At 54.8% G+C, this 57671-nt stretch carries 45 protein-coding genes and 1 tRNA gene (1 of these 46 running past the window's edge); 22 read left to right on the top strand and 24 right to left on the bottom strand.

From position 1 onward, the window contains the following. The 3 genes from ACR0AJ_RS08385 to ACR0AJ_RS08375 all read left to right on the top strand — a co-directional run. A protein-coding gene (locus tag ACR0AJ_RS08385; protein WP_480662601.1) for a trans-3-hydroxy-L-proline dehydratase crosses the window boundary here: on the top strand, positions 1–215 show its 3' portion. The gene continues 811 nt to the left of window position 1, outside the view; 215 of the gene's 1026 nt are visible here — the last part of the coding sequence; the start codon falls outside the window, past its left edge; it ends in the stop codon at positions 213–215. Between the two features lie 319 nt (positions 216–534). Continuing rightward, positions 535–1488: a tetratricopeptide repeat protein gene (locus ACR0AJ_RS08380; RefSeq protein ID WP_480740720.1), complete on the top strand. Its 954-nt coding sequence runs from the start codon at positions 535–537 to the stop codon at positions 1486–1488. 244 nt (positions 1489–1732) lie between these two features. Beyond that, on the top strand, positions 1733–3946 hold the full coding sequence (locus tag ACR0AJ_RS08375) for an NADP-dependent isocitrate dehydrogenase (protein WP_480740582.1): 2214 nt from the start codon (positions 1733–1735) through the stop codon (positions 3944–3946). Between the two features lie 284 nt (positions 3947–4230). Here ACR0AJ_RS08375 and ACR0AJ_RS08370 read toward each other — a convergent pair whose 3' ends face one another. The 12 genes from ACR0AJ_RS08370 to ACR0AJ_RS08315 all read right to left on the bottom strand — a co-directional run bounded on the left by ACR0AJ_RS08370 (position 4231) and on the right by ACR0AJ_RS08315 (position 20163). Continuing rightward, the gene (locus ACR0AJ_RS08370) at positions 4231–5337 is read right to left on the bottom strand and encodes a transporter substrate-binding domain-containing protein (protein ID WP_170349894.1); all 1107 of its coding nucleotides are present in this window, start codon (positions 5335–5337) and stop codon (positions 4231–4233) included. A gap of 44 nt (positions 5338–5381) precedes the next feature. After that, positions 5382–6644, bottom strand: a complete 1263-nt coding sequence (locus ACR0AJ_RS08365) for a substrate-binding periplasmic protein (protein ID WP_480740580.1) — start codon at positions 6642–6644, stop codon at positions 5382–5384. 22 nt (positions 6645–6666) lie between these two features. Next, entirely contained in the window at positions 6667–7452 is a 786-nt protein-coding gene (locus tag ACR0AJ_RS08360) for a PP2C family protein-serine/threonine phosphatase (RefSeq protein ID WP_170349892.1), read from the bottom strand. A gap of 3 nt (positions 7453–7455) precedes the next feature. Then, positions 7456–8487, bottom strand: coding sequence for an FHA domain-containing protein (locus tag ACR0AJ_RS08355; protein WP_480740578.1), 1032 nt, complete (start codon positions 8485–8487; stop codon positions 7456–7458). A 208-nt stretch (positions 8488–8695) separates the two neighbouring features. After that, positions 8696–10864, bottom strand: a complete 2169-nt coding sequence (locus tag ACR0AJ_RS08350) for a serine/threonine protein kinase (protein ID WP_480740577.1) — start codon at positions 10862–10864, stop codon at positions 8696–8698. A 339-nt stretch (positions 10865–11203) separates the two neighbouring features. Next, complete coding sequence (locus ACR0AJ_RS08345; RefSeq protein WP_480740576.1) at positions 11204–12490, bottom strand: dynamin family protein; 1287 nt, start codon at positions 12488–12490, stop codon at positions 11204–11206. After that, positions 12487–14529, bottom strand: coding sequence for a dynamin family protein (locus tag ACR0AJ_RS08340; RefSeq protein ID WP_170349888.1), 2043 nt, complete (start codon positions 14527–14529; stop codon positions 12487–12489). Before ACR0AJ_RS08340 ends, ACR0AJ_RS08345 begins: the two co-directional genes overlap by 4 nt. A 67-nt stretch (positions 14530–14596) precedes the next feature. Then, complete coding sequence (locus ACR0AJ_RS08335) at positions 14597–15469, bottom strand: hypothetical protein (protein ID WP_170349887.1); 873 nt, start codon at positions 15467–15469, stop codon at positions 14597–14599. A gap of 24 nt (positions 15470–15493) precedes the next feature. Next, positions 15494–15895 carry a hypothetical protein gene (locus ACR0AJ_RS08330; RefSeq protein ID WP_170349886.1) on the bottom strand — a complete coding sequence of 134 codons (402 nt, stop codon included), beginning with the start codon at positions 15893–15895 and terminating at the stop codon, positions 15494–15496. Between the two features lie 22 nt (positions 15896–15917). Further along, on the bottom strand, positions 15918–17657 hold the full coding sequence (locus ACR0AJ_RS08325; protein ID WP_170349885.1) for a dynamin family protein: 1740 nt from the start codon (positions 17655–17657) through the stop codon (positions 15918–15920). An 8-nt stretch (positions 17658–17665) separates the two neighbouring features. After that, a complete protein-coding gene (locus ACR0AJ_RS08320) occupies positions 17666–19675 on the bottom strand; it encodes a dynamin family protein (protein ID WP_170349884.1) in 2010 nt (669 codons plus the stop codon). Between the two features lie 2 nt (positions 19676–19677). Next, positions 19678–20163: a hypothetical protein gene (locus tag ACR0AJ_RS08315; protein WP_226689470.1), complete on the bottom strand. Its 486-nt coding sequence runs from the start codon at positions 20161–20163 to the stop codon at positions 19678–19680. A gap of 671 nt (positions 20164–20834) precedes the next feature. Here ACR0AJ_RS08315 and ACR0AJ_RS08310 point away from each other — a divergent pair. Further along, positions 20835–20919 (top strand) — tRNA-Leu (locus ACR0AJ_RS08310). Between the two features lie 112 nt (positions 20920–21031). Here ACR0AJ_RS08310 and ACR0AJ_RS08305 read toward each other — a convergent pair. From ACR0AJ_RS08305 to ACR0AJ_RS08295, 3 genes are all read right to left on the bottom strand, one after another. Next, entirely contained in the window at positions 21032–21295 is a 264-nt protein-coding gene (locus tag ACR0AJ_RS08305) for a hypothetical protein (protein ID WP_480740574.1), read from the bottom strand. A 40-nt stretch (positions 21296–21335) separates the two neighbouring features. Further along, complete coding sequence (locus ACR0AJ_RS08300; protein WP_480740573.1) at positions 21336–21827, bottom strand: hypothetical protein; 492 nt, start codon at positions 21825–21827, stop codon at positions 21336–21338. A 109-nt stretch (positions 21828–21936) separates the two neighbouring features. Beyond that, on the bottom strand, positions 21937–22329 hold the full coding sequence (locus ACR0AJ_RS08295; protein WP_480740725.1) for a hypothetical protein: 393 nt from the start codon (positions 22327–22329) through the stop codon (positions 21937–21939). Here ACR0AJ_RS08295 and ACR0AJ_RS08290 point away from each other — a divergent pair. Together ACR0AJ_RS08290 and ACR0AJ_RS08285 are read left to right on the top strand one after the other, a co-directional pair. Then, entirely contained in the window at positions 22219–22560 is a 342-nt protein-coding gene (locus ACR0AJ_RS08290) for a substrate-binding domain-containing protein (protein WP_480740572.1), read from the top strand. The genes ACR0AJ_RS08295 and ACR0AJ_RS08290 overlap by 111 nt on opposite strands. Positions 22561–22796: 236 nt before the next feature. Next, entirely contained in the window at positions 22797–23087 is a 291-nt protein-coding gene (locus ACR0AJ_RS08285) for a hypothetical protein (protein WP_170412438.1), read from the top strand. 108 nt (positions 23088–23195) lie between these two features. Here the strand turns inward: ACR0AJ_RS08285 and ACR0AJ_RS08280 are convergent, their stop codons facing one another. Then, complete coding sequence (locus ACR0AJ_RS08280) at positions 23196–26003, bottom strand: autotransporter outer membrane beta-barrel domain-containing protein (protein ID WP_480740570.1); 2808 nt, start codon at positions 26001–26003, stop codon at positions 23196–23198. Between the two features lie 310 nt (positions 26004–26313). Between ACR0AJ_RS08280 and ACR0AJ_RS08275 the strand changes: the two genes are divergently transcribed. Further along, positions 26314–28410, top strand: coding sequence for a tetratricopeptide repeat-containing sulfotransferase family protein (locus ACR0AJ_RS08275; RefSeq protein WP_480740569.1), 2097 nt, complete (start codon positions 26314–26316; stop codon positions 28408–28410). A 629-nt stretch (positions 28411–29039) separates the two neighbouring features. Here the strand turns inward: ACR0AJ_RS08275 and ACR0AJ_RS08270 are convergent. Further along, a complete protein-coding gene (locus tag ACR0AJ_RS08270; protein WP_170377109.1) occupies positions 29040–30308 on the bottom strand; it encodes an arylsulfotransferase family protein in 1269 nt (422 codons plus the stop codon). 336 nt (positions 30309–30644) lie between these two features. On the opposite strand from ACR0AJ_RS08270, the gene ACR0AJ_RS08265 reads away from it, so the two are divergent. The 4 genes from ACR0AJ_RS08265 to ACR0AJ_RS08250 all read left to right on the top strand — a co-directional run bounded on the left by ACR0AJ_RS08265 (position 30645) and on the right by ACR0AJ_RS08250 (position 35464). Continuing rightward, positions 30645–32018 (top strand): arylsulfotransferase family protein, encoded by a 1374-nt coding sequence (locus ACR0AJ_RS08265; protein ID WP_480740567.1) that lies wholly within the window; start codon positions 30645–30647, stop codon positions 32016–32018. Further along, positions 32015–32278, top strand: coding sequence for a hypothetical protein (locus ACR0AJ_RS08260; RefSeq protein ID WP_254428500.1), 264 nt, complete (start codon positions 32015–32017; stop codon positions 32276–32278). Before ACR0AJ_RS08265 ends, ACR0AJ_RS08260 begins: the two co-directional genes overlap by 4 nt. Beyond that, complete coding sequence (locus ACR0AJ_RS08255) at positions 32275–33768, top strand: sulfotransferase (RefSeq protein ID WP_480647229.1); 1494 nt, start codon at positions 32275–32277, stop codon at positions 33766–33768. Before ACR0AJ_RS08260 ends, ACR0AJ_RS08255 begins: the two co-directional genes overlap by 4 nt. A gap of 232 nt (positions 33769–34000) precedes the next feature. After that, the gene (locus tag ACR0AJ_RS08250; RefSeq protein WP_480740565.1) at positions 34001–35464 is read left to right on the top strand and encodes an arylsulfotransferase family protein; all 1464 of its coding nucleotides are present in this window, start codon (positions 34001–34003) and stop codon (positions 35462–35464) included. Between the two features lie 282 nt (positions 35465–35746). Here the strand turns inward: ACR0AJ_RS08250 and ACR0AJ_RS08245 are convergent, their stop codons facing one another. Beyond that, entirely contained in the window at positions 35747–36784 is a 1038-nt protein-coding gene (locus ACR0AJ_RS08245; protein WP_170349873.1) for an SGNH/GDSL hydrolase family protein, read from the bottom strand. 513 nt (positions 36785–37297) lie between these two features. Here ACR0AJ_RS08245 and ACR0AJ_RS08240 point away from each other — a divergent pair. From ACR0AJ_RS08240 to ACR0AJ_RS08195, 10 genes are all read left to right on the top strand, one after another. Then, positions 37298–38419 carry an MBOAT family O-acyltransferase gene (locus tag ACR0AJ_RS08240; protein WP_480640772.1) on the top strand — a complete coding sequence of 374 codons (1122 nt, stop codon included), beginning with the start codon at positions 37298–37300 and terminating at the stop codon, positions 38417–38419. Between the two features lie 360 nt (positions 38420–38779). Then, on the top strand, positions 38780–39628 hold the full coding sequence (locus ACR0AJ_RS08235; RefSeq protein ID WP_480647227.1) for a hypothetical protein: 849 nt from the start codon (positions 38780–38782) through the stop codon (positions 39626–39628). Positions 39629–39760: 132 nt separating this feature from the next. Next, positions 39761–41584 carry an HAD-IIIC family phosphatase gene (locus tag ACR0AJ_RS08230; protein WP_170349870.1) on the top strand — a complete coding sequence of 608 codons (1824 nt, stop codon included), beginning with the start codon at positions 39761–39763 and terminating at the stop codon, positions 41582–41584. Then, positions 41581–41829, top strand: a complete 249-nt coding sequence (locus ACR0AJ_RS08225; protein ID WP_170349869.1) for an acyl carrier protein — start codon at positions 41581–41583, stop codon at positions 41827–41829. The genes ACR0AJ_RS08230 and ACR0AJ_RS08225 overlap by 4 nt, the downstream gene beginning before the upstream one ends. A 201-nt stretch (positions 41830–42030) precedes the next feature. Beyond that, entirely contained in the window at positions 42031–42591 is a 561-nt protein-coding gene (rfbC, locus tag ACR0AJ_RS08220) for a dTDP-4-dehydrorhamnose 3,5-epimerase (protein WP_170349868.1), read from the top strand. Then, positions 42588–43628, top strand: coding sequence for a dTDP-glucose 4,6-dehydratase (gene rfbB, locus ACR0AJ_RS08215; RefSeq protein WP_170349867.1), 1041 nt, complete (start codon positions 42588–42590; stop codon positions 43626–43628). Before rfbC ends, rfbB begins: the two co-directional genes overlap by 4 nt. Beyond that, entirely contained in the window at positions 43625–44476 is an 852-nt protein-coding gene (gene rfbD, locus ACR0AJ_RS08210) for a dTDP-4-dehydrorhamnose reductase (protein WP_170349866.1), read from the top strand. The genes rfbB and rfbD overlap by 4 nt, the downstream gene beginning before the upstream one ends. Next, on the top strand, positions 44473–45345 hold the full coding sequence (rfbA, locus tag ACR0AJ_RS08205) for a glucose-1-phosphate thymidylyltransferase RfbA (protein ID WP_170349865.1): 873 nt from the start codon (positions 44473–44475) through the stop codon (positions 45343–45345). The genes rfbD and rfbA overlap by 4 nt, the downstream gene beginning before the upstream one ends. Before the next feature lie 131 nt (positions 45346–45476). After that, a complete protein-coding gene (locus tag ACR0AJ_RS08200) occupies positions 45477–47477 on the top strand; it encodes an acyltransferase family protein (RefSeq protein ID WP_480740563.1) in 2001 nt (666 codons plus the stop codon). Positions 47478–47734: 257 nt separating this feature from the next. Next, positions 47735–49201: a glycosyltransferase family 39 protein gene (locus tag ACR0AJ_RS08195; RefSeq protein WP_480647223.1), complete on the top strand. Its 1467-nt coding sequence runs from the start codon at positions 47735–47737 to the stop codon at positions 49199–49201. 39 nt (positions 49202–49240) lie between these two features. On the opposite strand, the gene ACR0AJ_RS08190 is transcribed toward ACR0AJ_RS08195, so the two are convergent. The 6 genes from ACR0AJ_RS08190 to ACR0AJ_RS08165 all read right to left on the bottom strand — a co-directional run bounded on the left by ACR0AJ_RS08190 (position 49241) and on the right by ACR0AJ_RS08165 (position 55472). Beyond that, positions 49241–50503, bottom strand: a complete 1263-nt coding sequence (locus ACR0AJ_RS08190; RefSeq protein ID WP_480740561.1) for a right-handed parallel beta-helix repeat-containing protein — start codon at positions 50501–50503, stop codon at positions 49241–49243. A gap of 94 nt (positions 50504–50597) precedes the next feature. Continuing rightward, positions 50598–52160, bottom strand: coding sequence for a carbamoyltransferase C-terminal domain-containing protein (locus ACR0AJ_RS08185; RefSeq protein WP_480740560.1), 1563 nt, complete (start codon positions 52158–52160; stop codon positions 50598–50600). A gap of 9 nt (positions 52161–52169) precedes the next feature. Next, positions 52170–52982, bottom strand: coding sequence for an alginate O-acetyltransferase AlgX-related protein (locus ACR0AJ_RS08180; protein WP_480740558.1), 813 nt, complete (start codon positions 52980–52982; stop codon positions 52170–52172). Positions 52983–53057: 75 nt separating this feature from the next. After that, the gene (locus ACR0AJ_RS08175) at positions 53058–54899 is read right to left on the bottom strand and encodes a carbamoyltransferase family protein (protein ID WP_480740557.1); all 1842 of its coding nucleotides are present in this window, start codon (positions 54897–54899) and stop codon (positions 53058–53060) included. Between the two features lie 9 nt (positions 54900–54908). After that, a complete protein-coding gene (locus ACR0AJ_RS08170; RefSeq protein ID WP_170349858.1) occupies positions 54909–55058 on the bottom strand; it encodes a DUF5989 family protein in 150 nt (49 codons plus the stop codon). A gap of 9 nt (positions 55059–55067) precedes the next feature. Further along, complete coding sequence (locus ACR0AJ_RS08165; RefSeq protein ID WP_170349857.1) at positions 55068–55472, bottom strand: SxtJ family membrane protein; 405 nt, start codon at positions 55470–55472, stop codon at positions 55068–55070. A 789-nt stretch (positions 55473–56261) separates the two neighbouring features. Between ACR0AJ_RS08165 and ACR0AJ_RS08160 the strand changes: the two genes are divergently transcribed. Continuing rightward, positions 56262–57671, top strand: a 1410-nt coding sequence (locus ACR0AJ_RS08160) for a right-handed parallel beta-helix repeat-containing protein (RefSeq protein WP_480740556.1), incomplete at its 3' end; no start/stop codon positions are given.

The raw sequence follows: 57671 nt of genomic DNA, 5'->3' as shown, positions 1-57671 counted from the left end.
GGCAGATGACGGTCGGCCAGACATTCGAGGCGGTGTCGATCATCGGCTCTCGCTTTACCGGTCGGATTGTCGCCGAAACCCGCGTCGGCGACCGCCCGGCCATCACCCCCGAGATCAGCGGCCGTGGTTGGATCACCGGCATCCACCAGCACATGCTGGACCCAGATGACCCCTGGCCCGGGGGATACCGGTTGAGTGACACCTGGGGCGTGTGATTGATCGCCAAGGTTGCGCGTGTGGTTTTTATGGCTCACTTACAGCAGGTTGACGGCTTAGGCATCTTGAGAATGGGTCGAGGATCACCACTTAAAGGTGAGTATCTCTGACCCAAAGGAGCCTTGATGCATATACGCCTTGCTGCCCTGATCATTGTGATTGCTGCTTTCGTTTAATTCACCTTCCAGATTGGAAGCGAAATACACGCAGCTGACCGCAACATGTCTAGGCAACAATGGCAGTACGGCTACGGTTGTTTCGGCATGTACGGCATTGATAGAGGTCGATGGGCTCACTCCGGATCAGAGAAATGAACTGATGAAGGCGCGGAGGTGGGCCTATTACTGCGGTCGGCGTTACGCTGAGGCCATTTCCAACTATGATGCGGCTTTGGCCCTGCGACCGAACGATGCGACCTCGCATCTAAGACGCGGCATGGCGTTGGACGCACAGGGAAATTTCGATGCGGCTGAACCAGAGTATGCCAAAACGCTGCAAATTGATCCGAACAACATCAATGCCTTGCTTGAAAAGTCGAAAATTGACGAAAAACATGGGCGTCTTGAAGACGCTGCCCAAGGTCATAAACGGGTGCTCGAGATAAAGCCGGACAGCAGCAAAAGCGGTTATGCGGTTGCACGCTTACTAAATCGTATTGACGGGAAAGATGGGGTAAAGGCGTTTTTGGATCAGGCTTCAACGCGTTGGCCGGAACAGGCTTGGGTTCACAATGTGCGAGTTTACTATCACCTTGGCTACACAGGGGACCTCTCGCGCGCATTGGAGGCAGTGTCAGAGGTTGATCGTTTGACTTCGGATGTAGAAGGGGTGTTGCTGATGCAAGCAACTATCCACCTTACAATTGGAGAGGAAGAGCAGGGGATAGAATACGTTCAGAGGCTTGCTGCGTACATGAATGAAAGCGATGAGCATTTAAAAGGAATATTCATTAAAAGATGGTTCTACGCGGCTATTAACTGGCATTTGTGGAAGGACAAAAGAGAAGCGTTGTGGCGCGGTCATCTTTTTGCGGTTATGGGTCGCCCGGATTTGGCGACACCAGAATTAGAGAGTGCTCTACCAACGCTTGCGTACAAAGGCCGAAAAGCGGTCTTGGACATGTTTAGCAAGCGAGGGGTGTCAGTTGCGCCACAAGCCTATGCTGGGTCGACTAAACATCTGAACGAAGCGGTTGCAGACTACGTTATAAAAGCCGGGAAGTTGTTGGAGAACCTCAGCTTTCGCTCGGAAAATGCGACATCAGGTAACTAGAGAAAGTGATTGCCGGCTCAAGTTTAGCATTTTCCAGCTCGTATAGCCCTGTAATCTTACGACCCGTGTCAATTTGCGCCCCCACTAGACGATTGATCCCAAGGCAAACCTGATTTAAGGGAGACCCTGTCAAATCAGAGTCACCATTGGGGCGCTTGGATTCCCGCGCCCCAGTACCAGCCACGCAGATGTGGCGCTACTCTTGGATCGCACGCCCCGAAAGGCTGAAAAAAGGTAAAAGAATATGGCAGAAAATTCGAACTTCGATATATTGTATACCATTGTAGACGAAGCGCCCGAGCTGGCCAGCGCGTCCTTCCTGCCCATCATTCGCAAATTCGCCGGCGCCGCGGGTGTCAGTGTTGGAACCAAGGATATTTCGTTGGCAGGACGTATTCTTTCGACCTTCCCCGAAAACCTGACCGACGAACAGCGCATCACCGATGATCTGGCCGCGTTGGGTGAGCTGGTGAAAACGCCCGAGGCCAACGTGATCAAGCTGCCGAACATCTCGGCCTCGGTCCCGCAATTGGTTGCGGCCATCGAAGAACTGCAATCGCAGGGCTATGATATCCCGAACTACCCCGAAGAGCCTTCGACCGAAGAGGAAAAGGCGATCCGCGCGCGGTATGACGCCATCAAGGGTTCGGCCGTGAACCCGGTTCTGCGCGAAGGCAACAGCGATCGTCGCGCCGCGAAGGCCGTCAAGAATTATGCCCAGAAAAACCCGCATTCGATGGGAGAATGGGCCGCTGACAGCAAGACCAAAGTGTCGTCGATGTCCGGCAATGACTTCTATGCCAACGAAAAATCGGCCACCATCACCGCGGCACAAGCGGGCGATGCAAAGATCGAATTCCTCGGCAAAGATGGCAGCGTGACTGTCCTGAAAGACGGCTGGCCGCTGGACGAAGGCACCGTGGCGGACGCCACCTTTATGTCGGTCAAAGCCCTGTCTGCCTTCCTGACCGAAGCCATTGAGGACACCAAGAAAGACGGCACCATGTTCTCGCTTCATATGAAGGCGACCATGATGAAAGTGTCGGACCCGATCATCTTTGGCTATGCCGTCAAAGCCTGGTTGGCGCCGGTGTTCGAAAAATACGGCGCTGAGCTGGATGCGTTGGGTGTGAACCCGAACTCGGGCCTGGGTGATCTGCTGGACCGCGTCAAAGGCGACGCCGAGATCGTCGCCGCCATTGACGCCCTGAAAGCTGACCGTCCGTCCATGTACATGGTCGACAGCGACAAGGGCATTACCAACCTGCACGTACCGTCGGATGTGATCATCGACGCCTCGATGCCCGCAGTGATCCGCGCGGGCGGCAAGGGTTGGGATGAGACTGGCGCCAAGGGCGACACCAACTGTGTGATCCCTGACCGCTGTTATGCCGGTGTTTATGATGAGGCGATCAACTTCTTCAAAGCCAATGGCGCGCTGAACCCGGCCACAGCCGGTGCTGTCGCCAACGTTGGCCTGATGGCGCAGAAAGCCGAAGAATACGGCTCGCATCCGACCACGTTCGAAGCGCCTGCTGATGGCGTGATCCGCATCGTGCTGGCTAACGGTGACGTCCTGCTGTCACATGAGGTGGAGGCTGGCGATATCTGGCGCGCGTGCACCGTCAAGAAAGCTCCGATCGAAAACTGGATTCAGCTGGCATTGGACCGCCAGCGTCTGACAGGATCCGAGGCGATCTTCTGGCTGGACGCAAACCGCGCCCACGATGCAGAGCTGATCAAATACGTCAAACCGGCGCTTGAGGCCGCTGGCGTGGCGGATAAGTTCCTGATCATGGCGCCGCGCGAAGCGACCCAGCAAAGCTTGCAAACGATCACCGCTGGCAAGGATTCGATCGCCATCACCGGCAATGTGTTGCGGGATTACCTGACGGACTTGTTCCCAATCCTGGAACTGGGCACCTCGGCCAAGATGCTGTCCATCGTCAAGCTGATGAATGGCGGTGGCCTGTTTGAAACCGGTGCTGGTGGCTCGGCTCCGAAACACGTGCAGCAGTTGGTCGAGGAAAACCACCTGCGTTGGGACTCGATGGGTGAGTTCTGCGCGTTGGGTGAATCGCTGAACTTCCTGGCCGACAGCAAAGGCAACGCCAAGGCAGGTGTTCTGGGTGCCGCAGCCGAGGCCGCGACACAGGGCATTTTGGACAACAACAAATCGCCCAGCCGTAAAGTTGGCCAGCCCGACAACCGCGACAGCCACTATTGGTTTGCGCGCTATTGGGCCGAGGCACTGGCGGCGCAATCCGACGATGCAGACCTTGCGGCCGAATTTGCGCCAATCGCAAAAGAGCTGGCCGAAAAGGAAGGTCAGATCCTGGGTGAACTGGCCGCCGCGCAAGGCGCGCCTGCCGATCTTGGTGGCTACTATCACACCGACCCGGCCAAGGCCGCCGCTGTGATGCGCCCCAGCTCAACATTGAATGCGATCATCGGCTGATCGCCGAAAGTCACGCCTTTAGGCGTGGCTTTTTCGCTGAAAAATAGAGATCAAAATAGAAAAAAGGGCCGACCCCCAAAAGTCGGCCCTTTTTTGAGTGAGTGGGGAGGCTGCGCCTCTCCGGTATAGTTGATTTCAGAATATCACTCTGAGCTATTCCGGGTATTAGGGGATTCCCGTAGGCTCCGCATTTGAACCCCAAGAATTTGACCGAATAGCGGTACCAGAAACCAAAAAAGGCCGGTCCTAAGACCGGCCCCAAGGGTTTCAGGTGAACTAAAAGATCAGTTCGACGCTGCGTTCAGCTTTTCGTTCTGCTCACGCAGGGTATCCGAGATGATCGCGTACCACTCGCCGGACTCACGCATCTCAATCAGGCCTTTGTTCATCATCGCAATGTATTCGCGTGCGAACGGGTTGGTGCGGTGCGCGAGGAAGCTCATCGAGGACAAGGTGGATACATACGGGTTTTCAACGATGTCAGCCGAGGTCAAGCCCATGTCATTCATTGTCGATGCGAACAGATCCACTTCGAATGCCGCCACATCTGCGGTGCCGGTCAATACGGCATCCAGACACTCACGGGCTGTATTGGGCTGGACCACGGTTGTGTTGTTGTGGTTCAAGCCTTGCTCTTCAAGCACCACCATGCTCCAGCCTGCCATGCGGCAGATGGTCGAGCCTTCAAGGTCCTTGAAAGAAGTCGCGCTTGCATAGTCGCTTTCTGGCAGTGTGAAGAAGCCACCCACGATGTCATAGACCGGGACCGATGCGACAAACTGCGTGCAGCGGGCTTCGGTAGCTTCAGACCACTCATACGAGCGGTTAGTGCAGTCCGGAACGGTCCATGCGATCGAGATGTCAAACGCCCCAAGCGGCAACAGGGTGTCCAGATGCGAGCTCCAGTCATCAACAAAGCTGACCGAGTATTCGCGCTGGTTGCCCGCACGCTGAAGGCTGGTTGTTGCCAGACGGGTCATAATACCGCCACCGTTCAGGGTTTCAGTTGTAAATGGCTCCCATCCGTTGCCCGCGACCATCTTGATCGGCGGAGCATAGACATTCGAACGCTTGACGCTTGCCGCACGCTGTTCCTCGGCCGCAATAACTTCCTGAGCGGATTGACCGTTCGGCAGGCTGCCATCTTCACAAGGCAGCGCAAGAACCAGACCAGGGGCCAGATCGTTCGGGTTGGTGATCAGGTTGCGGTTCGCGTTGAAGATCGGCTGATAGTTCGACGTGCCATAGGCCGCGATGGCGATGGTGGCCATCGTGTCGCCATCCGCGACGGTATAGTTGGTGCAGGCTTCTTGTGCGGCGGCGGCTCCGGCGCTCAGGGCGGTGACGGCTGTTGCCGACAGCGCGACTTTCTTCAGGTTGAATTCAAACATGTCCACTTCCTCCAGACTTTTTAGTTGTCAGGCCGGTTGAGGCCTTAGCCATTTTCCATTTGATGACGCAGAGCGGTCGAAACGATGTCACGCCATTCGCCAGATTGCTGCATGATTGCCAGACCCTGGTTGAGCGTCTCAAGGATCGCTTCCCCATCCGGATTATCTTTGTGGGTCATGACGTTAAGCGACTTGATCGCCGCCAGGTTGGGGTTTTCGAGAATGCGATGCTCATAGCCCAGGCGGCTGATTGCACCGACGGCCAAGTGAGCTTCGATCGCGACGATGTCGGCGCTGCCTTCCATAACCGCGTGAAAGCAATCATCCGGTGACACCGGGCGCATCAGCGTGATCGCCGGTTCATAGAGACCCACTGCATCCATATGCGACAGTGACCAACCCTCGGGGCGGCAGATCGTGGTGCCCGCAAAATCGGCATAGGTCAGCGTCTGTTCATAGCCCGAACCTTCGCGGGCAAAGAAGGTGTCCACAACCTCATAGAACGGGTTCGAGAAATTGTAAGTCTCGCACCGCGCCCGGTCATTTTCCGAGAGGGCTTCGGCCGTTTCGCAATTGGGGCGCGACCAGGGGAAGGTGCCGTCAAAGGCCAGTGTCGGCATCAGCAGGTCCAGATGCGAGGACCAGTCGTTGACGAACTGAATCTTGTAAGCCTGCTCGGGTGCGGCCCGAAGCATCGCGGTTTCCACCAGATTTGTATAAAGGCCGCGATGGGGCAGGGCCTCATCTGTGAACGGCGCATAGTTGCCGCCGGTGATCAGCAGCAACTGGCGATCCCGAATATCGGGGCTGATCCCGCCATCCGCGTCGCGGATCAGTGCGGCACCCTCGGCACGGGCGGCTTCGATTTCTTCGCGGGCCGCGGCTTTGGCTGCAACCACCGCGTCCTCGCTGGTCTTTTTGGCTTCGGCCTCGGCTTCTGCTACTCGGGCTTCGGCCTCGGCTATTGCTTTAGCTGCCCGCTTTTCGGCTGCTGCGACCAGTTCGGCCGCCATCTCGGCTGCCATGGCTTCTGCTTCCGTTTGCGGAACTTCCCGCGCACGCCCGATATCTTCCAGACAGGGCAGGGTCAGCACGTCGCCCACGCGGATGATGTTCGGGTTGTTGCCGATCACGTCGCGGTTGGCGTCAAAGATGATGCGGAAATCCTCGGTCGAATACACATTGATCGTCAATTCGCGCAGGCTGTCGCCTGATTGGATTTCGTAGGTTGAGCACGCCTCTTGCGCCGAGGCGGTTCCGGCCGCGGCAGCAAGTGCCAGGCTGGATATGAACAGATGGGTTTTCATGGGTCCTGTATCTTTGCCTTGGTTAGTTTCTTGTTAATTTCACAACACCGATCGAGGCATTGTCCTGATCGGGGTCAAACTTGGCGTGAAGCGCCTGCAACAACGCTTCGGCGATGTCCTGCGCCCATGCATGCGCGTTGGCCTGCACAATGGTCTGAATTTCCGCGTCGCTGAGGAACTGCAGCCCGTCACTGCCCAGGATCAACACATCTGCTGCAGTCAGGTGCAGCGGCTCTTCCGGGCAATCGACCTTGGGGATTTCGGCCCCCATGACCACTGATGTCAGTTGGTTGCGATCCGGGTGAACCTGGGCTTCAGCCTCTGTCAGAGTGCCTTGGGCCACCTGCGCGTCAATGACCGGAGCCATGGAGTGATCTTCGTTGATCTGGCGCAGCACCCCGTCGCGGAACAGGTACAACGGGCTGTCGCCGATCGAAATCCAGAACACGCGCTGTTCCAGCAACAGCACCCCCAAAAGGGTAGACCCCATGTTGAGGCCCTCGCCGTTTTCCTCGCAGCGCGCGGCAATTGCGGCATTGGCTTGCATGGCAGCCAAGGGCAACGCGTCGATTATCGCGCTTTCGGTCGGGGTATTGCACTCAAGCTCAGCGTCCAGGGCCTCGCGCCAGGCGGCAATCACAAGATCCGAGGCGACTTCGCCTGCCGCATGACCACCCATGCCGTCGGCGACGACAACATAGCTGGCATTGGCCGCATCGAACATGCGCGCCGCGATCGCGTCTTCCTGCGAGTCGCGCTGACCCTGTTCCAGGATCAGAGCAATGTCATATGCCGGTTGCGCCAGCATCTATTAAGCATCCCGCCAGTCAAAGCCGTCATCGCAAAAGGCGGCAAATCGAACTGAGGTTTCGCTGATCCGGATAAGGTCGCCACTGGACAGCGCAACGGTACTCAGCACCGGTTTGCCGTTCAGACGGACCAGGTTGGCTTTGCCGCCGTGACCCAGATAGCATTTGCGGTCTTCGGGATCATAGGCGATCACCGCATGATTGCTGCGTGAAATACCGGTGTCGCCAAAGTCCAGTTGAATAGCCTGGTCGTCGTTGCGGCCAATCTGCATCAGCCCCTCAGTCAGGGTGATGCAGGATCCACGACCCGGTCCGGCGGTTACGACCAGCCAACCCACAGGGAAGGTTTCCTGCGCAGTCTCGGTCTTGGCTACCGGTTCTGCGCTTTCGATCATCTCCTGAACGTGCGTGTCGGCGCGTTCAAAACCAAGGAACGTGGTCTTGACGCGGCCACGGCGGTCCTCGGAGGCGGGCGCTTGAACCGGCTGAGGCGGTTCCGGTGTAATTTCTGGTTCAGGCGCGATTTCAGCGACTGGTTCGGGTTGCGCAGGTTCAACCGGCTCGGGCTGAGCGGTCTCAAGTGTTTCAACAACAACCTCAAGAATGGCCTCTTCCTGCGGCTCCTCGGCCTGTGCGGGTTCTTCCGTCTCGACCTCTTCGTCGGTGGCGATGTGCAGGGTTACAACCGGCTCTTCTGGTTCGGGCTGGGTTTCGGGTGTTTCGAAGATGTTATCCTCGGCCTCTTCGACCACTTCGGTCACCACGACGTCATCCGAGGCATCTTCTTCAGGCTCGTCGGAAAACTCGGGCATGTCCTTTTCGGGGATCAGTTCGTCAGCTTCTTCGTAGGATTCCGACGACATGTTGCCACCGGCCAGCGCGTTACGCAGTGCGTTGAAATCCGCAATCGGCTGGGGCTTTTCCGCCTCAGGCTCTGCGGCTTCTTCCGCGACCACTTCTACTTCGGTTTCTGCTTCTTTAGGTTTGCCGGCACCTTCGAGAAGCCGGCTGAGAGGGCTTTTATATTTGAACATGGTGTCGACACCTTTGCTTTTTGACACAGGGTTTTCGTCCTGCGGGGCTGCTACTCGCCTCTGCGCGCATCGGCACAACGGCACTTACAATGTGGAAATCAAACCAACTTTTATCTGCCGCGACGGGCCGGTCCCCGTCAGGGTGGCGGATTTCCAGGCACCACCCTTCGCTTTCACTTTGCGGCAGATCACTTTCGAACCGGTCAGATTACTCCTGCGCTAGCTGCATCACGGCCTCAGCTTCGGCCCCGTTGCGCAGCACGGTCAGTCGGGCCTGCGTAAGATTGTCCGAAACCAGAGCTTCCAGCAGGGCATCCAGGCTTTCTTCTTCGTTCAGGATGGCCCCGGTTTGCGCTTCCGAGATTAGAACGTCACCAGTCCGAAGGCTTCCCGCCGTGTCGGTGGGGGTGCTCGTTACAGTCGCCTTCCAGCCTTGACCGTCTTCATTGCGGACGGTAAAGCCAATGCCGTTTTCCAAACCGATCACACGGATGGCAGGCAGGGCCAGCAAGCCGTTCTGGGCCAAGGTCTTGCCCAGCGGACGATAACGCGCGGTCACACGGATATACCCGTCAGGATCAACGGACAGATCATCCAGAACATGCGCGGCGAAGCTTGCATTCTCGCGGATGGGTTTGCCATTCAGCGTATAGATCGCAGCGCCGCGCGTGACCCAATCGCCGATCACCGACATGTCTTGTGCCGGGTCAACACCGGTAACGGCGATGATGCTGCCGGTGGATACACGACGTCGCGAGAACTGGAACGGAATCTCGACATCCCAATGCGAGAAGGCAACTTGCGTTTCCGCAGGGGTTCCCGACGAAACCACCGCGGGTGAAGGTTCGGCTGTCTGGGCTTGGGCCTCTTGTGTGTCAGCCGAGGGGGCCTGTGTCTGCTCGACAGGCTCTGGCGTCGGTTCTGCCGTAACGGGCGCCGGTTCAACTGGTTCCGGCGTAGGTTCGGTGTTGGCCGCTTGCTCGACAGGGGCTTCGGTATCAGCAGTCTGCTCGACAGGTGCTGCCGTTTCAGTTTCGACCTGGGTTGTTGCTGGGGTGGTGGCCTCGGTCGTTGCGGGTTCGGCCACAACTGCAATGTCCTGCGCGGGTTCCGGTTTTTCGCTGGTCATCAGGAAGTATCCGCCCGCCGCCAGACCGGCCACAACAACGGCAATGCCCGCAACCAGTTTTCCGCTGCCGCCTGATCCACTTTTAACCACAGTGTCAACGGCGACGGCCGTGTCTTCCTTGGACGTGAACTTGGCCAGTTCATCGTCGTCTTTATCTTCGTTGCCCAGAGCCAGATCTGCGTTGCCAGCCAGTAGTGCGGTGACCACCGCCTCGGCGTTTTCGCTTTCGGCTTTGATCCGGGCTTTTTCAACCTCATCATCCTTACGGTCCATCGCAACGATGACGGAAACCGGACGATAGTCGAACGTATCGAACATCACGCCCGGACCGCGGAACATGCGCAACCAATCCAACGCGCTTTGCAGGCGGTCAGTGACGTGAACCTCCATCGCCTTGTCGATCGCTTCAAGGAACCCATCCGGGTAGCCTTTGAACTGCCCAGCCAACGGAGAGTATGGGTCGTCCTGGTCATTGTTGAATGCGTTCAGGCGGGTCTGACCATCAATTGGGCGTTCTCCGCTGATGGCGTGATACAGCGTGGCGGCCAGCACATAGAGGTCACTGCTGGGGCCTTGATCGGCGCCACGCACATAGAATTCGTGGGGGGAATAACCGTCCTTGATAACCCGCAGGGTCAACAGAGCCGCGGATTGCTGTGCCGCTTGCTCGCGCGCGGCGCCGAAGTCGATCAGCACCGGATCGCCGTTCTCGTTGATCAGGATATTGTCGGGTGAGATATCCCGGTGCAGCATGCCGCTTTGGTGGATGAAGGACACCGCAGACAACATCCTTTCGGTCACCTGTACGATGAAATCCGGCCCGGCCTTGTTGTCGGAGTTCTCAACGTAATCCAACAGATCGCATCCCTTGATGAAATCCATCGCGATATAGGCGGTGTTGTTGTCTTCAAAGACCTGGTGGACGTCTACGATATTGGGATGCACCAGACGCGCGTGGTTGCGTGCCTCTTGAATGAACAAATCAATGATGGCGTGCAGATCGTCCTTGTGGTCAGGATCGGCGGGTTCGACCGTGTCGCCATTGCGACGGCACAAGGCACCCGGAAAGCACTCTTTGATCACCACGTCACGCTCTAGGCTGTCGCGGGCCAAATAGGTGATCCCAAAGCCGCCATTGCTTAGGAAACGCAGGACTTCATACTGACCGCGCAGTAGTTTTGCGCCGGGTTGAAGTCCTTCAATTTTCGGTTCGTCGTGCGATGCACCGACCGCCTGGTTGTGGCTCATTTCTTTCCGCCCGTTCTGATCGTTTTGCGGTTTATTTAACTGGGCTAAATCGCCCTCGAACTCACAACCAAACACAACCGCAGGACACTTAAGACGGTTAGACGTTTCAAATTTGACTTTATTGGGGCCGCCTCATGGCTTCACTATGGACCGTTTTCGGATCAATGCTACATATTGTATTTTGATGAGGTAGTATCTCTAAATGTTGAAAATCAGCCTGCACAAAATGCAAGCTGATCGACTGTTTGTCTCCGCTTGGTCAACGGAGTCAGAAAGTTTTAGGTGCGATTCTGGGGCATTCGAATCGCTGTATCGCGACTCAATTTTAACGAGAAGTTATCAGGTTCCGGTTTTTGGCTGCGCCGAATCCACTCGGCTGCCTGCCCAGGCAAGGTTATCGCTGAGCTGTGCCAGAATGCTGATCGCGTCCTTCAAGGGGGCGTCACCGCTTTCAAATTGCAACAACAACAACAGGTCGGTGGCCTTTTCGAACTCGCCCGGGATCCAGTCGGCCGTGGGGTCGATTTCGCCCCCTTGCTCTAACCGTTCGGCGAAATCTTCGACGATTTCCTGGCACGAATGCAAAAAGGCCGACGGTTCGATATCCGACGATTCACGCAGGTCTTCATAGATGCTGGCAATTGCGGCCAGCCAGTCCTCGAGGATCGGGTTTTCAAGCGGCGGCAGTGCGGATTCCAGCGTGGCATGCATCGAGGCAATGTCGGCCGGCTGCGGCTCGGCCTCGGGCAGGTCCAGCGTTTCCAGAAAGGGCAGAAAGTCCTGTTTCAGGTCTGCCTGTGCGGCTTCAAGGTCAGCCAGACGGCGGGCGGATGCGATCTCTAAAACCTGTTCCGCCAGATTTTGGCCACCACAAGTTTCCCACAGGGTAAAATCGGGCTCGGGCTCCTGCGCCATGGCGCGGACGGCAACCGGCGTGCCAATAGGCACGACCGAGCGGAACAAATCGCCCTTTTCCTTGTTGAGCCGCGACAGAACCCGATCCAGTGCTTCGCTGACATGCGGTAGATCGGTGTGGGTGACGGCCAGCAGACTATTGGCGCGCAGCTCTTGCGGGACTTGTACCCACAGATGCCGTTCGGTTTCACGCCAGGCATTGGTCCCGTTGGTACACCAGATCGCACAATCGACGAATTTCAGCAGATCGAGCGTCTCTTTGTAATTGTCGTCCAGCGCGCCGGTTCCCGGCAGATCGAACAAAGAGATTTCCTGCAGGGCAGGGGTGTTCAGCCCAACCGAAATGAAATCGGGTTCATCCGCGGCTGCTTTTTCCAGAGCGATGCCGGAATAAATCTTGGGTTCACGATCCCACCAGCCCACTGTGGTTTCCGGAGTTTCGGAATAGGCGACGATAACCAGTGGCAATTTCAGGTGTTGTGGCCCGGTGGGCAGGATATCGGCCCCGGCCAACATATTGGCAAGGCTGGACTTGCCAGCCCCGAATTCCCCGGCAAAACCGATGTTGACCGCGTTGGACAGCCGTTCGGCATGGGCCAGCGCTCTATCGCGCATATCGCCCAGTGCCTCATCGGCTGTCAGGTTTTCGGTCACGGTCAGAAAGCGTTCAAGTTGTCTTACTTCCTGTTCGGTTCCGGGAAATTCGATCATTCCGCCGCCTCTGCTAGTAATTTGTCTACGTCATCCGCGCCGAATACTGCGCTTAGTTCTGCCACGATGCGCTGTGCCTGATCAAAGGCCATTTGAGCCTCGGTGCGCTCATTGGTTTCGCCGCTTCCAATGCGATGTTCAAGATGCCCGGCCAGCAAGGCCAGATAGTGATCCAAAACGGTGTTCAGGCGCTCCAACAAATCGCTGCGGGCGGTGTCTACCAGATCATCGCCGATCATCTCGAATTCCTGAACGATCATGCGTTCGGCGCGGGCGACAACGCTTTTGCGAGAAATCAGACGTGACAGCCAGCTGACCCGCAGTTCAACCGTAATGCCGCGGGTCAGAGCTGTGGTATCCGGGCGGAACCAGCGTACGGCACTGGTATTCATGCGGTTGTCGCTTGGGTCTTGCCAGCCGGGCAGGGCGCGCAAGGCGGCATTGCTTTGCATATCAATCGAGTACAATTCGCTCAGCATCCGCTGCCGCACCACTTGCGTGGCCCCTTGAACCAACTCGCGCATTCGGTCGCGCAGCGGAGTGAAGTTTAGTTCGGTATCCCCACCCTTAGCAAGCAGGGGTGAGTCGCCATTCGGTCCCCGAACCACAGCCGAGACAGACTCGGCCACGGTATCGTCCATGACCCCGCGTAGATTGGCCAGAACATCGTCCATGTCATTGACGATTTCCGAGGTTTTTTGCGTTACCAGTGTGCGCAGATCGGCGAGCGTCTTACTATTCTCGTCACCGCTGTCGGGGGCAGGGCTGATTTCCTCTTCGATGACGCGCAGATGGGCCTTGCTGCGCTCAAGCTCGCCTTGGGCAAAACTGTTGAGGTGCTGCCAAGCCATCCGCAGCTGTTCATTGCGCGGTCCCTCGGTCAGCGCACTGGTCACGTGACGGCGCAGGTCTGGCAAGCCCGAAGCGATCATGGCGGCAAACCGCAAGACGCCTTCGCGGCTGATCGGGCCCGAGCCGCGTTTGATTTCTTCGACCCCGTCCAGATATTGCTTCATTTGTTCCGGATGCGCGCGCAGCCAGGCCAGGACCTCATCATGGTTGATACCTGTTTCGTCCCCGGTCAGCGCATAGTGCGCCCACTGGGCGCTGCCCATCAGCACATCGATATCCGAATTGCCAAGTGCTTTTTCCAAACCGTCCATCACATCGGCCCGGACCTTGCCCGCATCTTCGGCTCCACCGCCCAATTCGTCGACGCGGTTGATGAAGACTACGATCTGACCCAGTTCCAGCGCCTGCATCAGGCGAAACAGTTTCAGATCGGCGCGGGACAGGGCCTGATGCGCAGACAGAACCACAACAAAGAAGTCGGATTCCTTGAGGTACTGGCGCGAAATCTCCTCGCGGATCAAAAGCGGGTCGTTGACGCCCGGCGTGTCCGTCACCGTCAGCGGGAACGGGAAGTGGCCGATGTCGAAATAGACCTCGGCCTTGCGGGTGATGTCGCTGTAGAGACCACGATCTGATCCAGGGTCGTGCTCACCCTCTTCGGTTGGATCATCCCCGGCACAGACATAGCGCGCCAGATCGTCTGAATTCAGGTCATCCAGATCGTGATGCTGACCCAGCAGGTGTTTATAGCTTTCACCCAGACGCAGTTTGGCGCGGGTTTTCATCGCCTCGACCTGCTCTTCGATCATTTCGCGCTTATAGCTGTCCTCGTCATCGGGGAACATGTTGCGCAGCTCTTCGCCTTCGGCGATCAGCGCTTGCCACTGGCGGTTGTCGAAAAAGTGGAATTCGGCCCCTGCGGTGCGTCCCGATGGGTGGCCGAAATGCATATCGGTAATCACCGTCGTCCACGGGTTCACATCCGACGGCAGGTATTCGGCCTGCCCGGTGAAGCCGTTGATCAAACGGGATTTGCCGGCCTTGATCTGCCCGACAAAGGCAATCGAAGGTTTCAGATTCGTCAGGTCGCTGACAATTCGCGAAATGAACTGGCGGGTCTCTTCATTAGAGGTGCCGTTCATGTCATCGGCAATACGGATTAACTCGCGACGGTTGTTCTCACTCATAAACTTTACCCTGGTAACTTGTAATCACGGATAGAATTAGTCGAAAAATTGAATGTTATGGCCGAAATCATCCGCCCGGCCTCTTCAGGTTGGTCCACAGATTGACGACGGCACCCAGCTTGCGCGCCTCGTGTACGGCCATTGCCAGGTTTTTACCATCGTTCAGGATTGCCAGCCCGGCGTCTTTGCCACCCGAAGGGCGCATGACAATCAATTGCGGATGGTCCATCACGGCGGCGCTGTCGCCATTCCAACCAGCAAGATCGCGGGCAAAGAGGGCCAGCAGGTCAGAATCGGGGTGTAATGATCCATTTTCTTGGCAATCACCTGCCATTTGCAGTGCTGCCCCGTCGGCCCCGGCTGCCAGAACACGCCCCTGTGCAAACCGCTCGGACCCGTCATAGAAACGCTGCGCAAGAGTGTCGTTTTCTTTGCTTTCCAAAGCTTCATCGGCGGATGCTATTTCGTTCGGGTCGGCATCCGCAACAATGGAAATAACCGGCTCTGGCGGCACTTCTATGTTTTCACAGGCGGTTTCGATCTCGCTGTAGGTTATGCCAACGTCATCCGCCTCAAGCGCCGTGTCTGGTTGCAGGGAAACAAGCTCAAGCGGAGCAGGAGCACAGGCGATGTCCGTGACCAGCTGCGCCAGTTTGACGGCCAGATCCTCACGCGATTCCGTTTCGAAATCCGGGGCAATACCGGATTGCACGCGAAACACATCCGTCACCCGAGAGCTGTTGACCTCAATCGCCAGGCAATCGCCGTTGGCGGCGGTGAATTCCAACCGACGGGGCAGGATGGTGCCGCGAATGGTACGCAAAACCTTTTCGCGCCGCGCCTGGGCAGTTTCGCCTGGTACGGTCACCGCCGGATTCAGGCGGGCGACAGATGCGCGACCGATATCGTCGAGCAGATCAAGTATGTCCGTGTCCATCATGCCGTGACCCCCCTCTGGTCCGGTCTAAACTGCAGCCGCTACCGGCCCCAGGCTGAGATGCGATTTAGTCAACGCCAACCCGACATTGGCGCTGTTGTGACAGATGTAGCAGACCACGTGATCGGGATATTCCCGGGTCCGCAGAAAGATGTGCAGCCGATCGTTCGAAAACACCGCGATTTCCCCAAATCCCGGACTATCCGACTCTTCTGCTGTGGCCGAGCGCAACAATTCCTCAAAGGCTTTGACGCCGCGACCCTGAAACAGGTTAGCCACGGCAATGGCCAAAGTGTCCAGAACGTCCGCGCTGTCTGTGTCCAAGGTGTTGGTCGCCAGCAACATCCCCGTTTCCATATCGACATACCCGGCTGCAATGCAGTCGGGTATGGTGTCCATCGCGGTGTTCAATGCGGCTTCTATTGTCATCGCTTGCTACCTGCGCTTCGGGTCACAACACATGGAATTCCGCCCCGCCGTTTTTTGAAGCGTTCGGAACCGTATGCATCGAATCCTTGGCCTGACGTGCGTAATGTTCGGCTGCGATCTGGTCGAATTCCTTGAGGAACGCGTCGAACACATTTTTCATGCCTTCAGCGTCGTCCGGCAAATCCTCATCCGCAGTGATGTCGCGCCACATGGATGCCGCGCTCAGCGGTTTTCCTGCCGGTACGTTCAGCAAGTCTTCCAGTTTTTCGCCGTTTTTTGCGGCCGGGGTTGCCTCGTCAGGGGCAGCACCGTTGGACAGCGGCACAACTTGCATGTCCACAAGACCACTGGATTCGGGCTCGGGCTCATACTCATCATCTGCGCCTTTCGCCTGTTCCGCCAGCAAAGCCGTAATTGATGACACCGAGACATCGGCGCGACGGTCTTCCGGTGCTTGTTCGGCGCTCTCACTCTGCTCGGACGTGTCTGCCAACTCGCTTTCTGGCGAGGGAAGGATCGGGTCCGAAGCGGCCAGTTCTTCGGCAGGGCTGTCCACTTCGGGGTCAGACAACAGGTTGATATCGTCATCTTCGTCCAATTCGTCATCATCCAGCAGATCGAACGAGTCTTCCTCGTCGAAACCTCGCACGTGTTCGGACAGGTTCAGGCCGGTATCCGGTGTGTCGCGGAAAAAGGCGCGCAGCTCGTCCTCTTGGGCGTCCTGGACGGGTTCAGCATCCTGCTTTTCCGCCACCATTTCGGCGCGTAGGCGCTCGGCCTCGGCCGCATCGATGCGTTCTTCCCGGTCGGTATCCTCGGCGCGGCGCTCGACACGCGTTGGACGAATTGGGAAGTTGGTGACCACTTCGTCTGCGCCACCCGCCTCGGATTCGGATACGGGGTCGACCAGTTTCAACGGCGCCGGTTCGTCGGCCTGTTCTTCCTTTCGCTTGGGGCGAATTGGCTGAACACGAAGGTCGCCTGACAGGCTGTTGTCGATCTGGTAACGCGCCAGCATATCAGCGCGGTTGTCCATGATCTGTTCGGTGATTTCGAGGAAGCTGTCGACCATCTTGCCGCCACCGCTGCGGGCCCACAGTTCGGCGTCACCGCTTTTGTCCCGCGCCGTGATCGCGTCACGAGCCGAGAACAGGATTGATCTGTTAAACAGATGACCGGCTTCGCGGTTCACGCGGCGCAGCACTTTTTGGCGATCTTTCTGGCCCAACACATCTGCGCGGGTCACCAACAGCAGCGAGTTATGCTGCAACCGTTCGGGCAATGACACCCATGTCGCCCGCTCGGTCTCGCGCCAGGCTTGGGTTGCATGAGTACACCACAGAACGCCATTGGCTTGCCCGACCGCGCGACGCCAGACATCGCTGGAAATTTTCGGGTCGGAAATGCCGGGGGTGTCGATCAGGTCCACCGCTTCCAGAATGTCGGATTCAAGGAAAATGCGAACGAACTGAACGTCGTTGACTCCTACGGTATCAAGCTGGTCCAGCGTAATGTTCTCGCGGCTACCATCGTGGCGCTGCACATAGGCCGAACCTTTTCCCCAACTGAACCAGACGGGGGGCAGTTGCGTGGCCGTGACCTGCGTTGGCAGCGCGTGCGAGCGCAGCAAAAAGTTCATCAGCGTCGATTTTCCTGCACTGAACTCTCCCATCAGCGCAAAGATCGGTTTGCGTCGGGACCACTGCTCGATGCGTTCCCATGCCTTAGGAGAGACGAAGCGGGTTTGTGTGTCTTTTGCCATATCGCTACTTATGCTGCCTCGTTACTAAGATCTTTCAGGATGTCACCCAGGATATCGTCGCGCGATTTCTTGGGTGCTATACCGGCCATAAGCGCGGCCTGGCTTGGGTCTTGCTCGGCTGAGGCCGAGATGTTCAACAGGGTCTCGGCCTGCTCGCGCAGGAAGTCAGACAACCCGGCCCGGACATTTTCCAGAACCGCAGCGATCTGATTTTCCTCAAGGTCCTTGGTGATCGAGTTCGCCTCGGATGCGATCAGGCGCGTATAATCGGCAGCGTATGCTTCGAACCCTTTGCGGCGTTGCCACCAGCGGCGCCACCATGTGCTTTGCAGGTCCAGCGCAATGGTGCGCCCGATGCCCAGTGGCGGAGGTACGCGAGGGACGATTGGGGCTTCGATGCTGAATTCACCCAGATGGTTGCCCAAAAGCTTCTGATACAGCGCTTCGACATCCGCCGCGGCGGTACTGTAAAGCGCGCCTGCCTCTTTGCGCATCGCGCGGGCAAAGCTGAAATAGGCCGCTTTCTGCAATGTGCGCAGACCCGCCGGGTCATATTGCCAGGTGCCTTCCTCGCCATTCTGTTCGAGATGCGAAATCAAAGAGTCCGTTGCGCGTTTGACAAAGTTCGCCTCGGCCGATTTCAGACGTTCCAGCACTTTGTCGCGCAAGGCGGTCGTCAGTTCCGCAGCCTTCTTATCGTATTCCTCAGCAACCTTGGCGATTGCCTCTTCGGGGGACACACCATCCAGATCCCGCACGACCCCTTGGCCGTCGGACAGGTTCTTGGCCACAGCCGTCGCCCGAATCTGGCTGGCGATATTGCGGGCGCGATGCCGGACGCGATCCAACAGGCGAGTACCCGCTCCGTCAGCGATCCGTTCATTCATCGCCAGTAGCAGATCGGGAAGACCCGACAATGCCCAGATTTTATCCAGCGACGGGGCCTGATCACCAAACCCTGCTGCCAAATAGAAGGTATTCAGAGCTTGCCGCGACTCTTCTGTCAGAATGTCGGGATTGCCGGTCAGGGCGGCTTCGGCCCAAAGGGCACTGCCGAACACAACGCTTGTGCTCGTGTCGATATTATTCTGTTTCAGCGTGTCCTGAATGCGGTCGCGGATTTCCGGCACTTGATTGACCGGATCTGACAATTCGTCGATGCGGTTCACAAACAGGATGATCTGGCGGTTTTCAAACTGTGCGATGATCCGCATCAGCGCCATATCCATGGTGGTCAGCGCCTGGCTGGCGGCCAGAACAACAACGCAAACCTCGGACCCGCGCAGGCTGCGCAGCGTGATCTGTTCGCGCACCATAAACGTATCGTTCACGCCGGGTGTATCGCAGAGTTTCAGCGAAATCGGATATTGCGGAATGTCCATGAACAGTTCCGCAGATTTGGTGACGTCGGCAAAACGCCCGGTCTTGGGGTTGATATCCGGGTCTTCGTCATCGCCCAGACAGACATAGCGCTGGATCAGTTCGTCGTCGAAATAGTCATACTGGTGGCTTTGTCCCAGGATCAGGTCAAAATGCTGGCCCAGGCGGGATTCGGATTTGGCCTTCATCTCGCCGATCTGGCGGCGAATATCTTCCATCTCATCATCGGCCCCGGCGCGATTGGCCAGTTCTCCCAATCGGCCACCGCCGACCATCAGGTTGTCCCACTCTTCTTGTTCGAAGAAGGTGAACTTGGCTTTTTTGTCGCCTTCCGTGCGGGTGTTGATGTTCAGCGTGGTTACCACCGAGGTCCACGGGTTCACATCCGACGGCAGCAGGGCGGGGCGCCCGGCCAGAATGTTCACGATGGAGGATTTGCCAGCCTTGACCTGCCCAACCAGTGTCACACTGGCCGTAAAATTCTCCATCTTCGTCTTGAGCGTTGCTAACCGCGCCGAGGATCGCGCATCTGCTACCTCTGTCAATTGGTCGATCTGCGTAGACAGGGCAGTCATGGCCGAAGTCATCGGCGTCAGCGCCTCATTTCCAACGGACAGAAGATGGTCGTTTCTGGCCATGGTCAGCCTCCGGTTCCAGTGGCAGCGATGGGATTGTGGTCCTGACCGTCATGAGAGCTGGTCATGATGTCGATACGCGCGATCAGATTCAGCGCAGTGCCCAGAATATCGGCCTCGTCACCGGGTGAGATCGTTTCATAAGCTTGAGAATCGGCAAGCACTTCGATCTCGCTGAACTGTTCACTGTTTTCCAGCAGAGCCAGGCGACGCCCGGTCGGAAAACTTTTTGATTTCGTTCGGGGCAACGGCATGCGCGAGTTGGCCAACAGGTAGTGACCCCCCGAATGCGTACGCAATGACACGCCGAAGCCTGTGTTCGGATGATTCCGGTTCAAGGACTTCAGTTCACCAAGAAAACTTTCACGGGCAAGACCAATGGCGTCTTGCTCGGCAGAAGCAGCGTTCATCATATTGGTCACGGTTAAGATCCTCGTGTTCGAGTTGAGCAAAAAAGAAACTCGTACTTGCCCGAAGGCAAAAAGACTCATTAATTCCCGCTCTCCATAATTGTTGGCAAGGCGGTGTTATTTTGACGCGAATAAGATTTTTTGGCGTTTGAATTGTGGCGCAAATATGGTCGCAACCCCTACAATCGCTCAACTCATGGCCGAGTAGGAAGAATTTCGACACTGAAGGATCAAGGCGCCATAGCTGAGCAAGGCGTTGATTGTAGGATGAATTATCTTGAGGGAGTAGCGGTTAATATATTGTTTTATAACAATATAAATTAGAAGAGAGATTTTGTCTACGAGCCGGTTTTCCGACCCTCCCGGTGCGATGATCGAAGCAACCGTGTTAGGTGCGCCCATCTTTCAATCAGATAACTCAACGTAAGCGAGTGTAATTTTTCGGCCATCTTTAATGTGCATGAATCGTCAACTATTGGTAGGACGACCAATTGAGGGATCAAATGCTGTCGTACTGATTTTCGCCAGGGATCTAAGTTCCAAACATTCAATAAATTGGGACTATTGGCCCGATTCAGTCTGCTCACGAACCCTCAGAGGCTTGGATTCTGCGCGCCGGGTATGACGATCAGCCTCGCCAAGATTGTCGCCAATAAGGGGGCAATAATCTTTGCCAAAAGCCAATTTCCCTCTCGCACTCGGTCGCAGCCTTTGTTATTGAGCACGTCAATCCGGCGCTCAAGGCCGGTCGTGCGGGTGTGGCGAAATTGGTAGACGCACCAGATTTAGGTTCTGGCGCCGCAAGGCGTGGGGGTTCAAGTCCCTCCACCCGCACCACTTTTTCTGATTGTTTGCGCATCACCACTGTCCTGAAGAAACTGTCCAAACCTAATGTCTGGTTGGGCAGCAGCACCGCGTAGGCGCGCGTTGTTTTTGTTCGTTGCGACGCTTATGCCCCCGAGAAGGCCTGAACGCTGCCGCGCGGTTCGAAGACGTGCAGGAACGTGTCGGGATGAGGGCGAATGCGATAGTTGTCGGTTTCATTGCCGAAGATCACTGTGCCATCTTCATCCAGTGCGATGACAATCGCTTTGACAGTATCGCTAGGGTAACCGGGCATCTCAGACGGTGCTCCACCCAAATCTTCGATACCCAGGGTCTTGGCGGCGGCCAATCCATTGTCCTGAAGGATCTCGAAATGGGCCGGTAACATCAGATTCTTTGCTAGTTTCTCGGAATTCTTGATGCCTTGGTTAGAGATGAACTTTACCTTCACACCCGCCTATGTCTTCACCTCTTTGAGCTGGTTCATGCAGAAAGGGCACCAGTTGGCGCGAAAAAAACCAGCAGTGTTTGTTCGCCTGTAAAGGACGCGGAGGTCGTGTGCGTTTCGTCCAGCCGTTGCAGCGGCAATTCAGATAATGCTTGACCATTTCACAATGGCAACGCTCGGCTATGCGGCCATAGTTCGAGAAGATGTGGATGTACAATTGCATGGTAATCGCGCCAAACAAGGCCAGTCCTACGGCAACGTATTCACTTGGGGTCGTGAAACCGCCGCGCGCGGAAATTTGGTAGACTACCCAAGCTACGGCAGACAGGTTGATAAGTTGGATCACCGGCAGGTTCTTCGAGGTTCGGGAAATGACCAACGCTCCGGCCAGCACCATCAGGAAGAACGGCATGGTGAACGTCGCAAAGAATGAACCGATCCAGATCGGATCGTAGCCTGACATCCAGAACATAATAGCTATACTAGCGTCCCTGGCCCTCTTGCAGCGCCAGGGTGAGAACGTCGCCGGGCTTCACGCTAAGCTCACTGTCCAGTACGCGCGGAACTGGTGCCCTTCCACGTCACACGTCACCAGCATATGCGGACCCAATGGCTCCACAATCTTGGCCCGTGCCAAGGCCCTGATCCGAAACGCGCAAATCTTCCGGGCGAATGGCCCATTTCAGGTTTTTGCCGCTGGCTGGACCCTCAAGGCTTTGCCCTGCAACTGTCCAGCGACCAGAGCCCGAAGACTCAGCCGGAAGGTAATTCATTGGCGGATCGCCGATGAAACTGGCCACAAACTCGGCCGCTGGATCCCGATATACCTCGATGGGTGAGGCTGCCTGAACAATTTTGCCTTGATGCATGACACTGATCCGGTCAGCCATGGACATGGCCTCGACCTGATCGTGAGTCACGTAAGTGGCAGCGGTTTTGCTTTCGGCCAGAACCCCCTTCAACTCGGCACGCATTTCCATCCGCAACAGCGCGTCGAGGCTCGACAGGGGTTCGACGATATCGAAGACACGGCCGTTTCGACGCCGGGCCTTTCAACCATGGCAATCAACCCAAAGAAACTAGGCGCGCAATTGGCTGAAATCCTTCTGGACCGAATGCGAACACCCGAACTGCCAGTCCGTCATTTTGAGCATTCCGCGACCTTGGTTGCACGGGGAACATCAGGGCCAGTTCCTGACCGTTGAACCTATTCCCAGAATTTGCTGTAGGTATTCATCGTTGCCCTCGCTGACATTGTGCGAGCAGGGGAGCGGTCATATATGATCGGCGCAGCGAATGTTCGGTTCGAGCCCGTACTTTGCAACACAGCCTGGGAAAACGGCCCTTTAAGTTCAGCGGTTCTCTGCGATTTTGACAAGCTACACTAATTAATCTGCGCTCATCTAGCGCCACACGACAGCTTTAGCGTGTCGAATGCTAAATGCCCCAAAATCGTTTTGATGAACTGATGGATTTCGTCTGCGTCCGCTATGGCTATTGTGGAGGTGTCGTTGATGGGAAACCGATGCATGTAACGCATTTCATTCCTGAATATGGGAACGTAGCTGCAAGTGAATTTTCTGAATGGGTGATGTTGGCAGAAGATATTGGTCCGGATTCGAACTTGGGTTTTCGTGACCAGCATAAAAAGGACATTGAGGCTGCATTCGTAAAGATCATGGGAAGCGCAGTAGTTCCTGCCAAAGAATTGAGATGGGATGCAGAAGACTAAGTGACTTGTGTCGAAGCAGTTGAAGCGAATGATGCTCTATCCGCAATGCGTGAGTTCGACCATTTGGAATTCCGCGGCACCGTCCCGGGTGCCGCGGAGATCTTTTATTTAGAACGACCAGCGAAGTCCCGCCCGAAGGAAGGGGCCCTGGGCGTCGCTGCCGATTTCCTGTTCGGCATTCAGTTCAAGCTGAATGTCCTCAACAATATCTTGCTCGTAGCCAACCGCGACACGAGCGCCGGTGAAGTCGGTAGATGCAAAGATCAGCGACTGAGTCGATGAGAATACGGTCACATCAGCATCTGTTGTTCCCAGATCGCGCCGCAGAACACCGCTGAGCTGCCCGCTTAGGATACCGCCATTACCGAACTGCTTTTCAGCCTCTACACCCAGTTGGGCTTCGATGACTTCGGTGGTGACATCTCCGACCGTGGCGTTGGCGCTTGAGCGTGTTTCGGTGTAGCCATCGTCCTTTTGGTTGGTATAGCGCGCGTTCGCAAATCCGAGCAGCCCGAAATCACCACTGACGTCGAACCCGCGTTCGACCGCGATATGCGCTGTCAACAGCCTGCTGTCATAATCGGCATGAGCATCATCGCTGCCATTGATTTGACGGGTGCGGTCTGTCGAGAGCCAGCCATAGCCAAACCCAGCTTCAAGCGTATAGGCACCAATCTGTCGACCCACGGCGGCGTCAAGAAAAAAGCCGGTCGTGTCAAAGTCCGCGGACTCGTTATCTCCGTCCGCCGAGAACACGCCCATGCCAACAGCCAACGCAATGCCGTTGTCCATTTGACCGGTAATCCCGGCGCTGCCGCTGAAAAGCGATACGTCCAGATCGCTGCCGGTTTCAGGGTCGAACTCTCGATACTGTGCATCGATCATCGCAAATGGCCTGAAGCCCGCAAAGGTGAACCCCTGCGCAACTTGCTCTGACGGTGCATAGTTCAGCGCGTTGCCACTGCTGCCTACGACGCTGCCGTAAAAGGCGACGACGTCGCCTGAAACCGCAAAATCATCAGCATCTACAGCAGCATATATCGGTGCTGCTCCGCCCTCATCCTGCACGAACCAGACAGAGCCCTCTTCGGACACGGTGGTCGTGAAAACACCCGCTCCGGGCGTGGCGTCTTCAAAGTTGAACACAGCGCTGCCGCCCTGCGCGTCGAGATTTACGTTGTGCGCGTCGACCCGTATGACGCCGTCGACATCATCATTGGTGTCAGCGTTAAGCGTGCCCGAACCCGTCCCGAGATAAACGGCATAAACTTCGTCATTGCCGGAAACCCGGATGGTTCCCAGGCCGTCGATCGTGCCGTCAAAGTTGTCGAATTGGATACCGGCAGCACGTGTCCCGGCAGAACCGGTCCCATGAACAGTGATCTGTCCGGTGTTCGAGAACGATCCCTGCATGTCGTTGGCGTAGATACCGATTGCCGTTGATTGGTCCGGCGATAGTCCACCGCCATCCATCCCACCCTGGGCGGTGACCGTGATATTGCCCGAGTTCGAGATGTCTCCGGTTGCGATTTCGTCGACGTATACGCCGTAGGCTTCGGCCTCGGTATCCCGCGAGATGGCGGTGGCCGTGATATTGCCCGAGTTTGTGATGGTGCCGCTCAGATTGTCTGTCAGATAAAAGCCTGCGGCAGTTGCCGAGTCTTCGGCAGCCTCGGCGCGCAAGGTCATGGTCCCCGAGTTGGTGACCGTTCCCGAAACGTCATCGCCAATATACATGCCCGAAGCTGTCGCCTCGTCACCGGTATTTAGAGAAAGCGCGGTCCCGGTGATCGTACCCGAGTTGATTACGGTGCCTTCAACCAGATCTTCGAGGTAAAAGCCGCCTGCATAGGCCTCATCATCGGTATCGGCACTTGCGAATGCAGTGATCGTGCCGCTGTTGATGATGGTTGCGCCTTCCAGCATATCGTCATCGACGAAGATACCATATGCCGAAGCGTCGGATTCAACCGCCAAGGCAGTTACTTTGATCGTACCGCTGTTTTCAATTCGGCCGGACAGATCGCTATCGACAGCAATGCCATAGGCGATCGCTTCATAGGTCGTTGGAGCAGATGCGAAAATGTCCAGAGTGCCCGTGTTCAAGATCACACCGGACGCATCGCCATCAACGAAAATCCCGAATGCAGATGCAGTACTGTCAACGGTGGTGATGGCAACCGATTTTATGGTGCCCGAGTTCACAATCTCACCGGTCTCTAGCAGGTCATCCTCGACATAGATGCCCCAGGCATAGGCGTAATCGTCGGCGAAGGATCTGGCGCGTACATCGATTGTGCCCGTGTTTCGGATGGAGCCGCCAACGTCGCCATCAACGGCGATACCGTAGATAGATGCGGTGCTTCCCGCGGAGGTGTTGATAAGCCCATCGACCCTTATCGTGCCGGTGTTCAAGATTTCGCCGGTCTCTGTAAGGTCTCCGTCGACATAGATACCCCAAGCTTCGATGTCCCCATCAGTCGATTGCACATCGACCTCTATGGTGCCGTTGTTCACGATCGAACCGGCGACATCACCATTGACCTGGATTGCATAAATATCCTGAGGGTCAGAGCCCGTAATATCCAGCGATATGGAGCCGTTGTTCACCAGTTCGCCGCCCTCAAGCAGGCCGCCATCCAGGCGCAGGCCCGTCGCCGTATCCGTGTCGGTGGCAGTGACCGAAATCGACCCGTTATTGGTAAACGTGCTTGAGTAATCCGTAGTGATCGTCAGGGCGGCGGCCGTCGAAGATGTAATCTCAATCGCGCCGCTTGCTGTCACTTCGTGATCCGCATCGGTTGCGAAAACCTGAGGCGTCGTCACCACATTCGAGATCGTATCCGCATGTACGTCCCCGGCAGTCAGTGCAACCATCGATACCTGTGCCAGCAACGCAGCAGGAGCCGCACTCACAATTTGGCCTTTCCACTTGAAAAGACGCCCCCCACGGAGCTTGGGGGCGTTCACCCCCGACCCATTTTTAGACATTTACTATCCCGTTAGATTTTTTTTGTCTTTTTTTGTCGAAGCTTGCCGCGTATTCGCGATCGGCTCCGCTTATGAACTGTTAAAAAGTCGTTAACATATATGCAATCCACCAATTTTGCATTGCATAAGATGATCTATTGCTGTTGGAAATTCGTAGGAAAACTGCAACACAATGTGGCAATTTGACGGCGCTTGGTATCAGGTTGCTATCATGCGCCAGCCCGGAGCTACTTGAATGCCAAAAAACCAGACTTTGTCTATCGGAGAAGCCTATAACCAAGGTGTTCAGGCATTTGAAACAGGGCAATTGAACAAAGCTGTCAAGGTTCTGAACCAAGTCCTCAAGGCTGCGCCCGAATATGCCCCTGCGCATCAACTGCTTGGCGTAATTGCGTTTCAAACCGGTCAGACCGGACCTGCCGAAAATGCCATGCGCGAAGCGATCCGATTGCAGCCAGACAATGCCGGGTTCCTGTCAAATTTTACCGAGGTATTGCGCACGAACGGAAAACCTGAAGAAGCACTCAAGGTCGGTAAACGTGCGGTTCAGCTTGCTCCGGGGGTTGCAAATGCGCATTCAAACCTTGGGTTGGCCTATTATGATATGGGTGAACTGTCCGAAGCCGAAGCCTGTCAGAAAAGAGCGTTGGCCCTAAACCCCGATCTGATTGCGGCGTTGAACAATATGGGATCGATCGCGCGCGACAACGAGGACAGAGAAGGGGCAATTTCATTCTACCGCCGGGTGCTGGACCTGCGCCCGGGCTATCTGGAGAGTGTCAACAACCTCATTTCCGTATTGATCGAAGCTGAACAGTCGGAAGAGGCCACAGAGCTGGCAGATGATTACCTTGGCAAGGGACATGTTTCCGCAGAGTTGCATCGCAATCGGGGACGGTTACACGTTTTGCAGTGCGAATGGGACGAAGCCGAACGCTGTTTTCGGAATGCAATTTCGCTGGATGAGAAGAAGCCCGAATCCTATGTCGGGCTTGCACAGGTTCTGACCGAGAAAAACCTGCATGAACTTGCCCTTGTCGAGGCTGAAAAAGCGCAGCGCTTAGACCCCAGCCACGCACCTGCGTATCACTATATAGCCGTCTGCAAATCGCACCTTGGCGACCTTGAGGCCGGTTTTGCCAATTACGAAAAGACCCTTGAACTAAAACCAGATTTTTCGGCCACGATGATCGCATTGGGGCATCTGGAGATGGAGCGCGGCAACTTTGACGCCGCCCGCAGTTGGTTCAATAAGGCGGCTGAAAGGGACAAGGCGCGTCTGAATGCGCAGATCGCGTTGGTCAGGTTGGACAAGGTTGCCGAAGACAACCCTGATTTTCAGGCTCTTGTGGCCGCGTTGCCCGGGGTCGACAAGTTGCCGCCCGAACAATCGGTTTCGTATCACTACGCTTTGGGGAAATGCTATGAGGACCTCAAGCGCTACGACAGCGCTTTTGAGCATTTTGCAAAAGGGGCCGCACTAAAGCGCAGCATTATCGATTTTGACGCGGACCAGATCGAGGAAACCGCCGACGATCTGATTTCGATGTTTACGCCAGAGCTGGTCCAAAAGCTCCGCCAAAATTCTGTAGATAGCAGCCAGCCGATCTTTGTTGTTGGTATGCCCCGATCTGGAACCACGCTGACCGAGTCGATCCTCGCCAGCCACCCCTACGTTTTTGGGGCCGGAGAGTTGAGCTATATGCACAAGCTGTTTACCGATCAGCTGCGTGGTGGAAACAAGAAGACGGGTAGTCTGATCGCCGCTCTGCCGGATCACGAGATTTCGAAACGCGCCCAACAATATATCCAGCAGCTTGACGCGCACGCGCCTGGTAAACCGTTTATCGTCGATAAGATGCCTGCGAATTTTCTGATGGTTGGTCTGATACACGCGATCATGCCCAACGCACGGATCTTGCATGTCGCGCGCAATCCAATGGATACGTGCCTGTCCTGTTTCACACGGGTTTTTCAGCGCAGCCAGTATCACAGCTATGACCAGGTCGAGCTGGGCCGGTACTTCAACGCCTATGTTCGCGTCATGCAACACTGGAATGATATCCTTCCGTCGGGCAGTTTTCACACCGTTCACTATGAAAACCTGGTCGAGAACATTGAGTTTGAAGCGCGTCGCCTGATCGCCTTTTGTGGTCTTGAATGGGATGATCGCTGCCTTGAATTTCACAAAGATGCGCGGCGAGTTCGTACCGCCAGCGTTCAGCAAGTGCGCCAGCCGCTGTACAAGTCCTCAAAGGAAAAATGGCTAAACTACAAATCTCATCTAACCCCGCTTATTGAAACTATCGGAGAAGCAAGGATTTCTTTCTGAAAGATTTTCGCTGAAACCTAAAATTGAAGGTTGCCGGTGTGAAGTAGGGCGCTGTTTTCGATCCAAAATCACCAATGTCAGCTGGTTTAGAACGCCCGAATGTGCGTTTCGCGATTTGCTAAAGGCTCAGAACCTAACTCTCGCAATGCATAGATGAACCGATTTATTCCCGCCGCGCCATCACGTGATGCATGACCAAGTTCAGCACTTCGACATCATCCTGATTAAATGTCCGATAGCGAAACCGTACCGTTCCCCGGTCGGGTTAGGAACGAGACGGCGTAAGCGCTTCGACCGTAACACGAGCGCAGAGCGTGTCGTCCGGGAAAACAGGAGCAAGCCACCGAACCTCGTCCATACCACGACCGCCCAAGTTGGTGCCGGTGAGTATGCCGGTGTCACGAAAAAGGCGGAAGGTGAGGGGAATGGTTTGAAACCTACTGGCAATTCCTAGCTCCTGGTCCACCAGTGCTATCGCTCACCTACGTCAGAAGTTACCGTCCCTTCGAGTGTGCAGCAGACGCGGTCTCTAACCACCGAATAGGTACAGGTTCGCGGATATCAACTCGTTAAATTTCCAAGCATGACGATCAACACTTGCAACAGAATGTTTGAAACACCCTCTGAGGTTATGGGCAATTCCAAGCAGCGACTTCCTCGGCAGTTATTGGGTATCTTGTCGCCTCCATCACTTCGGGTACCTGACTTGCATCATACCGGTCCATGACCCATTCCCAGACGGGATCGCCCGTACTGGTCACTTCCAGCGCTCGTCCGGCGCGGGATTCGGTTAGCAGAAGATTGCCATTGGGCAGCTTTTGCCATTTCCCGGACCACTTGGTGTAGAACGGTTGGTCGGGCCGTTTGGGAAAGAGAATGGCGCGTTCTTGCGTATGGGGTTGTACTGCGACGATACGCGATCCTCCCTGCAGGCCTCCGCCCTCGGTTCGGTCGTAGTTGTTGTCAAAGATGCCGATCCATCCGTCACCGATGAAATCCGGGTCGTGCTGAAAAAGAGTGTCTGAATAGGTGTGCCATTTCACCTCTAGCGTCTCCGGATCGAGCACTATGACCATATGAAGGTCGCGGAGGGACACGACGATGTCGCCCGCATCGAACAACGGATATTCAGCGGCCATATCCGGTGACAGTTCTTCTATGTCGTTGAGGTGAAAGATATCGCCATGATAATTCCTGCCTGTCCTCAGGTACACGTCGCTCAGGCCATTTTTCTCAAACACTTCGATCGAGCTGATGGATTTCAGGACCTCGCCATCGGCGCTGACTTTCATAAAGTAATCTTCGTAGACGGGGAAGGACAGGATATTCAAAAGCTTTTCATCGCGCCCATCGCGCGAGCGAAGCTCTTGATTGCCGGACACCCAGAACGAGCCGTCATCATTTGCCGAGATTGAATGATGTGCCCGAGGCTCTGAAAGGGCCCACAACACATCGCCACAGGCCGACATCCGGGCGATCCCGATAAATTCGAAGTTGAACAGGATGTCGCCGTTGGGAAAAAGATGCGAGCCGTGAATGTATGGGTAGTTATGCCGCCCGCCGAAAATCTCGCCGGGGTCAGGCGCCCAGGAGTGCAGGACAGCGCCGGATTCGTCGATCAGCCGAACACCTGCATGCCAGTCGAATTCCGGGAAATACGATGTGATAAGCGTAGAACCGGGGGCAATGGCGTTGGCATCGTGAATGCGTACACCTTCAAAATCATACCGCACCGGCATCAGCCGGTCAGGTTCCTTCATAAAGGCTTTGATCTCCCCCCAAGTCTGAACGGCGATCCTGTAAGGGGCAAGATACAGGTAAGCTGATGCAAGCCCTGCCAAGAAAGTGATTGCCAACAGGCAAGCCAGCGACAGCAATGCAAGCAGGCGATCAGACATAATTTCAAAATCCTAAGCTACAATCTGTGTGACAAAGTTGGAATTTTGTCTGTTGGTGATCAAGCTTTAATCAACTCACACTGCCCATTTTGCGGCATATCCATTCAGCTTCGTGCGCTTTTTCGGGCAATTGAAGGGTTTGGGTCACCTTTTAACTTGCGCCTACATAGGCATCTGAATTGGCAATAATACAACTGATCTCGCAAAGTTGTTGCCAAATCGCTGCAATATGAGCGTCTGTTATTCGTAATTTTTGCAAGCTGGTTTAGTTTCGATGACAAGGTGTAATTTTTGCTTGGTGTTGAGTGTCGTGTTACAGAGTTTGAAGAACAGACAATGAAGCCTGCCTTTGAAAAGTTGCCAGAACGGCTGTTCCGGGTTTGCCTGGTCTTTTCGGTTATCTGTGTGTCTGTTCTTTATGGGATGTTTGCGCAAAAGAAAAATTGGCCTCCGGCCCCGCAATTTCGGACGGCATATAATGTCCTGTTCGTCTATGAAGCTTTGTCACTCAAAGCCAGAGCATACCGTCAGCATCTTCAACCGTCACGCGGTCAAGGCGACGGCGTCATGGTAAACGAACACCCTGACCGCCAGGATGCGATCCTGCTGATGGGATATTTCGAAGGAGAGAACCAGGCGAGGCTTGTGAAGCGAGACGGCAGTGTGATCCGAAAGTGGACACTAGACTACTTTCAACATTACCCCGATGTTCAAGATCGTCCCTGTGCCCACCTTACAGCCCCTTTGTTGACAGATGTGCACGGCGCGTTGCTAACGCCAAAGGGTGAGCTTGTGTTCAACTACGAGTATTGCGGAACGGTCAAGTTGGATCAGTGTTCCAATCTACTCTGGCGGTTGGATGAAAAAACACATCATTCGATGGTTGCATCGGAAACAGGCGGGTACCTGACGCTTGGCCGCAATGTTTGGAATGCGGCCGAGGTTGTTGACCGTTTTCCGCCGTTTTCGACACCGGCGACAAACGATTTGATATGGGAAGACGTGGTCTTGAGGCTTGATGACAATGGCCAGGTACTAGAAAGGGTATCGATCCCAGGCATGATCATGGACAGCGGTCTGACAGCGTTGCTTACAGCAAACAATGAAGAGATCACATCCGCAAAAGTGGTTCGGAACGAGCTGCTTCATTCAAACAAGATTGATGAACTCCCGTCTGAACTGGCGGAACAGTTTCCAATTTTCAATGCCGGTGACTGGGTTATTTCGATGCGAGGGCTGAACCTTGTCATCGTAGTTGACCCTGCCTCACGGGTGGTGAAATGGCACCAGACCGGTCCATGGATTCGTCAGCACGACCCAGAGTTTCGCCCTGACGGTAAAATTTCGATATTCAACAATAATGCTTATCTGACCTCATACGACAAGCACAAGAAGACAAGGTTGGCTGCGCCTCGAGATACGAACATTGTGATTATTGACCCGGTCACACGAGAGACCGAAGTTGTCTTCGGCAACAAGCCCGGTCAGGAAATGTTATCGGTCATTCGGGGACAACATGAGGTTTTGGAGGACGGCGGGCTTCTGATCACGGAGTTCGACGCGGGCCGAGTGCTAGAAGTGGACGGCGCCGGAAACGTGACCTGGGAATATATTAATAAATACGATGCTGAATTTGTGGGTGAGATCACCAATGCAAAACTCTACCCATTGAGTTATTTTGAAACTGATTGGAAGGAATGCATGCAATGAAATGGTTCAGGAGAATCTGGGTAGGAGAACGTCTGATCCCGCTTTGTCTTACCGGAGCGCTGTCTTTTCTGATTCAGGCAAGCCCGGCTCACGCCTATATCGGGCCCGGTGCCGGGTTAGGCGCGGTCGCGGTCACGATTGCTGTGGTGCTGGGCGGCCTCTTTCTTATTGTCGGGCTCGTCTGGTTTCCGTTGAAGAGATTGCTCCGCGGCAAGAAAGTCGCGGCTGAAGCAGGTAAAGAGACCGACGCGGCGCAATGATACAGGCTGTTGCCGTTTCGCTTTTGGCGGTGGCGGGGTTCATTCTTGCTTTGTGGTGGACGAATATCGCGGATATTGCCCGCGGGATTGTTGGTGCAAGCATGGCGGGTGTGGCCGCCCTGTTTGACAACCAGTTGTCTGACGATGCCAAAGAAGTTGCAGCGCGGCGGGCAGGGGGTCAGTTAATTTTAGGGGGATTAAACCTGGCAGGGCGCATTGTTGTGGCGTTGGCTGCGGCGGGCCTTCCCATCTTGCTGGCGGATTTTGTGGGCCTGGTGCCCGGCAGCGCGGTTCTGGATGTCATGCTGCGGTTGGATTACATCGTCATCGTTTCCATCCTGGCCTTTGCAACGGTGAAGATCGTCAACCGTCTGCGTCGTACCGATGCAGCGGCAGAGAATAGCGGCCCCCAATATTCGCCTGTGGATCAGTTCGTTCACAACTTAGCCTTTTCCGGCCCCGGGGTTCAGAAAATGGCCGCACGGGCCGAGGCGCGCCTGATACCGCGCCCTCCGATGCCTGACGTTTCGCAACCCATTTTTGTGACGTCCCTGGCGCGTGGTGGCACCACAGCGGTTCTCAACGCCCTTCATGATGCACCCGAAGTGGCGACTCACACGTATCGGGATATGCCTTTTGTTACGGCACCTGTGCTGTGGAACAAGCTGGCCGGCGGCAAGAGACGCGGGGTGCGCAGACGGCAGCGTGCCCACGGCGACGGAATGGAGATCGACCTTGAAAGCGCAGAAGCGTTTGAGGAAGTGATCTGGAGAATGTTCTGGCCAGAGAGGTACAAGGAAGCCTCAATCCCGCTGTGGCAGGCCGGGGATACAAATGAACAGGCCGACCGGTTTCTACAAAACCACATGAGCAGCATTATCCGGGCGCGCAATCTTCAGGCCGGGCCGCAGAGCGTTGAGAAGACACGCTATTGTTCAAAGAACAATGCCAACATTGCCCGGATTCCCTATCTGCTGAAATCCTTTCCTGATTGCAGGATCGTGGTTCCCGTAAGACGTCCTGAAAGCCATGCTGAGTCCCTACTGCGGCAACACAATAACTTTAGCAAGCTGCAAACCCAGGACAATTTTGTGACCCGCTACATGGCCGATATTGGTCATTTCGAGTTCGGCAATCTGCATAAGCCCTTTTTGTTTTCCGGAATGGAACCGACGCAAAAGGACACCCACACACCTGATTACTGGCTGCAATACTGGACTTGCGCCTTTCGGGAACTGCTTGAGTACAAGGATAGGTGTATCTTTCTTCTGCAGGACGATTTGCGCGCATCGCCTCAGGCGACGATGGAGGGGTTGTATGACACCCTTGAGCTTTCGTCTGATGGCCAGAGTTTCGAACAGTATTTTCATTCGAAGCCTGACGTGGCTGCCGCAGAACATTTCGACCCCATCTGCCTGAAGGCCGCGCAAGATGTCTATGAAGCATTGGAAGAATGCGCCCATCGGAACCTGCTGCGAAACGTGATTTGAGACTGGTACGAATAGAACTACAAGTTTTGAGAACAAGTTCCTGCTGACCTGCTTCAAGCGGAATAAGTCATACATTCAATCGCCGAGAGCATTTTTGTTCCAGGCAGCGTGTGTCGCGCTAACCTTCACATTATTTGCCCTCAATATGAACTGGCAATGAACATCGCGTTGTACGTGAGTTCAAGCAAAATGGCCTTTAATTGCTTCGTTAAGTTCGGGATTGGTAATGCAAATGAAGTTAGTACGATTTTTGGAGAAACATTTCTCCGCGGTGTTGTTTGGGCTTTCGATTTTGAGCGGAGCGTATATCTACGGAGTAGTCAGCTACAAATATGAATGGTTTCCTGTTCCAATTCTGCAAAAAGCCAAAGCAGGATACGACGCTTGGCGAAAACTTGAAGCCAAAGAAGAAATTTTCGGAAAGGTGGAATATGTAGCAGTCCCAAAGGAAGATCTGACAACCTGGCTTGTTGAACCTAGGGACTACGACGATCTGTTGCTGATTACAGGTGGGTTCGAGGAACAGCCCGAACTCTGTCCGGAGGTCGGTTGCATCGCCTGGATAATGGATCGCCAGGGGAACGTATACCACACTTGGAGCGTGTCGAGAGCAGACCTTTTTGATGGGCAAGAATTTGAAGGCTTCAGCGGACAACCCGGAAGAGACAATGTGAATGTGTTGGGAGTTGACCTAGACGACAACGGTGATCTGGTTGTTACGTTTCAGGCCAAAAACATGTTCCCTTACCATATTGGTTCGATGCGAATTGATCGGAACAGCAAAATTCTCTGGTCTTTTATTAATCACGCACATCACTGGCCTTATGTTGCGGACAACGGCGAGGCCCTTTTACCTTGGGCTCAACTTGAGCAGCCTCCGGAACAGTATGTTGGACCCACTCGGATCGAAACCAATTGTTCAATACTTGGAGCGGTTTACGAGGAGGGTTTCCAAATCTTCGATCGGGCTGGGGAGAGAATACGTGCGGTACGGTTTGAAGATCTTTTTGTACAAAATGGGCTGATGGGGCTAGCGTACTCAGTGCGCGAAGGGTGTGACCCTTATCACATCAATGGGGTTGTGGAGATAAATGAAGCAACCGCTGCTAAGATTGAGGGGGCAGAGGCGGGCGATATTGCTATGTCACTACGATCCTCGAGCTCACTAATTGTTGTCGATCGGCACGATGATACTATTCATCGTGTCATAATGGGGCCAATGGTTGCTCAGCATTCGCCAGTCGTCACAGAGCGCGGCACTTTCGTACTGTTCGACAATCTTGGTGGTCTCGCGTCGCAAGGTGGATCTCGTATACTCGAAATAGACCCTGTATCTGGTTTGGGCACATCCCTTTTCCCATTGGCTGGTGATACAGAACACTATCTGTTCTCAAAAGAGCAGGGCTTAGTAAGATTAAGCGAGAACAACGAACGGGCGCTCGTATCGGTTTCCGAAACTGGCCAGGTTTTAGAAGTTGACTTATTGGAAGGCAGACCAATTTGGGAATACCTTAATCAAACTAGTCTCTCAGCGTTCCAACGTCGCATTGGCCAAGTCACAGATGTCAATTACGCTTTAATGGAAACTCTAGGCGCAGACTATGTGTCCCGGGATTTTGTGGAAACGGTGTTGGGTGGAACAGTGCCAATTGGAGCAGTTCAGCCAAGAGCTAGCGATAGGAATCATAACCAATAATTGACGGTTGCATCGAACACGATGGTGGGTGGGAAGACCTTGGTTTGGCGGTCATTGCGCGTCGCGTCCGTTAGTTTCGTCGCTTCTCCGGCAAGGCCATCAACCCGTCGTAGATTCTGTAAATTTCCATTGGCTTTTGTCGGTTGTTGTCCATTTTCTGATCGCCGAAGTAGATCGGTTCAATTAAGGGGGCTCAGGTTCTCGATGGGCTATTTGCGCCTCGCTCAGTCAAAAAAGATCACCTTTCGATCCCTGGGCGTAGATTAAACAGATTGATGGAAATCAATTTGAGCCAAACTTTAAGTCTGCTTGACCAAAAATTTGGTTCTCAACTATCGCACGGGCAAGCTTTTGATGACCCGTTTCCGACAAATGCCCGTCCGGGAAAAGATAGTCCTCGGGCTCCAGTATGTCCGGCGTATGAAGGATCGTTAAGTCAGATACCTTTGCGCGCAAAAGGTCGAGGTCTGGCGAGGTCGAGAGGACTTCGGTGAAACGCCCCCCCCGACCGCCTGTGTTCACGTCGAATACAATCAGGTGCGGTGGGGTGGGGCCCCAATCCCAATTGGCCAAAACCTCGATCAACACATCGGGGCCACTCAGGTCTGCCATTTGCAGATCGTACTGCTCATCCTCGCCATCCTCGCCGCCAATGAAACGCCAGCGAAGCTCATTAAGGAAGGCGGGCAAGTAATGCCCAAACCCTCCGCCTGTCCCTTCGTTTTCGGCGACGAGTTTGGCATAGGTTTCTTGCGACATAGCAGACAGCGTGCCGTCGTGAAGATAGCGTCGGTTTTCGTAGCCGTCATTGTCGCTGTATTGGACAATCACTGTCTTCAGGTTGCTGCGGTCAAGTCGGTCCAGCGTCATAAGCTCTCGGACTGTGCCATAGGACGACACGCCGGTGTTCAGCGTTTTGCGCCCGGTTTCGGCCTCGATAACGTCGGCAAAGGTCATTCCTTGCCCGACACCCCAACCCATTGCCTGGCTATCGCCAAGAACCACGATTTCGGGCGCATCAAGAGACGCCTCATCATCGCGGTATCCTGCTGAATTCACGACAAGCTCGGTTGAAAAGCCAGTGTTTTCGAAGGTGCAATTGCCGGGCTGCAACGTATAGCCCAGCTCAGAATCGTAGCGTGCGCATTCCGGAAGGTATTGAACATACGAGACATTCGCCCAGTAAATCTTTTGCGCAAGCCGGTCCACTGCGCGGATGCCCGTCGGAGACTCCCGCGTGACAAGCCAGGCAAGCGTGGCTTCCAGACCAATCAGAAGAACCGCAAGGATCAAGGCATTTATAGCAACGACGCGCCACATCCGGTTTCAGTCCAACCCACAGCTTATTTTGTTGCCTATTGCCTTCGACTGGTCCTGACCTTTAATCCGCAACACGACAAACCCTTTAACAAAGTAACATTCCGCTCATAGCACAAAATGCCGCGTCAAGGGAACGATGTTGTCTGCCACTCAGAATGCCAGCCGCGTTGGTCTGTGGCCTTTTTTGTCCTTTTGGCCTCGTTCCTCATGCCTTTCATCTCTTCGCCTGAGAATGAGACAATGATGCTTGATTGGAAACAACGTCAGGATTCCATTGACTTGCTCAAAAATGCTATGAAACTGACAAATGGTGTACCTGTACACGGCCCGATCTGTGCTGAAACTATTTGGTTTCAGTATCTGATGTTTTCAGGGGTCGGCACGCGGGAAAGGGTGAAAAGTATTCGGTTTTGAGTATTAGTTCAGAGTGAAATGTTCATAGATTTGCTATCTTGGGAATTCCTGCTGTTTTCGGCGTTTGCCATAATCTTGGTTGCGTCTTCGACAGGGCCTGTGCGGACGGTCGGCTTTCTTGGCGCCAATATCGCCTTCATTTTTGCGCTTCTCGGTCCAATCGGTTTGGCTTCAACTTTGTTCTTTTCAGGTTTGGGGTGGGGGCTGACCCGGGTGCATCTTACGGCGTCCAGATGGGCGGCAATTCTGTCGGCAACTCTGCTGGTCCTCGTTTTTATCTACATGCTGGACTATGAATTCCTGGGATTGTTCCTGCCGGAAGCAGCACGCCTGTCATTCCTGCAAACAGTTGGTTTGAGCTTTCTGTTGTTTCGTATCTTGCATGTCATGATTGATGCCCGGTCGGGTGTCATCGACCGCATTGATCCCGCTGTTTATCCCAACTACCTCTTGGCGTTTACAACGTTCATGATGGGTCCGATCCAACGGTATCAGGATTTTCGCGACCAATGGGCAGATCGTACCCAAGCCATCGAGATGACGTATGAAGCTCATCTTGATGCCGGGCTGAGAATTCTCTGGGGGCTTGTCAAAGTATACGTCATCGGAACATTCATCTTCCGTTTTGCGCTACAGCCCAACACCGATGTCCTTGCGTTGAGTTTGGGTGAATTCTGGCTTCAATTGGTAGCCTTCTACTTTTTTCTTTATATGAATTTTTCCGGCTACTGCGACGTCGTGATCGGTATCGGCAGTCTGATGGGCATTCGGCCACCCGAGAATTTCAACAACCCGTATTTTGCCCAGAACATCGCTGATTTCTGGCTCCGCCAGCACAGAACTCTCACGTTGTGGTTAACGGACTACGTGTTCAACCCGGTGTATAAAAAGGCCCTCAGTTCCAGTTCATTCGCCAGTTTGCCGCTGGCTGCCGGGATCATTGCGGCCATGCTGACCATGCTTGTTTCTGGCCTTTGGCACGGCACCACAATCGGTTTTTTGATCTTTGGTCTCGTGCATGGGACGTGGCTCGCGATTTATCGGATATGGGATCACGTTTTGGTGGCGCGCCTTGGGAAAAAACGGCTGCGAAAGATCAGGGCAAGCTGGCCCGGACGGGTAGTCGGAATGGCGATTACCTTGCACGCGGCTGCCTTTGCGTTCCTGTTCTTCCAGTTGGACACACCAAGCGTCATTGCGTTTTTGAAAGGTCTTTTGTGATGTGGTCGGCCCTTTTCCCCAATCGGTCTGTTCGGATGACCATGAAGATTCTCGTCGCAGCCGCGCTTGTTGGTATTCTTTTTGTTTTCTCCGCGACGGAGGTCGACTTTGTCTACACGGGTTTCTAGGAAACTGCGCCTTTCGCTCGCGGCCCTTGGGACAATTGGGGTCGTCGTTGTGTTGGTCTTTTCGGCGCTGACATGGCTGGCCATCAGCGCCGAGCGCAGCTTTTTCATGTTCCCATATAAACAGGAAAGCTGGTACCGCTTTCTGCTGCCGTCGCAATTTGTGGTCCAGGACAAACCCGTCATCATGTTGGCTGGCCCCTCTACAGTACGCGAGAACCTGCGATGGGAGCAGGTGCAGGAGGCGTTTCCCGATTATCACATCTATCAGGGGGGGATCAGTCTGGGCACGATTGAAGACGTGACAATCTCGCTGAAACTGATCGAGGCAGCATACGGTGAAGACGCGTTGCCGGATTATGTCGTCCTTGGCCTCGGGCCCCGTTTCATTGCCAACCTGCCGCCCGATCGGCCTTTTAAATCAATTGTTGATACCTACAGCCCCTGGTTCGTGACAACTGGTCCAAACGGGGTTGAGCTGCACAAAAAATCGCTATTTGGCGCTGCGCGGGCCAAAATCCGCTTTGTCGGAAAGCAGCCCGAGCGTTTCAGGTCTGCGCTGCGTGCTTGGGCTGCCTATTGGGGTCGCGAGTTCGAAGAATGGCCCATTGGCGAGTCTGTCTTGCGCCAAACCGGGTTGCTGAATATGTGGCAATCGCAGGTCGAAAGGCAGGGAAGGCTTGTATCACCTTACAAATTTGCCAGAAGTGCTGGCCTGAGCGAAGCGGATCTTGCTAATTTTATGTCAGGCGGCTGGTGGGAGTCCGTTTTCGATTGGGATGCGCGCAAGAATAGCGGCGCTGCAGCTGAACGTCTGCGCCAGCTTATGGAGTTCCTTGATGCGCATGGCATAGGCGTCGCAGTCGTAAATATGCCCGAGCGGTCATATTCCCGCGAACGATTTACTTTCGAGTATGACGACTATCTCGGAGCGATCCACGACGGCATTGGTCAAGCACCGTTTCTCGATCTGAGTGTTTTTGCGCACGATAGTGAATTTTTCGATGCTGAACACACCATACCAGAAGGGTCACAGCGTTTGACGGCCCACGTAACAGCTTGGATTCAGTCATTATTGAATTAATGTGAGGGGGAAAGAGAATTTATTGTCGAAGTGATTGATTATAGTGTTACTAGTTAAGCAATTACCCTGAATTTTGGGGGAGGTTAAATGGTTTCAGGTGTAAAGGCAGGGAGTTTTTCCCCTGACACAGCTATGCCCGACGAACAAACGCGGACCCGGATTCTGGGTTCTCTGCGAGCGACTGAGTCCATTCAGGACTATCTCTCGTTGTGTCGCAAATGGCGCAAGATCGACCGGACCGCCGGCGATGACGGGCGCGCCGAATTGCGGGTTGCGCTTCTGAGCGGCGCAACAACGGACTTCCTTGAACTTCCTCTTCGTGCAGAGCTTGACAGCTTTGGCCTTCGCGCCCGCATTCACCGCCCGGACTTCAACACTCATGTCTCCGAGCTTATGGATTCTGCCAGTGCTACGGCCGAGTTCTCTCCGCAGATTGCAGTTCTTCTGCTTGGGGCATCAGATATCACTGAATGGCCAGCCGTGGGGGATACTGAGGCGGGCGTGGCAAAGCTGGCCGACCGGTTTGTTGACCTGTGGCTGAACAACATTTGCGCAACGTTCAATCGGGAATCCGGGGCTGAAATCATCCTTGGCAACCTGCATCTGCCACCGACTTCATCGACCGGTCACCTTAGCCGTCGCCTGCCTTGGGACCGAACCAATTTCGTGCGTCGGATCAATCAGCTTTTGACGGAGCGGGCACCAAAATATGTCCATACACTGGACCTGGAGCTTCTCTCGGCCCAATACGGGGTCCAACAATGGTTTGACCCCCGCTTTTGGTACCATGCCAAACAACCTGTCTCATTCGATTGCATGATCCCGCTTGTGCGCGACATGGCTGGGATTATCGCGGCCATCTACGGCAAGACTTCGAAATGTATCGTGCTGGATCTGGATAATACCCTGTGGGGCGGAATTGTCGGTGACGATGGGGTGAATGGCATCAAGATTGGCCAGGGCAGCGCTGAAGGTGAGGCCTTCCTGGCCTTTCAAAACTATCTGCTTGAGTTGAAGGCGCGTGGCATTCTTCTTGCCGTGGCCTCAAAAAACGAAGACGCCAACGCGCGCGCGCCATTCGATACGCTGGATGACATGGCGTTGAAATTCGCCGATTTCGTGTCGTTCAAGGCAAACTGGGGACCCAAGCCCGATAGTATCGCAGCCATCGCAAAGGAACTGAACATCGGGCTCGACGCGATCATATTTGTCGATGACAACCCGGCGGAGCGTGCTTTGGTACGGCAGAGCTTACCGGAAGTGCGTGTTCTGGAAGTGGGCGACGATCCTTCGGAATACCCATATCTTCTAAGCAGGTCCGGCTGGCTTGAGACAATCGAGATTACCAGTGAGGACCGCAAGAAATCCGAACAATACGCAGCCAATCGATCGCGTACCGAGCTTGCGGAAAGCGCAGTAGACTATGACAGCTATCTGCGCTCGTTGAATCAGAAAGCGGTGATCCGCCCGTTCGAGCCAGAGCATTTCGACCGGATTACGCAGCTTATCAATAAAACCAATCAGTTTAACCTGACTACCCAACGGATGACGCAATCCGAGGTAGAGGCACTGGCAGCCAGTGACAGCACGCTTACGGCGTATATGAGGTTGAAGGACAGCTTTGGTGACAATGGCCTCATCAGCGTAGCTGCAGGATCTGTTGTGGGTGACACGCTGACACTCGATCTTTGGCTGATGAGCTGCCGCGTTTTCAAAAGAGGCGCCGAGTTTGCTATGGCGAATTATCTTTTGCAGGAAGCCGTGCGCCGAGGGATTGCAAATGTAAGGGGTCTCTACCGGCCAACGGCAAAGAACGGCCTGGTCGAAAACCTCTATGCCGACCTTAACTTTGAAAAGGACGGTCCTGCGGAACAAAGTGGTACAAATTGGAGCCGAACACTTGCAGGGTTCGAACCGTTTCCAGTCAGCATTGAAATAGTGGAGGATTTTGCGTGACCGAAAGTGAGGTATGGCAGCGTTTAACATCGGTCTTTCAGGACGTCTTCGAGGATGACGAGATCACCTTGAGCCCTGAGACCACGGCCGAAGCGATTGAGGATTGGGATTCCCTGACGAACATCCAGTTGCTGATCGCCATCGAGAAAGCTTTTCCAGGGCTTCAGTTCAGCACCGGTGAGGTTGCGAACCTCCAAAATGTGGGCGATCTGGTGTCGGCGATAATAAAGCGCGTTGCAACTTGACGCCTCCACGAACAGGATTCGATGCAGTTGGTGACGGATTTACTCGGCACGTTGCCGATGCGCGGTGATCGATCCACCTGTTTGATCAAAGTGTGGGCTGGTCTTTGGGTGCAACATGATCTGCTCTATTCGCGCGCCCATTCATGACAGCCCTGTATTCAATTGCTAATAATATGTTGTGTTAACACGGGTTTTGAGTGCATGCAGATTGAAGAAACCGCCTTATCTGGCGTCCTTATCCTGACGCCTAAGCGGTTCGGGGATGAGCGCGGTTTTTTCTCTGAATCCTGGAACCGAAAAACCTTGGGCGCACATGGGATCGTCCTGGACTTTGTGCAGGATAATCATTCGGTTTCTGCTGGTGTTGGGACTCTGCGGGGGTTTCATTTCCAGTCGCCGCCCCATGCGCAGGATAAGCTTGTGCGCTGTGGGCAGGGGGCATTGTTTGATGTAGTGATCGATATCCGCAAAGGTTCACCCACATACGGGCGGTGGCTGGGTATTGATCTGACGGCAGAGAACGGAAAACAGCTTTTGGTGCCCAAGGGGTTCTTGCACGGATTTGTCACGCGGAAAACCAATACTGAGATTTGCTATAAATGCACCGACTATTATGCACCCGAGTGCGAGGCAACAGTGCGCTGGGACAGTTGCGGTGTGGATTGGGGCCTGACCGGCGACCCGGTGCTGTCTGACAAGGACGCAGTGGCCCCCATATTAGCCGAATTCGACAGCCCATTTGTCTGGGAGGGCAGGCCATGAAGCTGCTGGTCACAGGGGGTGCGGGCTTTATCGGATCGGCCGTCGTGCGGCGGGCGGTTCGGGATGGGCATCAGGTGGTCAATCTGGATGCGCTGACCTATGCGGCCTGCCTCGACAATGTGGCCGAGGTGGCGGATGAACCTAACTACACCTTCATAGAGGCTGATATTCGGGATCGCGCGGCCCTGAACCGGGCGCTGGCGGAATATGCCCCGGACGTGATCATGCACCTTGCGGCTGAAAGCCATGTGGATCGCTCGATCGACGGGCCCGGTGCCTTTATCGAGACCAACGTGACCGGCACCTATACCCTACTTGAAGCGGCCCGAGCATATTGGGAAGGGCAGGGGAGGTCAGACAACTTCCGGTTCCACCATATCTCCACCGATGAAGTCTATGGCTCGCTGGGGTCAACCGGTCAGTTCACCGAAGAGACGCCTTATGATCCTCGCTCGCCCTATTCGGCCAGCAAGGCCGCTAGCGACCATCTGGTGCGCGCTTGGTGCGCAACATATGGCCTGCCGGTGGTGCTGACGAATTGTTCGAACAATTACGGACCGTATCATTTCCCTGAAAAGCTGATCCCGGTCACCATCCTGAACGCTCTGGAGGGTAAGCCATTGCCGATTTATGGCGACGGGTCCAATGTTAGAGACTGGTTATACGTGGAAGACCACGCCGAAGCACTGCTTTTGGTGGTCCAGAAAGGTCAGATCGGGCGCAGCTATAACATTGGTGGTGAAAACGAGTGCACCAACCTGCAACTGGTGCAGATGCTGTGCGGTATTCTGGATCGTCTGCGCCCCAGGGCCACGCCCTATGGCGACCTGATCACCTTTGTCGCTGATCGTCCGGGTCATGATGCGCGTTATGCTATCGACCCGACCCGTATTCGACAGGAACTGGGCTGGCGACCCTCTGTCAGTGTTGAAGAAGGCTTGGAGCGGACCGTTCAGTGGTATCTGGACAATGAAAGCTGGTGGCGCGCGCTGCAGAACCGCGACGGCGTTGGCAAGCGATTGGGTATGAAAGCATGACCATCCTTGTCTTTGGCCGAACCGGGCAGGTGGCGCGGGAACTGGCGGCGTATGCGGGTGTGACATGCCTCGACCGTTCTGAGGTTGATCTGGAACAGCCCGCCTCCTGTGCAGCGGCAATCCGCGCGGCGGCTCCACAGGCAGTGATCAATGCGGCGGCCTATACGGCCGTTGACCGGGCGGAAGAAGAAGAGGCGCTTGCAACCGTCATCAACGCGGCGGCTCCCACTGTGATGGCGCGGGAATGTGCGGCGTTAGGCATCCCTTTCGTCTCTATTTCGACGGATTACGTGTTTGACGGCTCGGGGGACGCCCCGTGGAAACCCGCAGATCCCACCAGACCGTTGGGGGCGTATGGGCGTTCCAAATTTGCAGGAGAACAAGGCATAAAGCAGGCCGGAGGGGCCTACGGCATCCTGCGTACTTCGTGGGTGGTGTCGGCCCATGGCAACAACTTCGTCAAGACGATGCGGCGGCTTGGAGCCGAACGAGGCCAGTTGTCGATTGTGGCCGACCAGATCGGCGGCCCGACGCCCGCACGGAACATCGCGGCGGCTTGTCTGTTCATGGCGCAGCAACTGATCAAGGATGCGGGCAAAACGGGTATCTACCACTTTGCGGGCGCACCAGACACCAGTTGGGCCGGGTTTGCCCGGGCAATTTTTGCCGAATTAGAGATTGATTGTGATGTAACGGACATTCCGTCCGGCGAATATCCCACCCCCGCCAGACGCCCATTGAATTCCCGCCTTGATTGTTCCTCACTGGAAACAACTTTTGGCATTACACGTCCTGATTGGCGGCAGGGGTTAAGGGATATTTTGCAAGATTTGGAAAACGCGTCATGAGTACACGGAAAGGCATCATACTTGCGGGGGGATCGGGTACACGCCTCTATCCGATCACGATGGCCGTCTCGAAACAGCTGTTGCCGCTTTATGACAAGCCGATGATCTATTACCCGCTGTCGGTGCTGATGCTGGCCGGTATTCGCGACATTTGTGTGATCACCACCCCGCAGGATCAGGACCAGTTCAAGCGCACGCTAGGGGATGGCAGCCAGTGGGGGGTTAGCCTGACCTATGTGGTGCAGCCCAGCCCTGACGGTCTGGCGCAGGCATATATTCTGGCCGAAGAATTTCTTGCCGGCGCGCCTTCGGCGCTGGTTCTGGGGGACAACATCTTTTTTGGCCACGGCCTGCCCAAATTGCTGGCCGCCGCGGATGGGCATGCCGAGGGTGGGACTGTGTTCGGCTATCACGTGGCCGACCCTCAGCGCTATGGCGTGGTTGCTTTTGACTCGGATGGACGAGCACGCGAGATTATCGAGAAGCCTTCGGTACCTCCTTCGAACTATGCCGTTACCGGCCTTTACTTTCTGGATGGTTCGGCACCTCAGCGCGCCCGACAGGTCAAACCTTCACAGCGGGGCGAGTTGGAGATCACCGACTTGCTGCAGATGTACCTGGAAAAAGGTCATCTCAGGGTCGAAACCATGGGGCGGGGCTATGCCTGGCTGGATACGGGCACCCATGCCAGCCTGTTGGATGCCGGCAATTTTGTGCGCACCCTTGAAGAACGTCAGGGGTTACAGACGGGATGCCCCGAAGAGATAGCCTGGCAACTGGGTTGGATCAGTGACGCGCAGTTACGTCAGCGGGCCGAGATGTTCGCGAAGAATGAGTATGGGACTTATCTGGACGGTTTGTTGGAATAACAGACCGGCTGAGAGAAGGGAGCATTGAACAGGGGGCCGCAAGCCTTGCTGTATAAAGTCAAAAAATGCACCTTGGGATTTGGGTGAAATGAAATAGAAGTGGTGAAAATTTTCTGGGTTTAATAGTTTGTGTGAACGATGTGTCGAAAATTTCCTACAGACCGGACATTGATGGGCTTCGCGCGGTCGCCGTAGTTCCTGTTGTCCTGCACCATGCTGGTTTTAGCGCAGTTCCGGGCGGGTTCGTCGGTGTGGATATATTTTTCGTCATCTCTGGCTTTTTGATAACCAGAATTCTCACGCGGGAAATCCGGGACGGGCAGTTTTCGCTGCTATCTTTTTACGAACGCAGGGCCAGGCGCATCCTGCCCGCACTTTTTATAGTGCTTGTCGCATGCCTGGCTGTCGGCTGGTTTCTTCTACTGCCCAGCCAGTATGACGCGCTTGCCAGGTCTACGGCTGCAACGCTGCTTTTTGTGTCTAACGTCTGGTTTTGGGATGCGGCTGGTGACTATTTCGGCAGGGGGGTCGAATTGGCGCCGCTGCTTCATACCTGGTCTTTGGCGGTCGAAGAACAGTTCTATCTTGGATTTCCAATATTATTGTGGGTAATGGCGAAACAATCGCGCCGCTTTTGGGTTGGTGTGATTGCGCTGATTTCACTCATATCTCTGGGGCTTTCGATATGGGCGACGACCGCTGCGCCGATTGCCAACTTCTATTTTACCTCAATGCGGGTTTGGGAACTGGGGCTGGGTGCGCTGTTGGCCATCGGTGCGTTTCCGGCACTCCGTCGCCCGCTGGTGGCTGAGGTAATCGGGCTGATTGGATTGGCAATTATCCTAGGCAGCATCGTTCTGATCTCGGACAACACCCCGTTCCCCGGGTTGATGGCTGTGCCGCCCTGTGCAGGTGCCGCTTTTTTGATCTGGGCGGGAATGAATAACACTACGTCTGCCGGCCGGTTGTTGGCCTTGCGCCCGATAGTCTGGATTGGGCTCATTTCCTATTCGCTGTACCTGTGGCATTGGCCGGTACTGGTCGCGGCCAGAGTGCAAAACGGCAGTGCGGATCTGCCCGCTATGACGGCGATGATTTGTGTATTTCTGTCTGTTCTGCTTGCAGCGGCTAGCTTGTATCTGATCGAGCGACCCTTTCGCATTCCGGCCAGCAAAGGGGGCTTTTCGCGAGCCAGTATTTTTACGGGTGCAGGCACAGGTGCCACGCTTATATTGGGGCTAGCCGTCATACTTGTTGTGAAAGAGGGCGTTCCAAGCAGGGTTCCGGCTGAGTTGGCAGCCAAAATGAACAAGTTCAAGGAATCCCATTATCTGATGGATGCGTGCAGACAGTGGGAAGACGGTAAAGAACCCTGCAAAATAGGAGCATCCAATCAGGCCGACGCAGAACCTCGCGTCGTCGTGTGGGGGGATTCCCATGCCGGGTCTTTGTTACCCGGCATAGATTCCTGGCTGAAAGACAACAACATTCCGGGCGAGGCCTTTGTAAAGTTTGGCTGCCCTGCGCTGTTGGGGGTCCGCCGCGCCGACATGGCGCCTGCTCATGGTTGCGACACTCATAACGAATTGGTGGTGCGCTATATCGAACGACTGCCCGAATTAGACGCGGTTGTCGTGGCGTCGCGTTGGGCTTTGGCGACCGAAGGTGTTCGGGTTTCGGGCGAAGAGGGGAGAATAGCCGTTCTGGCGGCAACCGATGAGCGCCCCACTGGGGTTGAGGATAATCCAAAACACGTGGAAAAGGGTCTGAAACGGCTGCTTCAAAGGCTGGAAAGCCGGGGTATCGAGGTTCTTATCGTCGGGTCAATACCAGAGATCGGGTTCAACGTCCCCGATGCCCTCGCAGGCAGCGCTGCGTTCGGGACTCAGTTGCGCGTGCCCCCGTCACGGGAAGAGTTTGATCTACGCAATTCCCGCTCTTACGCAATTCTGGCGGATGCCGGGCGGGAATTCGACGCGGCGCTTGCGCGTCCGGCTGATATTTTATGCGATGAGTTCTGCCGTATTCATCTGGACGGTCGCCCTCTTTACCGGGATGACGATCATCTGAGCGAGTTTGGAGCAAACTGGGTTATGCCGGCCTTGCTGGATCAGCATTTCCTGCGAAATTAGTGCATTCCGTCTGTACACTGGGGCATATCCGCAAGGCTGGACTGCCCGACCCCACAACAATCTGGGCCATTTAGTGAAAATGTCTGCAATCAAGAGACAGTCCATATCAAAATACACCAGCGACGGTACATTCGCTTCGACGCGTGGGATGGAAACGAGGATAATCGGACAAGTTTCAGCGGGCGGCTGTGTCTGGCTCGTGCAAGGTTAGGATAGGTTTGGTACCCGGAGATGCGCGCGTGATCGGAGAAGCTGACATGAAGCCGCCATCCCCCGCGATTGGCCGCAGTGATTTGGCAATTCTATTGTTCATTCTGCTGCTCGCTGCCGCGTTGAGAATTGCAGGGCTGAACTCACCGCTTTGGTATGATGAAATCTGGACTGTCGACACGCATATTCGTTTGCCCTGGGGCGACATGATGCGCGAATATTCCATGAACCATCATTATTTCTTCAGCATGAAGGCAAAGCTGTTTTCTCAGATATTCGGAGAGGAATCCTGGGTCTACCGTTTCCCAGCCGTAGTGTTCGGCGTCGGCATCGTCGCCGCGATCTGGTGGCTGACCAAAGAGGTCGCAAACACCTGGATCGCGCATGTCTCGGCCTTGCTCGTGGCCTTGTCCTATCATCAGGTTTGGTTCTCACAGAATGCGCGCGGGTATACCGAGCTTGCTTTTTGGAGTGTGCTTGGCCTCATTCTGTTTCTGCGGGGTGTGCGGCGTCCGGCGATGAAAACCTGGATCGCCTTTGGACTGACCGCCGCCGCCGCTGTTTTCACGCATTTGACGGGTGCATTTTTCTTTGTCGCGCTAGGGTTCGTCTGGCTGATCTCACTGGTGACCGGGTTCGGTCGTGAGGCCCCCCTGACTCGCGAATGGGTGCTGCAGCCGCTGATCGGCGTTGCCCTTGCGCTGGTTCTGATCTTTTTAGCCTATTTGCCGATTTTACCCAGTGTTCTGAATACCATGGGTGAGATATCGGCGACGTCCTCTGTCGACAAGATGCAGGTCTATCAAAACCCGATCTGGACCATGGTCGAAGGCGTGCGAACTGCAATTGGCAATACCGGGCCATTGACAGTGATCGTGGCCGTGGCGGGGTTGGTGACCGTTGCTTTTGGCGCATTGGGGACGCATGCGAAACAGCCACTGTTTTTTGTCACCATCGCCATGCATATTGTCGTGACGCTGGTTATTCTCATGTCGCTGGATATGCGGATTTGGCCGAGGTTTTTCTTTGTCGATATCGGTCCGGTCATTGTTCTTGTCGTTGTCGGTTGCGGCTATGGTGCCGGTCTGGTGGCGCGGCTGTTCAGACGGCCTCAGATTTCGCGGCCGTTGTTTATCGCAGGTGTTCTGGTGATGGTTGCCGTGTCCATGTTTCTGGTACAGCGCAACTATGATGCTCCTAAACAGAATCTAGCCGGGGCTTTTGCCTTTGTCGAAGAAACGCGCGGCCCTTCAGAACGCGTTTATGCCATCAATCCCGGCGGCCCTGTTTTTGAAAGTCACTTTGATGCTGACTGGAAAACCATCGGCGATGCAGAGGGCTATGCCAAGGCGATGGAACAACCCGGACCTGTGGCGCTGGTGGTTTTGTTTCCGAACCGGATGCTGCGCGTCATTCCACGGCTTGGGACGGATGCTGATAAGGAACTGGAACTTGAACGCACCTTTGCTGGCACGCTTGGGGACGGACACGTTCTTATCTATCGGCGCAAGTGACTTCGCTTCAGAAACAACTGATAGAAGGCGTGCAGGCTCCTATTGGCGTGTCGGGTAATTATTGACGAGCGTGGACCCGGCTTTAAGGCGGTCGACCTCGCTGCCAGGGCGCACCCCGTATTCGTGAAAGCCATTGGCGGCCCCGGTCGCATAATAGATGAACTCTCGGTCATAATAGCCGGGGCTAGAAGGGGACTGATCCTGAACAATGACGTTGTTGAGTACGGCCCAATCCCTTTGATTCTGGTACCCGTTGATCCCGCTGACTACGTTTTGCTCGATTACGACAGAAGTCGAATATGAGATATTTATGCGCGGGATCGATACCTTGCCGCCTTTCGGTTGGCGGACCCGGATGATCGAGTTTTTGCGAATCGAAAGATTGTCGGCCCCATGAACCGAAATGCCGTGCATATGCGCGTTGTAGATCACGTTGTTTTCAATCAGCACGTTCTTGTGCCGCAAAAGGGGGTCGCTTGTATTCTTGCCGCTTTTGCCCATGAAAATCGTCTGGGTATAATCTCCGGCTCCGATGTCAAAGACGTTGTCCCGGATCACGATATTCGAACTGCCTCGGTTCGTCGTCCGCATCAGTTGGATCATGTCCCGGTGATCGCGGCTGTTACCGCCGCGGAAAGTGTGAAACCTGTTGAGTTCGATCGTCAGGTTGTCAATTCCGCTTAGGGCCATTCCATCAGCCCGAATGTCATAGAACTGATTTCGGCTCAGCGTCAGATGTGTGGTTTTGAACGCAGTCAGCGCTTTCCACCATTTACGAAACAGGCTGTTAGAGATGGTTATTTTAGAACTGCCTGTGATCTGCAAGCCAAGGCCGTGCCCTATGCCGGTGTTGTAATCCCCGTCGAATACGGAATTGGTGATGGTGATGTTGTGACCGTTAGCAATGCCGAAATGGTTGGTACGGTGCTTGTCGCCACGCTGGAAGGAATAGTCGAACATCAACCCATCCAGCATGAGATTGCCAGCATTCTTCAGGCGTAAACCTGTGAAACATGCCGGTGAACTGGGATCAGCAGACCGGATCGTGACTGGGGTTTTGAAAGCCCTTTTGAGGATCAAAGCGTCGTAGTTTCCCCCGGCCAACAGCAAGGTTTCCCCGCCGCTGGCATGATTGAGGGCTTGATTGAGGCCCTGGGCGTTTTGGATAACCTGGCCGTTTTGCGATTGTGATCCGCCTTTAAACCCAGAGCAAGCCGACGCTGCAAGCAATGGCGTTGCCAGAGATGCGAACACAAGAATGGACCAAAACAGGATGCCAACAGAGATATTTATACGTCTCATAGGAGTAACTCTTTATAATATTGGCTGTACAAGAAATATTAGGCACTTACGAAAGCCTTGTCTATCGCGGCCCTGTCACCAGTCAGAGCGCGTCTTAGAGACGATAAAACGATCTGCCGGCGACAAAACCATCAAGTCCAACAGAGCGCGCGAATTTGTAAAGGTCGCTTGTCTTGTTGATAAAGCCCGAGCGTTTGAAGTTCAGCGACGTGTTGCATAAGACGCCGACGCCGCTGGTTGCCTTGAACTCGGTTAGCAGGTCATACAGCATCGCGTTCTGGTCTTTAGTCACGGTCTGCACCCGTGCCGACCCGTCCACATGACTTACTGCCCTAAGGTTTGGGTTAGTCACTTGCTGAAAATGAAGCATGTGCGGCGAGGGGCCAGACCAGTCGAAATGGTTCGACACATCGTCCTCAAGGCAAACGGGTGACACTGGCGCAAGGCCCGCACGGCCTTTGATTCTGTTTACCCGGTCGCGTGTTTCGTTGGAAAAGGGCGCCGCCAGGATCGAGCGGTTCCCAAGCGCCCGGGGGCCAATTTCGCAATTTCCCATGACCCAGCCGATGACCATTCCGTCATGCAGCGCTTGTGCGACCTCTCTAAGATTCAATTCGCGGCTGGTGACACCTTGCATATCTACCCGGTCGTCGTTGAATGGCTGGCCTGCATACACCGTCCAGTTCAGTTTGGCCCGCCCCGTAAAATGACGCATGGCATCAACCGCTGTACCGATTGCACTGCCCGAGTCATTGGTGCATGGGGGGATGAAGACATCGCGGAACAGGCCGCTGTCCCGCCAACGCGTGTTCCAGCGATAGTTCAGGCCGCATTCTCCGGTAATCAACAGCGGATAGCGCTTGGTCAGATTGGCCTTTGCGAAATCGTGGAAGTGGGAAAACACCGCGTCGGAATATCTGGCCGCAAGGTTGTGGAACCTAGGCGAAGTGACGCCAATGTTGTAGTAGGGTGAGTTTTTGAACGCTTCCTTGTTCAGGAAACCAGAATCCGCGCCGTTTTGTAACAGTGCGTCAATCAAACCCTGTGCGTCGCCATCAATGACGTTTGCCTCGCCATGTGCGCTGGCTGATTGCAGTTTGCTGGAAAACTCCTTTCCCGGGGTATTATCCGTTCCCGAAAAACTGGGGTCGGCAAGCGCATAGAGAAAGGAAAATCGGCGCCCGGGCGCAGCCAGCACCCGCCCCATGTGATGTATCTTTAGGTTGCGATCGATTTCATAGAAATCACCCAGCGCATCATCCCAGACCAGGACATAACAAGGCTCGCCCTGTTTGAAGGGCGACAGCCCATAAGCCGCCCAGATGAGCGAGCGTTCGTGCGAGGAAGAATAATAGTCCAGCCGTTTCCCGAAAAAGTTCTTTGTTCCGACAATGGCCGTGCTTTCGTCGATGCCAAAGCTTCCGGCACCGGATATGGCCGTATGGCTTTCCCCCGGCGTCGACCAACCGCTCAGCGCCAGAACGTCAGGAAGCTCGTTGAACCACAGCCCGGCGTCGAGGAGGGTATTCGGGTCAATTGGTGAGTTTCGGGGAAGGCTGTCTTTCTCGGCTTCATAGGAAAACATCAGATGCTGTTTTGGCGCGTCGACCCCTGCGACAGCCCCATCATGCCCGGATTTGAAGGAAAGAATTTTCATACTAGCACTCTAATCCAACCAGCCTTTTATTGTCAGGTGATCAATCACTGCCCGTGCGGCGACCTGATGCCCATTTGGGGTCCAATGCGCATCGTTCAGAAAATAAACCAATGTTCCGTCAGCGGCGGCCTTCCGCAAGGCAGGCGTCAAATCCATATAGCCTATGCCGTTCTCATCGGCCAATGTCTTAAGTTCAGCGGCCAGTTCCAATGACACCCAGTCCTGTAAGACGCTGTCATCGGGAAAGGCCAGCAAATCGCGATAAACATCTGTCTTAATCGGGATGTGCGCGACCAGAAGCTTCCCGCCATTTTCCCGAACAAGAGCATGCCCTTGTATCAATAGCTCTTTCAGATAGGCCAAGCGTGCCTCGACCCTATCGGGAGGGGGATAGGCGAAATGCATTACCGTTTCTTCAGACCAAGCCGCGTCAATGAAGTGACCAGACCGCGTGCGCGCGCCAAATGTTAACACGGCATCCCCCGGTCGTGTCTTGCTATACTGGTCGTTTTTGGGTTGGCTATAGAACCCGTCCGGCTCATAGACCCGGTTATGGGGTCCTAAAAGGCTAATTCTATTGGGTATAAAGATCTGCTGATAATCGATGAGGCCGGTCAAGGCGGACAGTTCAATCAACAGGGTCAAAAACCCGAGAGTTGCAACACTCAATGCAACGCTTTGAGCAAGGTCCCGGCGCCGGTCAATCTGCCCGTCCGACGTGACCAGTGCTTGTACCGACCATTTGTTGAACGCCACACTTGGGACCATCAGGAAAACCCCGAGCAGTTTCCGATAGCCGGACTTGGATCTTGCGAGCGTCATTTTGGTCTCATACATCGAATTCCAGTAGGCACTATACTGACCGTGTCGCAAACAACGCGACGAGAGGTATCTGTCCTAGTCCAGCTCAAACGCTTCTTTATAATCCTGTTTCAGCGCCTGATCCTGATCAGGTTTTCGCAAAATGCAACGGCCGATGACCAGCATGTCCAGCTCGGTGCCCATGAAGCAACGGAACGCGTCTTCGGGAGTACAGACGATCGGCTCCCCTCGGACGTTGAAGGATGTGTTGACCACAACCGGGCAACCGGTGCGCTGCTTAAATTCGCTAATCAGCGCGTGGTAAAGGGGGTTGGTTTCGGCATGCACGGTCTGAACCCGGGCAGAATAGTCGACATGGGTGACCGCCGGAATATCCGAGCGCACAACGTTAAGCTTGTCGATCCCAAAAAGCTGTGTTTCTTCCGAGGTCATCGTGCGGCGCATCTTTTCCTGAACATCCGCAACCAGCAACATGTAGGGGCTGTCATAGTCCAACTCGAACCAATCGCTTACATCTTCGCGCAGGACTGAAGGGGCGAAGGGGCGAAAGCTTTCCCGGTATTTCACCTTGAGGTTCAGCGTCTTTTGCATCGAAGGGGACCGGGGGTCGCCAATAATGGACCGTCCCCCAAGCGCGCGAGGCCCAAATTCCATCCGGCCCTGGAACCAGCCAAGCGCCTTACCGTCGACCAGAGCTGTCGCTGCCTCGGTGATCATGCCATCGGTTTCGAATGTCTCGAATTTTGCGCCAATCGCGGTCAGGCGTTGCTCAATGTCATCCTGTGCAAAGGATGGACCCAGATAAGAGCCTTGCATCTTGTCGGACGGGCTGCTGCTTTGACGCTCGTTTTTCAGTTCCGTATGCCATGCCGCCAATGCGGCCCCAACCGCGCCCCCGGCATCTCCGGCGGCAGGCTGCACCCAGATATCCTTGAACGCGCCGTCCCGAAGGATATGACCGTTGGCAACGCAGTTCAGCGCCACACCCCCGGCCATGCACAGATTTTCGATGCCATATTCCTGCGCGGCAGAGCGGGTCAGCCGCAGCACAATTTCTTCGGTCACGACCTGAACCGAGGCCGCGATGTCCATGTGGAACTGGGTCAGTGGGTCTTTTTCAGGTTGGCGCACAGGCTCGCCAAACAGGTCAGAGAAACGTTGGTTGGTCATCGTCAGACCAACGGCATAGTTGAAATACTGCATGTCCAGCCTGAAGGACCCGTCCTCCTTCAGGTCAACCAGGTTCTCTAGAATGACATCCTTGAAGCGGGGGACGCCATAGGGGGCCAACCCCATGACCTTGTATTCACCACTGTTGACCTTGAAGCCCGTGTAATACGTGAACGCCGAATAGAGCAGGCCGATCGAATGGGGAAAATGGATTTCCCTTTCAATCTTCAGGTCTTTGCCGCGCCCGATCGCCAATGTCGTCGTGGCCCATTCGCCGACACCATCCAGCGTCAAAACGACCGCCTCTTCAAAAGGAGAGGGAAAGAAAGCACTGGCAGCGTGGCTGAAATGGTGTTCACTGAACATCAGCCTGTCACCAGGCCGAAATTCGGGATCGTGTCCGCGCAGTTCCCGGCTCAGCAAGTCTTTTTGAAACAGCTTCTCGCGCAACCAGACTGGCATGGCCATTCGAAAGGAGTTCAGCCCGCGCGGAGCATAAGAGACATAAGTTTCCAGTAGGCGTTCGAATTTTAGGAATGGCTTGTCATAAAAGGCGATGTGATCGACGTCACCAATGCCAAGGCCAGCTTCATCCAGAACATATTCGATCGCATGAAACGGATATCCCGCATCGTGCTTTTTGCGCGTAAAGCGCTCTTCCTGCGCTGCGGCGACCAAAGAGCCGTCAACGACAATGGCCGCGGCGCTGTCGTGATAAAACGCAGAGATTCCTAGAATTGCAGTCACGACCCGGTCCTAGAACAGCGTGTAAATGAACGGGGCGATAGCCGAACCCTGACTTAGAACGATCAACCCGCCAAAAAGAACCATCATGACAAGGATCGGAAGAAGCCAGAATTTCTTTCGAAACCTGAGAAATTGCCACATCTCCATCAGAAACGACATCCGATACTCCTAAAATTGATTTTTCATCGAACCCACGTTTTCCGTGCGTTTAATCCAATATGTGTTTGTGTCCTTGTTTAGTTTTTGTCTTAAAAGGTCCTTTCCCAAGGCCCTCATGATCAGTCCGGTTGGTGTCACGGTCAGAAAAAAGACCAACGCCATAACGATAGGCGCAACAATTGCGCCCAGCAGTAGGCCGAACTTAGTCCACAGCCGGTTTGCGCCCGACAACAACGAGGGGCGCAGCAAAGTAACCAGCACAAACGCGACCGCAATCGCCAGCGCCCAATACCGCAAGCCTCCGCTGTGGATCAGCGGCCATAGACCAATGATGGTGAATACGGCTGCAAAAACGAAACCAAAATTACGGTTGCTGCCACCCTGGACTTCGTGTCGTGCCTCAATATCGATCATAACAAGATCATCTCATCGGATAACTTTAAGAACTCATACGCCGCCCTGCACAACCAGTCAGGGAAACCAACTTTGTTAATTTATACACTCAGGCTGTGCTGTTGTCGCAAATTTTTTTGGCAAATGGGCGCTATTCCCAAAATTCTGGGCGCAAGGACCGGTTTTGAGGTCGGTTTGCGTGCAGAAATCGCGCACAGTGTCGTGAATGCGGAAACAAACAAGATGGGATTCAAGGATTGGCCCGGTGCCGCCAGTATTGAGCGCCTGGTTTGGCTGTGCGGCCAGACGGGCTCACCCGGCCGAGGTGCGAAACCTTTTTTTATCGGTCTGCATCTGATGTCCAGCTGATTGCCAATTGCGCTCTGCGGTGTCGCCTCATCTTCTCATTGCCACTTTTCAGTATCGAAATGAAACTAAGTGAGCGTGGGCAGGGAGGCTCGCCGAGCGGTTGACGTTGGGGAACCCAGCAAGTGATTGCCGATGTCTAGCGCAGATACGCGAGGTCACGCCTGAATTATGGCATTTTGTTGACCATTGTTGCGACCCCGGAATCAATTCGTCACACCCTAAGATGACCGCTAAGGGATGGGGAACAATTCCCGGTATCGAGTATCGAGTTCACTCGGAAATGAAGGCAATGAGGCAAAACTGTCTCAATACAGGCAACAGTTTCCAAACATAGCCATATTCTGGCCAACCTGTCGCCCTTGTGCGGCTGTTCCCTTTGTCCCGGGTGAGCGGGTTCTCGTGCGCTGCCACTCACAGCGCCTATGAAACAGAAGGTGAAACATGTCGACCACAATTACGGTAACCTCTGCGGCCGAGCTGAATCAGGCTTTGTCTCAGGCGAAAGGTGGGGAAACGATACTTCTTGCAGCAGGTGATTATGGCGCGCTGAACTTAAGCGCGAACTATGCATCGACTGTAACAATCAAGTCCGCGGATGCGAACGCACCCGCTACGATCACGGCGATGAACGTGAACAACGCGTCGAACATTGCGTTCGAAGATCTGAATTTCGACTATAGCTTTAATGGGGAAGCAAAAAGCTATCGGCCGTTTTCAATCGTGAACAGCTCGAACATCACGGTTGATAACTCCACGTTCTCGGGGGATGTGGCCACCGGAGTATCCGCGACAGCTGACGGGTACGGATGGGGTCAGGGCTTGTTTGTTTTTCGTAGCGACAACATCAATGTTACAAACAACGAGTTCCACGACTGGCTAAAAGGGATGTATGTGGGGATCAGCACGGATGTGACTGTCTCGGGCAACAACTTACATTCGATCAGTGAGGACGGGATGTTTTATGAAAACATCAAAGGCGCCGTGATCGAAGGCAACTATATTCACGACTTTGAACGTAATCCGAATGCTGGAGGTCATGGAGACTTTATCCAGTTTTCGAGGCTTACGGGTGTAAGTACCGACATCATCATTCGCGACAACGTCCTGGACATGGGGTCCGGGGATTGGGCGCAATCGATTTTCATGGGGAACGGTAAAATCGTCCAGCCCTACCAAAATGTTCTGATCGAAAATAACACGATCTACAACGGCCACACACACGGAATTTCCGTGAGCGGAACTAACGGTTTGACGATCTCGAACAACACGGTTCTGGCAGTGCCTGGCGCGTTGACCGGCGGTGTGTCAATTCCGAAGCTATCTGTGGCCAGTGGTTCGACCAATGTCACGATTAATCAAAACGTTGTTTCCCAGATCAATGGCTATTCCGGCCAATCGGACTGGAATGTAACGGACAATGCTTTGGTCAAGACCCACCAATATGACGGCGTGTTCACGTATCATGCGACTGGCGCGCAAGATGGATACAACCAGTATGGCGTCATACCGGGCAGCATCGTTGACAACTTGAATGCGGGTTCGGATTTGGCTCAGCAGTTTCCGTTCTCTTATGACGCTTGGGTTGGAACCGCTACTAGCGGCGGCACCACTCAGCCCGGTGGTGGAACAACCCAACCCGGCGGTGGGACCACGCAACCCGATAGCGGGACGACCCAACCTGACAGTGGGACCACGCAACCCGATAGCGGGACGACCCAACCTGACAGTGGTACAACCCAGCCTGACAGTGGGACCACGCAACCCGATAGCGGGACGACCCAACCTGACAGTGGTACAACCCAGCCTGACAGTGGGACAACTCAACCTGACAGCGGGAAGACCCAGCCTGAC

Source organism: Ruegeria sp. CJ9 (genome assembly GCF_056536625.1).
The sequence above is the reverse complement of the archived record's forward strand: the minus strand, read 5'-3'. Positions and strand labels throughout refer to the sequence as shown.

What these genes read in the sequence shown, in the direction of transcription:
- ACR0AJ_RS08380 (WP_480740720.1), top strand. Translation starts at nt 535, where the DNA reads ATGAAGGCGCGGAGGTGGGCCTATTACTGCGGTCGGCGTTACGCTGAG.
- ACR0AJ_RS08375 (WP_480740582.1), top strand. Translation starts at nt 1,733, where the DNA reads ATGGCAGAAAATTCGAACTTCGATATATTGTATACCATTGTAGACGAA.
- ACR0AJ_RS08370 (WP_170349894.1), bottom strand. Translation starts at nt 5,337, where the DNA reads ATGTTTGAATTCAACCTGAAGAAAGTCGCGCTGTCGGCAACAGCCGTC.
- ACR0AJ_RS08365 (WP_480740580.1), bottom strand. Translation starts at nt 6,644, where the DNA reads ATGAAAACCCATCTGTTCATATCCAGCCTGGCACTTGCTGCCGCGGCC.
- ACR0AJ_RS08360 (WP_170349892.1), bottom strand. Translation starts at nt 7,452, where the DNA reads ATGCTGGCGCAACCGGCATATGACATTGCTCTGATCCTGGAACAGGGT.
- ACR0AJ_RS08355 (WP_480740578.1), bottom strand. Translation starts at nt 8,487, where the DNA reads ATGTTCAAATATAAAAGCCCTCTCAGCCGGCTTCTCGAAGGTGCCGGC.
- ACR0AJ_RS08350 (WP_480740577.1), bottom strand. Translation starts at nt 10,864, where the DNA reads ATGAGCCACAACCAGGCGGTCGGTGCATCGCACGACGAACCGAAAATT.
- ACR0AJ_RS08345 (WP_480740576.1), bottom strand. Translation starts at nt 12,490, where the DNA reads ATGATCGAATTTCCCGGAACCGAACAGGAAGTAAGACAACTTGAACGC.
- ACR0AJ_RS08340 (WP_170349888.1), bottom strand. Translation starts at nt 14,529, where the DNA reads ATGAGTGAGAACAACCGTCGCGAGTTAATCCGTATTGCCGATGACATG.
- ACR0AJ_RS08335 (WP_170349887.1), bottom strand. Translation starts at nt 15,469, where the DNA reads ATGATGGACACGGACATACTTGATCTGCTCGACGATATCGGTCGCGCA.
- ACR0AJ_RS08330 (WP_170349886.1), bottom strand. Translation starts at nt 15,895, where the DNA reads ATGACAATAGAAGCCGCATTGAACACCGCGATGGACACCATACCCGAC.
- ACR0AJ_RS08325 (WP_170349885.1), bottom strand. Translation starts at nt 17,657, where the DNA reads ATGGCAAAAGACACACAAACCCGCTTCGTCTCTCCTAAGGCATGGGAA.
- ACR0AJ_RS08320 (WP_170349884.1), bottom strand. Translation starts at nt 19,675, where the DNA reads ATGGCCAGAAACGACCATCTTCTGTCCGTTGGAAATGAGGCGCTGACG.
- ACR0AJ_RS08315 (WP_226689470.1), bottom strand. Translation starts at nt 20,163, where the DNA reads ATGAGTCTTTTTGCCTTCGGGCAAGTACGAGTTTCTTTTTTGCTCAAC.
- ACR0AJ_RS08305 (WP_480740574.1), bottom strand. Translation starts at nt 21,295, where the DNA reads ATGTTACCGGCCCATTTCGAGATCCTTCAGGACAATGGATTGGCCGCC.
- ACR0AJ_RS08300 (WP_480740573.1), bottom strand. Translation starts at nt 21,827, where the DNA reads ATGTTCTGGATGTCAGGCTACGATCCGATCTGGATCGGTTCATTCTTT.
- ACR0AJ_RS08290 (WP_480740572.1), top strand. Translation starts at nt 22,219, where the DNA reads ATGCATGACACTGATCCGGTCAGCCATGGACATGGCCTCGACCTGATC.
- ACR0AJ_RS08295 (WP_480740725.1), bottom strand. Translation starts at nt 22,329, where the DNA reads ATGCGTGCCGAGTTGAAGGGGGTTCTGGCCGAAAGCAAAACCGCTGCC.
- ACR0AJ_RS08285 (WP_170412438.1), top strand. Translation starts at nt 22,797, where the DNA reads ATGCCCCAAAATCGTTTTGATGAACTGATGGATTTCGTCTGCGTCCGC.
- ACR0AJ_RS08275 (WP_480740569.1), top strand. Translation starts at nt 26,314, where the DNA reads ATGCCAAAAAACCAGACTTTGTCTATCGGAGAAGCCTATAACCAAGGT.
- ACR0AJ_RS08270 (WP_170377109.1), bottom strand. Translation starts at nt 30,308, where the DNA reads ATGTCTGATCGCCTGCTTGCATTGCTGTCGCTGGCTTGCCTGTTGGCA.
- ACR0AJ_RS08265 (WP_480740567.1), top strand. Translation starts at nt 30,645, where the DNA reads ATGAAGCCTGCCTTTGAAAAGTTGCCAGAACGGCTGTTCCGGGTTTGC.
- ACR0AJ_RS08260 (WP_254428500.1), top strand. Translation starts at nt 32,015, where the DNA reads ATGAAATGGTTCAGGAGAATCTGGGTAGGAGAACGTCTGATCCCGCTT.
- ACR0AJ_RS08255 (WP_480647229.1), top strand. Translation starts at nt 32,275, where the DNA reads ATGATACAGGCTGTTGCCGTTTCGCTTTTGGCGGTGGCGGGGTTCATT.
- ACR0AJ_RS08250 (WP_480740565.1), top strand. Translation starts at nt 34,001, where the DNA reads ATGAAGTTAGTACGATTTTTGGAGAAACATTTCTCCGCGGTGTTGTTT.
- ACR0AJ_RS08245 (WP_170349873.1), bottom strand. Translation starts at nt 36,784, where the DNA reads ATGTGGCGCGTCGTTGCTATAAATGCCTTGATCCTTGCGGTTCTTCTG.
- ACR0AJ_RS08230 (WP_170349870.1), top strand. Translation starts at nt 39,761, where the DNA reads ATGCCCGACGAACAAACGCGGACCCGGATTCTGGGTTCTCTGCGAGCG.
- rfbC (WP_170349868.1), top strand. Translation starts at nt 42,031, where the DNA reads ATGCAGATTGAAGAAACCGCCTTATCTGGCGTCCTTATCCTGACGCCT.
- rfbB (WP_170349867.1), top strand. Translation starts at nt 42,588, where the DNA reads ATGAAGCTGCTGGTCACAGGGGGTGCGGGCTTTATCGGATCGGCCGTC.
- rfbD (WP_170349866.1), top strand. Translation starts at nt 43,625, where the DNA reads ATGACCATCCTTGTCTTTGGCCGAACCGGGCAGGTGGCGCGGGAACTG.
- rfbA (WP_170349865.1), top strand. Translation starts at nt 44,473, where the DNA reads ATGAGTACACGGAAAGGCATCATACTTGCGGGGGGATCGGGTACACGC.
- ACR0AJ_RS08195 (WP_480647223.1), top strand. Translation starts at nt 47,735, where the DNA reads ATGAAGCCGCCATCCCCCGCGATTGGCCGCAGTGATTTGGCAATTCTA.
- ACR0AJ_RS08190 (WP_480740561.1), bottom strand. Translation starts at nt 50,503, where the DNA reads ATGAGACGTATAAATATCTCTGTTGGCATCCTGTTTTGGTCCATTCTT.
- ACR0AJ_RS08185 (WP_480740560.1), bottom strand. Translation starts at nt 52,160, where the DNA reads ATGAAAATTCTTTCCTTCAAATCCGGGCATGATGGGGCTGTCGCAGGG.
- ACR0AJ_RS08180 (WP_480740558.1), bottom strand. Translation starts at nt 52,982, where the DNA reads ATGACGCTCGCAAGATCCAAGTCCGGCTATCGGAAACTGCTCGGGGTT.
- ACR0AJ_RS08170 (WP_170349858.1), bottom strand. Translation starts at nt 55,058, where the DNA reads ATGTCGTTTCTGATGGAGATGTGGCAATTTCTCAGGTTTCGAAAGAAA.
- ACR0AJ_RS08165 (WP_170349857.1), bottom strand. Translation starts at nt 55,472, where the DNA reads ATGATCGATATTGAGGCACGACACGAAGTCCAGGGTGGCAGCAACCGT.